55 protein-coding genes, 1 tRNA gene and 1 pseudogene (2 of these 57 cut by a window edge) are annotated in these 55,134 nt (G+C 69.9%); 28 read left to right on the forward strand and 29 right to left on the reverse strand.

Annotated elements, in window-relative coordinates:
- Positions 1-92 carry the end of a hypothetical protein gene (locus ASF52_RS23650; protein ID WP_338011721.1) on the forward strand. Its footprint begins 457 nt before the window's first position, so only the last 92 of its 549 coding nucleotides appear in the window; its start codon lies beyond the left edge, outside the window; the stop codon is at positions 90-92.
- A gap of 886 nt (positions 93-978) precedes the next feature.
- Here the strand turns inward: ASF52_RS23650 and ASF52_RS20685 are convergent.
- Positions 979-1,992, reverse strand: a complete 1,014-nt coding sequence (locus tag ASF52_RS20685; RefSeq protein WP_056176363.1) for a DUF2865 domain-containing protein — start codon at positions 1,990-1,992, stop codon at positions 979-981.
- A 138-nt stretch (positions 1,993-2,130) separates the two neighbouring features.
- Between ASF52_RS20685 and ASF52_RS20690 the strand changes: the two genes are divergently transcribed.
- Positions 2,131-2,661 (forward strand): CreA family protein, encoded by a 531-nt coding sequence (locus ASF52_RS20690; RefSeq protein WP_056176366.1) that lies wholly within the window; start codon positions 2,131-2,133, stop codon positions 2,659-2,661.
- 70 nt (positions 2,662-2,731) lie between these two features.
- On the opposite strand, the gene ASF52_RS20695 is transcribed toward ASF52_RS20690, so the two are convergent.
- Positions 2,732-3,076: a hypothetical protein gene (locus tag ASF52_RS20695; protein ID WP_056176933.1), complete on the reverse strand. Its 345-nt coding sequence runs from the start codon at positions 3,074-3,076 to the stop codon at positions 2,732-2,734.
- A 312-nt stretch (positions 3,077-3,388) separates the two neighbouring features.
- On the opposite strand from ASF52_RS20695, the gene cysS reads away from it, so the two are divergent.
- A complete protein-coding gene (gene cysS, locus ASF52_RS20700; protein WP_056176370.1) occupies positions 3,389-4,768 on the forward strand; it encodes a cysteine--tRNA ligase in 1,380 nt (459 codons plus the stop codon).
- Positions 4,769-4,970: 202 nt separating this feature from the next.
- On the opposite strand, the gene ASF52_RS20705 is transcribed toward cysS, so the two are convergent.
- Positions 4,971-5,573: a TIGR00730 family Rossman fold protein gene (locus ASF52_RS20705; RefSeq protein WP_056176373.1), complete on the reverse strand. Its 603-nt coding sequence runs from the start codon at positions 5,571-5,573 to the stop codon at positions 4,971-4,973.
- 217 nt (positions 5,574-5,790) lie between these two features.
- Between ASF52_RS20705 and ASF52_RS20710 the strand changes: the two genes are divergently transcribed.
- Both ASF52_RS20710 and ASF52_RS20715 read left to right on the forward strand, forming a co-directional pair.
- Positions 5,791-7,305 (forward strand): LysM peptidoglycan-binding domain-containing protein, encoded by a 1,515-nt coding sequence (locus ASF52_RS20710; RefSeq protein WP_056176376.1) that lies wholly within the window; start codon positions 5,791-5,793, stop codon positions 7,303-7,305.
- A gap of 199 nt (positions 7,306-7,504) precedes the next feature.
- On the forward strand, positions 7,505-9,415 hold the full coding sequence (locus tag ASF52_RS20715) for an ABCB family ABC transporter ATP-binding protein/permease (RefSeq protein WP_056176378.1): 1,911 nt from the start codon (positions 7,505-7,507) through the stop codon (positions 9,413-9,415).
- Positions 9,416-9,528: 113 nt separating this feature from the next.
- On the opposite strand, the gene ASF52_RS22770 is transcribed toward ASF52_RS20715, so the two are convergent.
- Entirely contained in the window at positions 9,529-10,020 is a 492-nt protein-coding gene (locus tag ASF52_RS22770) for a HEPN domain-containing protein (protein ID WP_156630251.1), read from the reverse strand.
- Entirely contained in the window at positions 10,017-11,099 is a 1,083-nt protein-coding gene (locus tag ASF52_RS22270; protein ID WP_156630253.1) for a DUF262 domain-containing protein, read from the reverse strand. The genes ASF52_RS22770 and ASF52_RS22270 overlap by 4 nt, the downstream gene beginning before the upstream one ends.
- Positions 11,100-11,339: 240 nt before the next feature.
- On the opposite strand from ASF52_RS22270, the gene ASF52_RS20720 reads away from it, so the two are divergent.
- Positions 11,340-11,573 carry a hypothetical protein gene (locus ASF52_RS20720; protein ID WP_056176381.1) on the forward strand — a complete coding sequence of 78 codons (234 nt, stop codon included), beginning with the start codon at positions 11,340-11,342 and terminating at the stop codon, positions 11,571-11,573.
- Positions 11,570-11,863 (forward strand): type II toxin-antitoxin system RelE/ParE family toxin, encoded by a 294-nt coding sequence (locus ASF52_RS20725; RefSeq protein ID WP_056176384.1) that lies wholly within the window; start codon positions 11,570-11,572, stop codon positions 11,861-11,863. Before ASF52_RS20720 ends, ASF52_RS20725 begins: the two co-directional genes overlap by 4 nt.
- A 66-nt stretch (positions 11,864-11,929) precedes the next feature.
- Here the strand turns inward: ASF52_RS20725 and ASF52_RS20730 are convergent, their stop codons facing one another.
- Positions 11,930-12,175 (reverse strand): HigA family addiction module antitoxin, encoded by a 246-nt coding sequence (locus ASF52_RS20730; protein ID WP_056176387.1) that lies wholly within the window; start codon positions 12,173-12,175, stop codon positions 11,930-11,932.
- Between the two features lie 234 nt (positions 12,176-12,409).
- Here ASF52_RS20730 and ASF52_RS20735 point away from each other — a divergent pair, with 234 nt between their 5' ends.
- The 3 genes from ASF52_RS20735 to mscL all read left to right on the forward strand — a co-directional run bounded on the left by ASF52_RS20735 (position 12,410) and on the right by mscL (position 14,618).
- Complete coding sequence (locus ASF52_RS20735) at positions 12,410-13,240, forward strand: phosphatidylserine decarboxylase (protein ID WP_443136708.1); 831 nt, start codon at positions 12,410-12,412, stop codon at positions 13,238-13,240.
- A 9-nt stretch (positions 13,241-13,249) separates the two neighbouring features.
- The gene (pssA, locus tag ASF52_RS20740) at positions 13,250-14,125 is read left to right on the forward strand and encodes a CDP-diacylglycerol--serine O-phosphatidyltransferase (RefSeq protein WP_056176936.1); all 876 of its coding nucleotides are present in this window, start codon (positions 13,250-13,252) and stop codon (positions 14,123-14,125) included.
- 70 nt (positions 14,126-14,195) lie between these two features.
- Positions 14,196-14,618 (forward strand): large conductance mechanosensitive channel protein MscL, encoded by a 423-nt coding sequence (gene mscL / locus ASF52_RS20745; RefSeq protein WP_056176393.1) that lies wholly within the window; start codon positions 14,196-14,198, stop codon positions 14,616-14,618.
- Positions 14,619-14,648: 30 nt separating this feature from the next.
- Here the strand turns inward: mscL and ASF52_RS20750 are convergent, their stop codons facing one another.
- Together ASF52_RS20750 and ASF52_RS20755 are read right to left on the reverse strand one after the other, a co-directional pair.
- A complete protein-coding gene (locus tag ASF52_RS20750) occupies positions 14,649-14,903 on the reverse strand; it encodes a hypothetical protein (RefSeq protein ID WP_056176395.1) in 255 nt (84 codons plus the stop codon).
- Between the two features lie 167 nt (positions 14,904-15,070).
- The gene (locus ASF52_RS20755; protein ID WP_056176398.1) at positions 15,071-15,481 is read right to left on the reverse strand and encodes a DUF1236 domain-containing protein; all 411 of its coding nucleotides are present in this window, start codon (positions 15,479-15,481) and stop codon (positions 15,071-15,073) included.
- Positions 15,482-15,748: 267 nt separating this feature from the next.
- Between ASF52_RS20755 and ASF52_RS20760 the strand changes: the two genes are divergently transcribed.
- Both ASF52_RS20760 and ASF52_RS20765 read left to right on the forward strand, forming a co-directional pair.
- On the forward strand, positions 15,749-16,045 hold the full coding sequence (locus ASF52_RS20760; protein ID WP_056176401.1) for a hypothetical protein: 297 nt from the start codon (positions 15,749-15,751) through the stop codon (positions 16,043-16,045).
- 265 nt (positions 16,046-16,310) lie between these two features.
- Positions 16,311-18,269, forward strand: a complete 1,959-nt coding sequence (locus tag ASF52_RS20765) for a YgiQ family radical SAM protein (protein WP_156630272.1) — start codon at positions 16,311-16,313, stop codon at positions 18,267-18,269.
- A 122-nt stretch (positions 18,270-18,391) separates the two neighbouring features.
- On the opposite strand, the gene ASF52_RS20770 is transcribed toward ASF52_RS20765, so the two are convergent.
- A complete protein-coding gene (locus ASF52_RS20770; protein ID WP_056176406.1) occupies positions 18,392-19,126 on the reverse strand; it encodes a sigma-70 family RNA polymerase sigma factor in 735 nt (244 codons plus the stop codon).
- 554 nt (positions 19,127-19,680) lie between these two features.
- Positions 19,681-20,496, reverse strand: a complete 816-nt coding sequence (locus ASF52_RS20775) for a class II glutamine amidotransferase (protein ID WP_056176408.1) — start codon at positions 20,494-20,496, stop codon at positions 19,681-19,683.
- A 282-nt stretch (positions 20,497-20,778) separates the two neighbouring features.
- Between ASF52_RS20775 and map the strand changes: the two genes are divergently transcribed.
- The gene (gene map / locus ASF52_RS20780) at positions 20,779-21,528 is read left to right on the forward strand and encodes a type I methionyl aminopeptidase (RefSeq protein ID WP_056176411.1); all 750 of its coding nucleotides are present in this window, start codon (positions 20,779-20,781) and stop codon (positions 21,526-21,528) included.
- 30 nt (positions 21,529-21,558) lie between these two features.
- Here the strand turns inward: map and ASF52_RS20785 are convergent, their stop codons facing one another.
- Entirely contained in the window at positions 21,559-22,407 is an 849-nt protein-coding gene (locus ASF52_RS20785) for a LysR family transcriptional regulator (protein ID WP_056176412.1), read from the reverse strand.
- 101 nt (positions 22,408-22,508) lie between these two features.
- On the opposite strand from ASF52_RS20785, the gene ASF52_RS20790 reads away from it, so the two are divergent.
- The gene (locus ASF52_RS20790; protein WP_056176939.1) at positions 22,509-22,913 is read left to right on the forward strand and encodes a tautomerase family protein; all 405 of its coding nucleotides are present in this window, start codon (positions 22,509-22,511) and stop codon (positions 22,911-22,913) included.
- 9 nt (positions 22,914-22,922) lie between these two features.
- Here ASF52_RS20790 and ASF52_RS20795 read toward each other — a convergent pair whose 3' ends face one another.
- Positions 22,923-25,079 carry a TonB-dependent siderophore receptor gene (locus ASF52_RS20795; protein ID WP_082515422.1) on the reverse strand — a complete coding sequence of 719 codons (2,157 nt, stop codon included), beginning with the start codon at positions 25,077-25,079 and terminating at the stop codon, positions 22,923-22,925.
- Positions 25,080-25,572: 493 nt separating this feature from the next.
- Between ASF52_RS20795 and ASF52_RS20800 the strand changes: the two genes are divergently transcribed.
- The 4 genes from ASF52_RS20800 to ASF52_RS20815 all read left to right on the forward strand — a co-directional run bounded on the left by ASF52_RS20800 (position 25,573) and on the right by ASF52_RS20815 (position 30,918).
- The gene (locus ASF52_RS20800; protein WP_056176415.1) at positions 25,573-28,119 is read left to right on the forward strand and encodes an ABC transporter transmembrane domain-containing protein; all 2,547 of its coding nucleotides are present in this window, start codon (positions 25,573-25,575) and stop codon (positions 28,117-28,119) included.
- 157 nt (positions 28,120-28,276) lie between these two features.
- On the forward strand, positions 28,277-29,485 hold the full coding sequence (locus ASF52_RS20805) for a L,D-transpeptidase family protein (protein ID WP_244473889.1): 1,209 nt from the start codon (positions 28,277-28,279) through the stop codon (positions 29,483-29,485).
- A gap of 179 nt (positions 29,486-29,664) precedes the next feature.
- The gene (locus ASF52_RS20810) at positions 29,665-30,618 is read left to right on the forward strand and encodes an MBL fold metallo-hydrolase (protein ID WP_082479061.1); all 954 of its coding nucleotides are present in this window, start codon (positions 29,665-29,667) and stop codon (positions 30,616-30,618) included.
- Between the two features lie 223 nt (positions 30,619-30,841).
- Positions 30,842-30,918, forward strand: a tRNA-Arg gene (locus tag ASF52_RS20815).
- Positions 30,919-31,206: 288 nt separating this feature from the next.
- Here the strand turns inward: ASF52_RS20815 and ASF52_RS20820 are convergent.
- The 11 genes from ASF52_RS20820 to ASF52_RS20870 form a co-directional block, all read right to left on the reverse strand.
- Positions 31,207-31,740: a GNAT family N-acetyltransferase gene (locus tag ASF52_RS20820; RefSeq protein WP_443136709.1), complete on the reverse strand. Its 534-nt coding sequence runs from the start codon at positions 31,738-31,740 to the stop codon at positions 31,207-31,209.
- A gap of 85 nt (positions 31,741-31,825) precedes the next feature.
- Positions 31,826-32,107, reverse strand: a complete 282-nt coding sequence (locus ASF52_RS20825; RefSeq protein ID WP_056176950.1) for a DUF2218 domain-containing protein — start codon at positions 32,105-32,107, stop codon at positions 31,826-31,828.
- 104 nt (positions 32,108-32,211) lie between these two features.
- Positions 32,212-33,054, reverse strand: a complete 843-nt coding sequence (locus ASF52_RS20830; RefSeq protein ID WP_056176418.1) for a sugar phosphate isomerase/epimerase family protein — start codon at positions 33,052-33,054, stop codon at positions 32,212-32,214.
- Positions 33,051-34,412: a DUF6005 family protein gene (locus tag ASF52_RS20835; protein ID WP_056176420.1), complete on the reverse strand. Its 1,362-nt coding sequence runs from the start codon at positions 34,410-34,412 to the stop codon at positions 33,051-33,053. Before ASF52_RS20835 ends, ASF52_RS20830 begins: the two co-directional genes overlap by 4 nt.
- Positions 34,409-37,411: an IucA/IucC family protein gene (locus ASF52_RS20840; RefSeq protein WP_056176424.1), complete on the reverse strand. Its 3,003-nt coding sequence runs from the start codon at positions 37,409-37,411 to the stop codon at positions 34,409-34,411. Before ASF52_RS20840 ends, ASF52_RS20835 begins: the two co-directional genes overlap by 4 nt.
- Positions 37,395-39,194 carry an IucA/IucC family protein gene (locus ASF52_RS20845; protein ID WP_056176427.1) on the reverse strand — a complete coding sequence of 600 codons (1,800 nt, stop codon included), beginning with the start codon at positions 39,192-39,194 and terminating at the stop codon, positions 37,395-37,397. The genes ASF52_RS20840 and ASF52_RS20845 overlap by 17 nt, the downstream gene beginning before the upstream one ends.
- 334 nt (positions 39,195-39,528) lie before the next feature.
- A complete protein-coding gene (locus ASF52_RS20850; RefSeq protein WP_056176429.1) occupies positions 39,529-41,112 on the reverse strand; it encodes a PepSY-associated TM helix domain-containing protein in 1,584 nt (527 codons plus the stop codon).
- 126 nt (positions 41,113-41,238) lie between these two features.
- Positions 41,239-43,815 (reverse strand): TonB-dependent receptor, encoded by a 2,577-nt coding sequence (locus ASF52_RS20855; protein ID WP_244473890.1) that lies wholly within the window; start codon positions 43,813-43,815, stop codon positions 41,239-41,241.
- Between the two features lie 110 nt (positions 43,816-43,925).
- Positions 43,926-44,894: a FecR family protein gene (locus tag ASF52_RS20860; protein WP_056176954.1), complete on the reverse strand. Its 969-nt coding sequence runs from the start codon at positions 44,892-44,894 to the stop codon at positions 43,926-43,928.
- A gap of 132 nt (positions 44,895-45,026) precedes the next feature.
- The gene (locus tag ASF52_RS20865) at positions 45,027-45,536 is read right to left on the reverse strand and encodes an RNA polymerase sigma factor (protein ID WP_056176435.1); all 510 of its coding nucleotides are present in this window, start codon (positions 45,534-45,536) and stop codon (positions 45,027-45,029) included.
- A gap of 315 nt (positions 45,537-45,851) precedes the next feature.
- Positions 45,852-46,640 (reverse strand): SDR family NAD(P)-dependent oxidoreductase, encoded by a 789-nt coding sequence (locus tag ASF52_RS20870; protein WP_056176438.1) that lies wholly within the window; start codon positions 46,638-46,640, stop codon positions 45,852-45,854.
- 109 nt (positions 46,641-46,749) lie between these two features.
- Here ASF52_RS20870 and ASF52_RS20875 point away from each other — a divergent pair, with 109 nt between their 5' ends.
- Positions 46,750-47,289, forward strand: coding sequence for a TetR/AcrR family transcriptional regulator (locus tag ASF52_RS20875; protein WP_056176441.1), 540 nt, complete (start codon positions 46,750-46,752; stop codon positions 47,287-47,289).
- A gap of 198 nt (positions 47,290-47,487) precedes the next feature.
- On the opposite strand, the pseudogene ASF52_RS23380 reads toward ASF52_RS20875, so the two are convergent.
- Positions 47,488-48,056: pseudogene (locus tag ASF52_RS23380) on the reverse strand (KR domain-containing protein); the annotation flags it as partial.
- Between the two features lie 41 nt (positions 48,057-48,097).
- Here ASF52_RS23380 and ASF52_RS23385 point away from each other — a divergent pair.
- Complete coding sequence (locus tag ASF52_RS23385) at positions 48,098-48,262, forward strand: hypothetical protein (protein ID WP_244473891.1); 165 nt, start codon at positions 48,098-48,100, stop codon at positions 48,260-48,262.
- A 131-nt stretch (positions 48,263-48,393) separates the two neighbouring features.
- On the opposite strand, the gene ASF52_RS20885 is transcribed toward ASF52_RS23385, so the two are convergent.
- From ASF52_RS20885 to ASF52_RS20895, 3 genes are read right to left on the reverse strand one after another with little or no spacing between them, the layout of a single operon-like run.
- On the reverse strand, positions 48,394-49,014 hold the full coding sequence (locus ASF52_RS20885) for a YceI family protein (RefSeq protein WP_056176443.1): 621 nt from the start codon (positions 49,012-49,014) through the stop codon (positions 48,394-48,396).
- Positions 49,011-49,619, reverse strand: coding sequence for a cytochrome b (locus tag ASF52_RS20890; protein WP_056176446.1), 609 nt, complete (start codon positions 49,617-49,619; stop codon positions 49,011-49,013). Before ASF52_RS20890 ends, ASF52_RS20885 begins: the two co-directional genes overlap by 4 nt.
- 21 nt (positions 49,620-49,640) lie before the next feature.
- Entirely contained in the window at positions 49,641-50,252 is a 612-nt protein-coding gene (locus ASF52_RS20895) for a YceI family protein (RefSeq protein WP_056176449.1), read from the reverse strand.
- Positions 50,253-50,341: 89 nt separating this feature from the next.
- On the opposite strand from ASF52_RS20895, the gene ASF52_RS20900 reads away from it, so the two are divergent.
- From ASF52_RS20900 to ASF52_RS22780, 6 genes are all read left to right on the forward strand, one after another.
- Positions 50,342-51,316, forward strand: a complete 975-nt coding sequence (locus ASF52_RS20900) for a LysR family transcriptional regulator (protein ID WP_244473892.1) — start codon at positions 50,342-50,344, stop codon at positions 51,314-51,316.
- Between the two features lie 257 nt (positions 51,317-51,573).
- Complete coding sequence (gene rmf, locus ASF52_RS23030; protein ID WP_200918814.1) at positions 51,574-51,750, forward strand: ribosome modulation factor; 177 nt, start codon at positions 51,574-51,576, stop codon at positions 51,748-51,750.
- Positions 51,751-51,862: 112 nt separating this feature from the next.
- The gene (locus ASF52_RS20905) at positions 51,863-52,171 is read left to right on the forward strand and encodes a hypothetical protein (protein ID WP_056176453.1); all 309 of its coding nucleotides are present in this window, start codon (positions 51,863-51,865) and stop codon (positions 52,169-52,171) included.
- Between the two features lie 229 nt (positions 52,172-52,400).
- A complete protein-coding gene (locus ASF52_RS20910; protein WP_056176456.1) occupies positions 52,401-52,619 on the forward strand; it encodes a hypothetical protein in 219 nt (72 codons plus the stop codon).
- A gap of 71 nt (positions 52,620-52,690) precedes the next feature.
- Positions 52,691-52,924, forward strand: a complete 234-nt coding sequence (locus ASF52_RS20915) for a hypothetical protein (RefSeq protein ID WP_056176458.1) — start codon at positions 52,691-52,693, stop codon at positions 52,922-52,924.
- 144 nt (positions 52,925-53,068) lie between these two features.
- A complete protein-coding gene (locus ASF52_RS22780; protein ID WP_156630258.1) occupies positions 53,069-53,281 on the forward strand; it encodes a hypothetical protein in 213 nt (70 codons plus the stop codon).
- 15 nt (positions 53,282-53,296) lie between these two features.
- Here ASF52_RS22780 and wrbA read toward each other — a convergent pair whose 3' ends face one another.
- Positions 53,297-53,944, reverse strand: a complete 648-nt coding sequence (wrbA, locus tag ASF52_RS20920) for an NAD(P)H:quinone oxidoreductase (protein WP_056176461.1) — start codon at positions 53,942-53,944, stop codon at positions 53,297-53,299.
- A gap of 229 nt (positions 53,945-54,173) precedes the next feature.
- Between wrbA and ASF52_RS20925 the strand changes: the two genes are divergently transcribed.
- Together ASF52_RS20925 and ASF52_RS20930 are read left to right on the forward strand one after the other, a co-directional pair.
- Positions 54,174-54,536, forward strand: coding sequence for a hypothetical protein (locus ASF52_RS20925; protein WP_056176465.1), 363 nt, complete (start codon positions 54,174-54,176; stop codon positions 54,534-54,536).
- 169 nt (positions 54,537-54,705) lie between these two features.
- Entirely contained in the window at positions 54,706-54,918 is a 213-nt protein-coding gene (locus ASF52_RS20930) for a DUF4287 domain-containing protein (protein WP_056176468.1), read from the forward strand.
- Positions 54,919-54,971: 53 nt separating this feature from the next.
- On the opposite strand, the gene ASF52_RS20935 is transcribed toward ASF52_RS20930, so the two are convergent.
- Positions 54,972-55,134 carry the 3' portion of a hypothetical protein gene (locus ASF52_RS20935; protein WP_056176472.1) on the reverse strand. Its footprint extends 89 nt past the window's final position, so the window shows 163 of its 252 coding nt (coding positions 90-252); its start codon lies off the right edge, out of view — the gene reads right to left on this strand; the stop codon is at positions 54,972-54,974.

Here is a 55,134-nt window from a genome sequence, read left to right on the forward strand (position 1 = left end):
AAGGGACGTCCGGGAACGCCCGGCCTGGCATTGGGCGCGACTTGAGGCGCCGTCTGGGGAGCGCCCTGTGGTGCGACCTGCGGAGAAGGTGAAACCGGCTGAGGCGCCCCCGGTGCAGCCGCGGGTGGTGTGGCCGGCTGCCCAGGCCGTGTGGGCTGCGTCGGAGCGGTCGGCTGGGCCGGATTCAGCGACGGCTGCCGCTCGGCCGGACCGGTGTCCTGTCCACGTCGTCCGGGCGCGTCTGGACGGACTGGCTCGGCACCGGGTGTCCGGCGTTCTGGCTCCGCGCCCCGGACCGGGGCCTGCTCCGACGGCTGTGTCGGGTCAGGGGTACGATCGCGTTGTGCCGGCGAAGTGGGTCGCTCGGTCGGTCCGCGTTGATCCGGACGACGGTCCTGTCGCTCAGGGCTTTCCTGTCGATCGGGGCGCCCCTGCCGGTCGGGCCGCTCCTGACGTTCCGGACGGGCCGGCCGCTCCTGCGGGTCGGGCCGCTCTTGTCTTTCGGGTCTCTCCTGCCGGTCAGGCCTGTCCTGGCGGTCGGGCCGCTCCTGTCGAGGTGCCGGGCGCTCGGCCGGGGTCCGGTCCTCACGCGGGGCAGAGCGCTCAGGCCTCTCCTGACGCGGCTCGGGCCGCTCCTGGCGCGGCGCCGGTCTCTCCTGACGGTCTGGCCGCTCCGGCCTGTCTTGGCGCTCTCCACGGGGTTCGGACCGTTCCCGGCCCGGGGATGGGCCGCCACGCTGTCCCTCGCTGTCGGGTCCGCCTTGCGCGACCTGCATCTTTCCCATCCCCGCCGGATCCGCCCAGGAAGGGCCGGACAGCGCCAGAGTCGGCAGGATCGTACCGGTGAGAAGGAGCAGGCGGATGATCCGCATCGAAGGCACTCACGGCTGTGGATGAGGCCTTCGGAACAGAGTGGGGCCAGGATGGTTCCCGTTCGGAACGATACCGCGAACCCGCCAGGGCCACCGGCGGCCTGCGTCAGGGCGTCGTCGCGCGGCCCTGCCCCTGCCCCGGGAACAGGTTCGGTGCGATGATCCGGACGGCTTGGCGCTCCTCGCCGGCGACTGGGGCCGCGGGTTCCGTGGGAGCACCGGTCTCGTTGGTCACGAGGCCCGTGCGGGTGGCTGCGTCGGCCGCCAAGCCCGCCGCCGTCTTGTCGGCCCGCCCGACCAGGGTCAGACGAACCTTTGGCCGCGACAGGGCCTCGGCCTGCATGGGTGTGACGAAGATGTCGCCCTTGTGCCGCACCAGCATGCTCTCGGCCTTCACGAGCGATTGCGCCCAGCTCTGGCCCTCGCGCTTGCACGAGCAGTTCGGGGTGAAGGTCGTGCGGAACTTGAAGGCGTTGGCGAGCGAGACGTAGGCTTTCGCGCCCCGCAGCGTCGCGGCGTGTTTCAGGGCGTCGTCGCCGTGCGGCATCGAGTAGGCCACGGCCTCGGCGCCGGGGCATAGGGCCTGGCACAGGTCGTCGGCGCCTTCGCGCCCGTCGGGCAGGTTGGCCATGGGGAAATAGGCGCCGTCGCAGGTGCGGACGCAGACAACCTGGGCTCCGCCCCGGGCGCGTTGCTCGCGCGGCGTTCCATCCAATGCGTTGAGCGCCACGCGGCTCGCCGTATCCGTGCAGGCGGAGGCCACGGCCGCCGTGAGCTGCCGGCGGCGCGCGGCCGTGACTTCCCCGTTCTCGGCGCCGTAACCCGCATTGAGCGCGCGGATGCGCTGCTCCACGGCTCCGCATTGCGGCGGACGCGAATCGAAGAACAGGAACCGGCCGCCCTCGCAATTCAAGGTGCGATAATAGGCATTCAGCCGCCCGATCTCGTTCTGCAGCGCGCGCGCCGTGTTCGCTCCGTCGCTCAGGTTGGCGAGCTCCGAACGGTAGCGCAGGCAGGCGTCGGAGGCTTGCACCTGCGCCGTCCCCACCGTCCCGAGGGCGACGAGGGTCATGGCGAGCGCCCGGACGAGCGTGCGGATCTGCGGAAGGATCAGCGGCATGGCCTGACAGGATCGGGAGTGGAACCTTGCCGCCGACGGGAATCGGAGCGGCGGCGAAGCGGAAGTTTTGTACTCGCCCTCGCGCGGGGGCGACAGCCTTCCCACATGCGCCCCAGCCGAGTTGGGGGGGAATGCAGGATGATGTGGCTTCGGGGTCTCACAGGGGGAATGGCCGCTGCTGCCGTCGTGGCAGGAGCGCTCGCCGGCGCGGTGTCCGCCAAGGCGGAGGATGCCGATCGGATCTTCGACAAATCGACGGTCTGGCGCCCCCTTACACCGAACGACAAGCTCGTGGTTTACGGCATCGACGATCCGGCCGTGGCCGGTGTGGCGTGCTGGTACACCCAGCCCGAGAAGGGCGGCATCAAGGGCACCCTGGGGCTGGCCGAGGACGTCTCGGACATCTCGCTCGCCTGCCGTCAGGTCGGTCCCGTGCAGTTCAAGGACAAGCTCGGTCAGGGCGAGGTGGTGTTCAGCGAACGCCGCTCGCTGATCTTCAAGTCGATGCAGATCGTGCGCGGATGCGACGCCAAGCGCAACACGCTGATCTACATGGTCTATTCGGATAAGGTGATCCAGGGCTCGCCCAAGAACTCAACCTCGGCCGTGCCGCTCATGCCGTGGGGCACGGAGCCGCCGCCGCGATGCGCCGATGCCATGAAGAAATAAGCTTCCAAACACGCTCGGTCCGGCCACGGATCCTGAAATCCGATGGCCGGCGCTGATCCGGTCCGGTCGCTCAATCCTGGCAGGTGATGCGGATCGGACGCTCGGCCTGCTTGATCACGGGAGAGGTGGGAATCGCCCCGGTGTACTCGTCCTGCGCCGCGACGCCGAAGGAACCGGCGGAGGCGAATCCCTGTGCTTCGCACCAGGCATTCGCGACCACCTGTCCGCAGCTGCTCTCGCCATTGCTCAGGCAATCGCCGACGCCGTAGCCCTCGCCGGCCGGGATCAGGAACGTCTTCTCCACCTGAGACACCGCTTTGGTGGGAGTCTCGCCGTCTCCGCCCGCGAGCGCGGTGGAGGAAATCATCAAGGCGAGAGCGAGGAGGGTGCCGATTTCGGCGGCCGGGCGGCGCATGGGCAGAACCTCGATGGAGGGATTCGGGTTGGGGGAAATCTCAAGGGTCCAGGTAAACAAACCCTTTCCGCCCTGGATCGCTTTCGATAGGCGGCGGAGCGGCGCTGTTCTCGAATTGCTCATGGGTTCGGGGTAGCCCAGGACGGCCGACGGCACCGTCGCCTTCGTGCAACAGGCGCCGGCTGCAGCGCGGCACCCCCGCCGTTGGACGTGTCGGTCGCCACGGGGTACCGACGCCGGGAAGCGGCGAAGAACCAAGGCGCTAGGGGCGGTCGAGCTGTGCGATCCGCTCGAGGGACGAGGGACGGTTTCATGGCCCCGATGTTGCGGCTCTACAACACGCTGACGCGGCAGAAAGCTGCGTTCGCGCCGATCGATCCGAGCCATGTCCGGATGTATGCCTGCGGTCCGACGGTCTACGACGCGGCCCATATCGGCAACGCCCGCCCGATCATCGTCTTCGACCTGTTGTTCCGGCTCCTGCGCCACCTCTACGGCGCGGCGCACGTCACCTACGCGCGCAACGTCACCGACGTGGACGACAAGATCAACGCCCGCGCGGCCGAGCGCGGCATCACCATCCGTGACCTCACGGATGGGACGCTCGCGGCCTTTCACGACGACATCCGTGCCCTCGGCGTGCTGATGCCCGAGGACGTGAACGTGGCGGGCGAGCGTCCGCGTTTCGTCGAGCCGCGCGCCACCGATCACATCGCCGAGATGATCGCCATCATCGAAGGGCTGGTGGCGGCCGGTCACGCCTACGTTGCGGATGGCCACGTGCTGTTCGACGTGCCCTCGATGCCCGATTACGGCGGCCTGTCGAAGCGGCCCCTCGACGAGATGGAGGCCGGCGCCCGCGTCGAGGTCGCCCCCTACAAGCGCTCGCCCCTCGACTTCGTCCTGTGGAAGCCTTCGAAACCCGGCGAGCCGTCCTGGCCCTCGCCGTGCGGCCTGCCCGCGCCCGGCCGTCCCGGCTGGCACATCGAGTGCTCCGCCATGTCGTGGAAGCACCTGGGAAAAACCTTCGACATCCATGCCGGCGGCATCGACCTCATCTTCCCGCATCACGAGAACGAGGTCGCCCAATCGCGCTGCTGCTTCTCCACCGACGTGATGGCCAACGTCTGGCTCCACAACGGTTTCCTGCAGGTGGAGGGGGAGAAGATGTCGAAGTCCCTCGGCAACTTCATCACCATCCGCGACGTGCTGAAGGACTGGCCCGGCGAGGTGGCCCGGCTCGCCATGCTCAAGACGCACTATCGCCAGCCCATCGATTGGACGGTGCGGGGGTTGGAGGAAGCGGCCCGGACCCTGGAGCGCTGGTACGTGATCGTCGGCGATAGTGCAGCCTCTCCGGTGATTCCGGACGGGCTGCTCGAACCCCTGACCGACGATCTCAACACCGCTTCGGCACTCGCGGAACTCCACCGCCTCGACGATCCCGCCGGCCTCAAGGCGGGCGCCAACCTGATGGGTCTGCTCACGCAGACCAAGTCGGCCCGCGACCAGGGCAGCATCCGGGCCGCCGGGCTGGACGTACTCGAGGTCGAGGCCCTGATCGAAGTGCGCCGCGCGGCCCGCGCCGCCAAGGACTGGGCCGCCTCCGATCGTGTCCGCGACGCGCTTTTGGCCATGGGCGTCACCGTGAAGGACGGCAAGGACGGCACCGTCTGGAGCGTGACCCCATGATCGCCCCCGCCGATCGCCAGCCGATCGTGGTCGCCGATGCCGGGCCGCTGATCCGGCTCGCGGCGGCCGGCATCCTCGATACGCTCCGAGGACTCAATCGGCGGATCGTCCTGGTGGACCGGGTCGAGAAGGAGGTCACGGGCGACCTGTCGAAGACCTTTGCATTCCCAGCCGATGTCGACCGACGCGGATTGAGGGCGATTCAGAGCCGTTCGGTGACGAACGCCTCGGCCTGTGGGGCGGGCGGCGAAGCGGCCGCCGCGTCGCGCAGGATCCCGACCACGTCGCCGGCTTCGCTGGCGACGAGATAGCTGAGGTCGAGCCCCTCCCGGATGAATCCTTGGGCTCGCATGTGGTCGAGGAGCGTCAGGAGCGGCGTCCAGAACTCGGCCACGGAGAGCAGCAGGATCGGCTTGTTGTGCTGGCCGAGCTGCGCCCAGGTGAGCTGCTCCACCAACTCCTCCAGGGTGCCGATGCCGCCCGGCAGGGCCACGAACGCGTCGGAACGCTCGAACATCAGACGCTTGCGGGTGTGCATGTCCTCGACGACGATGGTCTCCTGGATCTCGTCGAGCATGCGCTCCCGGGATTTCAGGAAGCTCGGGATGATGCCGGTGACATGGCCCCCGTTCTCGAGGACGGCGCGCGCCACCGTACCCATGAGGCCGACATTGCCGCCGCCGTAGACGAGGCCGAGGCCGGCCTGCGCCAGGGCCTTGCCGAGGGCCTCGGCCGCCGCGGTAAAGGCCGGGTCGCCGCCGAACCCGGAGCCGCAATAGACGCAGACCGTCCTCACCGGTGCCATGTGCCGCTTCCCCTCCGGGTCCGGCCGCGCGGGCGCGTGCCGTCCACGGGCCAAAGTGCTGATTTTACGGGAGATCCGGCCTTGAAAAGGCCGTCGGGATTTGGTGTTCCGGTCATGTTCGTTAATATGTCGCCGTCAAGTGCCGATTTGTCGCCGGGGCAGGTCAGGGTCGATCGCGGTTTCGCCGCCCGGACGATGGAAGAGGGAGTGGTGCGTCATGAAGGCGGAGTTGCGACGGAGCATCTTCCTCGCCTGCGTGGGGCTTCTGGGCGGCTTCACCCTCGTCGTCACCCTCTATGGCGCGAGCGAGTTGTTCAAGCACGGATTCGGCACGCCCGAGGGCCGGGCCGTACCCCTCGTCACCGATCCGCTCGCGGGCTCCGGGGAGGGAGCGCTGCCGGTGCCGGGAAAGCCCCGGTCGGACCGGCTGCCGGAGCCGGACCGGCTGCCGGAGCGGACGCCCGCCCAGGCATCGCGGGACACTCCGGCGGCGACCGGCACCGAGGCGTCGGCGCCGACCTTCGACATCATCCGCGTCGAGCCGTCGGGCGAGGCCGTCATCGCCGGGCGGGCTGCGCCCAACACCACCGTCGAGCTGCTGCGCGACAATCAGCCCATTGCCCGTGCGCTCGTCGACCCGTCCGGCCAGTTCGCCATCGTGCCGCCTGCCCTGTCCCCCGGCAGCAGTGAGATCACCCTGCGGTCCACGGGGGCCGATGGCCGATCCGTGGTTTCGCGCGACTCCGTCGCCGTGGTCGTCGCATCGAAGCGCGACACCAAGCCCTTGATCGCGTTGACGTCTCCCGACAGGCCGACGGTGGTTCTGTCCCACCCCGAGCTTGTAGCGCCGCCCCCGGCCGCCGTCGCCGCAGGAGCGCGTGACGGGGCCAGGACGGGGCCCAAGACCGGGTCCGACACCGCGAGGGCGGAGGCGAAACCCGAGGCCGGCAAGGTGGTCGAGGGCAAGGTGGCCGAGGGCAAGGCGCCGGAGAGCAGGCCCCCGGAGACGGAGCGGGCCGCCGGCGCGAGCCCGGTCAAGATCGTCAGCGTCGAGGCGGAGGAGGGCGGCCGGCTCTACGTCACGAGCCAGGCCCAGCCCGGCGCGACTCTGCGGCTCTACCTCAACGACACCCTGGTGGCGCCGGGCAGCGCCGGGGCGGACGGGCGCGTCGCCTTCACCATCGGGCGGGGCGTCCAGCCGGGCGCCTACACCATCCGGGTCGATCAGGTGGACCCCGTCTCGGGCAAGGTGAAGACCCGCTCCGAGGTGGCGTTCTCCGTGCCGGCCGTGAAGCCGGCCGTGCCCCGACCCACCGTGAAGACCCCCGCGGCCACGCCCGAAGCAGCCGCACCGCCGGCGCGAATCGCCGTTCTGGAACAACCGCTTAGCCCGGCCGCAGCCCGACCACCGGGCGAGGCCGGGCCCTCCCTTGCGGCGACCCCGACCCCGGCGGCGACGACGCCGGACCTCAATCCCGGCACCACTCCCGACCCGAAGCCGGAGCCGCCCCGGACGGTGTTCGTGCCGGAGGTCGGCACGGCGCGGATCGTGCGGGGCGACAGCCTGTGGCAGATCAGCCGGCGCATCTACGGGCGCGGCACCCGCTACACGGTGATCTACGACGCCAACCAGCCGCAGATCCGCAACCCGGACCGGATCTATCCGGGCCAGATCTTCGTGCTGCCGAGCGACGGAACGGCGGCGGTGGCGGGCACCGAACGGCGCGGCTGAGCCCGTTCCACGCCCTGCCGCGTGGAACGGTCCATCCCCCGAAAACCCGCTTTCTGGAACGGCGCATCCACGAGGGTGGCACGGCGCACGGTCCCCACGCACCGGCGCGGGGCGGCCTTGCGCCGAGGCGCGGCTGTCATCGGGCGCGGACCGGCTTATATCCGTTCCAAATCCAGCCTTCACCGAGAATCGAAACGGCATGACACCCGATCCCGCGCAAGCGCCGGACGGCGCACCGCCCGCGCGCCCCGGCCTCGTCGCCACCTATCGCCGGCTGTGGCCCTACCTGTGGCCGTACGGCCGGCCCGACCTGCAGCGGCGGGTGTTCCTCGCGTTCGGCCTGCTGATCGTGGCGAAGTTCGTCACCATGGTGACGCCGTTCACCTTCAAGTGGGCGACCGACGCCCTGGTGGCCCTGACCGACCCGAAGCCCGGCGCCGCGATTCCCACCGGCGTGTTCGCCGCCCCGATGGTGCTCATCGGACTCTACGGCCTGTCGCGGGTGGCGATGGCCGGGCTGACGCAGGTGCGCGACGGGCTGTTCGCCAAGGTGGCGATGCACGCCGTGCGGCGTCTCGCCCTGCAGACCTTCGATCACATGCACCGGCTCTCCCTGCGCTTCCACCTCGAGCGCAAGACCGGCGGCCTGACCCGGGTGCTGGAGCGCGGCCGCGGCGGGATCGAGGAACTGTCGCGCCTGATGGTGCTGACCCTGGTGCCCACCATCGTCGAGTTCGTCCTCGTCATCGGCGTCCTCGCCTACGAGTTCGACTGGGTCTACTCGGCCGTGGTGTTCGTCATGGTGGCGGCCTATCTCGGCTTCACCTGGAAGGCGACGCAGTGGCGCATCGAGATCCGCCGCCGGATGAACAACTCCGACACCGACGCCAACACCAAGGCGGTGGATTCGCTCCTCAACTTCGAGACGGTGAAGTACTTCGGCGCGGAACGCCGTGAGGCGGAGCGCTACGACGCCTCCATGGCCAAGTACGAAAAGGCCTCGACGCAAACCTACGTGTCGCTCGCCGTGCTCAACGCCGGCCAGGCGGTGATCTTCACCATCGGCATGACCGTGGTGATGTGGCTGGCGGCGCGGGACATCATGGCCGGGCGCACCACGCTGGGCGGGTTTGTGCTGGTCAACACCATGCTGATCCAGCTCTCGATGCCGCTCAACTTCATGGGCATGATCTACCGCGAGATCAAACAGGCGCTGATCGACATCGACGACATGTTCCTCATCCTGCACCGCAACCCCGAGATCGCCGATCGACCCGACGCGACCCCGCTGCGAGCCCAGGGCGGGACGGTGGAGTTCCGGGACGTGCGCTTCGCCTACGATCCCGCCCGGCCGATCCTGCGCGGTGTCTCCTTCACGGTGCCGGCGGGCCAGACCGTCGCCATCGTCGGCCCCTCGGGCGCCGGCAAGTCGACCCTGTCGCGGCTGCTGTTCCGGTTCTACGAGCCGCAGGGCGGGCGCATCCTGGTCGACGGCCAGGACATCGCCGGCGTCACCCAAGGGTCGCTGCGCGCCGCCCTCGGCATGGTCCCGCAGGACACGGTGCTGTTCAACGACACCATCGGGTACAACATCCGCTACGGCTGCTGGGACGCCACCGACGCCCAGGTGCGCGAGGCCGCCGCACTCGCCCAGATCGACCGCTTCGTCTCCGCCCTGCCGGAGGGCTACGACACCCCCGTGGGCGAGCGCGGCCTGAAGCTGTCCGGCGGCGAGAAGCAGCGCGTCGCCATCGCGCGCACCATCCTGAAGGGCCCGCCGATCCTCGTCCTCGACGAGGCGACCTCGGCCCTCGACAGCTTCACCGAACGCGAGATCCAGGACGCCCTCGACACCATCTCGCAGAACCGCACCACCCTCGTCATCGCCCACCGCCTCTCGACGGTGGTCAACGCCGACGAGATTCTGGTGTTGGACAAGGGCGTGATCGTCGAGCGTGGGGCGCACCAGGGGTTGCTGGATGCCGGTGGGGTCTATGCGTCGCTGTGGAGCCGGCAGCGGGAGGCTGATGCGGCTTTGGCGGTTTTGCAGGGGGCGGACGGTGAGCGGGGGCGTGTGGGGGTTGGGCGGGAGGCTGTACCGGCGGAGTAACATAAATTGCGTTACTTAAATGATTTGGAGTCTTGAGATGGGTCGAATTAAGTATCGATTACCTTTCCTGAGTTGGATCTAGATTATGAGTTTATAGAATGATGCTTTGTACATCACGCGGGGCCTAAAAAATGCGTGTAGACTCGGTCAAGTAGTCCGCTATAGGCATTGAAGTAGTTTTGAAGTTTGCTTGACGAAACATCTACATGAACCTTCTTTCGATGAGCAATCGTAATGCGGTCGTCGACCATATTATCGAGATGCTGCTTCTCAGCATCAAGCTCATTGTCCCATTGACGCTTTAATTCCGCTTCGAACGCCGAATCGAATAAGCCAACGAGTTCAAGAATTTTAGTAGTCTTAGGGTTTTGGTAGCTTTCGCAGATTTTCTCGATGGGCCTGTAGATGCGGCTATTTGACCTTTGCTTGGCATACTCAATAAAAATGCGCTTAAGCAATTGCTCAAGGCTTCCGCAAATAGAAACGCAGATTTGTTGGCTTGATAAGGATATAAGTTCATCCCGATCTTTTCCAGACCCGGCCTTGATGATAGCTATCTGAAATTTTAGGCGATCAAACTCGGCTTGAAGCTCTTGCCGCTTCATATCTTAGCAAAGGCCTTTTCGGCCTCCTCCATGCGCTTCTTAACGTTTTCCTCGTCAGCAGTGGCCCTTATATAGCCCTCGATGAAGCGCTCGTTCTGTAATAGTTCGTTGTAGGCAGATAGTGCTGCTACAGCTTTGGGGTCCGCTTTTTTCGTGAGGCGATGGGCGAGCGCACAGGTCACCGCGTCAAAGACTGCGGTGTTAAGAGAGCGGTCAGGGCGGAAGGTTCGAGCGCCCAGTGCCTTTGTAACAAACCCTACTGTTTTAAGAAAAATTTCACCTAGCTCTTGCAGCTGCGCATCTGGCAGGCTTCGTTTTTCCTTCATGTAATTATTAAGAAAATGCTTCATAGGGCTTTTGTATTCGGCGCCCTTTTCATAGAAGGCCATAAATCGTAGGATGAGTTCTACGTCTTTAAGGCGCTTGCTTTTGGGGCCGTATACCTTCCGCCACTCCGCATTTTCATTGAGATTGTGCAGATAATCATTGAATCTACCATGGCAAATACATGATCTAATCTCTTGAGGCGAAAGCTTGATTCCGCCAGTGTTGATTCGCTCGAAAACTTCGTAGACGCTATTGATTTCACCCTCGGGCAAATCTTGCTTAAATACCGTGGCGTGGATCACTGCATCATCTAGGCGTGCGCGATCAGCCTCATCTAGTGTCTTGTAGCTCCGTCCGCCGAACTTTGTTTCAATTCCAGTTAGTAAAAATTCCTTTCCATTTATAACACCTTCGGTAAAATATAGAAGTGACTTCAAGCGTTGCTGGCCGTCAATCACAAGGTGCTTTCCGGATTCGGCTTCCTTAAACAGAAAAATCCCGGGGACGGGGAGGCCTAGAAGGAGTGACTCTATAAAACGAGAGCACTGGTTCTGGGACCAGACAAAAGCGCGCTGGAATGGAGGAATGTAGAAAAGCTTCTTTCCCATTCGTGAAACAAGTGTCTCGACCGGATAGTCGACGCCGAATGAAGAAATCGAGAACAAATCGCCGGTGGTTGATACGTCCTCATCCGCATCCTCGACATTCGTTAAATCTTCTAATTCTTCTTTCAATTGTTCAATGTCGTTCACGATTTTCTCCTGGGCGTCCGCCCCCAATTATTACAATAAAGCCCTGCAAGCAGATTATTAAAGAGTTTTAAGCTGAGCAATGATTCATATGCTACAGAAATAATTTCAGCCAAAGCTGAGCGTTGAAACAATCCCTAGCCAGAGATGTTATTTTGCATAGGTTGGGAATCTTGCACAAGACCGAAACGGCCGATTCATTTTCATTTTGTTTGGTGCGGGTATCACATGCATAATGAGGGCATGACCGAGCTTCTGGATCACGCCATCGAGCGCGTCCGCGCCCTCCCGCCCGAAACACAGGACGCGTTCGCCCGCGTCCTGCTGAACCTTGCGGGCGACGAGGACGACCAAGCCGTCTATCACCTCACGCCGGCCGAAGAGGCATCGCTCGCCAAGTCCCTCGAACAGGCCGAACGCGGCGAGTTCGCGACGGACGAACAGGTGCGGGCGGTCTGGGCGAAGCACGGCCTTTGAGACTGCGCTACACCCCGGAGGCGGTGGCCGAACTCGCCGGCGTCCTCGATGGGATCGCGGACCAGTCTCCACAGGGCGCGCGTCGCGTCCGGTCGCGCATCCTGAAGACCATCGATCTCCTCGCGGAGCATCCTCACGGCGGCCAGCGCACGAACCATCCGACGCTGCGTCGCATCGTGGTGCGACCCTATCCCTACCTGATCTTCTACCGTGTCACCGACACCGAGTTGATCATCATCGGTGTCCGCCATGCCGCCCGTGACCCGGCGTCCATGCCGGATGCGCCGTGACGCTGAACGAGTGGGTGCGCGGGCCTACAGACAGCCGAAGCGGCCAAGTCCCAAAGCCTTGGGGACTCAAAGCTGTCGGTCGGCTCGAGCAACAGCGAAGTTGTCCTGCATCCGCATCAGCGTCTCCCGTGACACGCCGAACGCCTTCTCGATGCGCAACGCCATGTCCGGCGACAGGGCGGCCCGTGCGTCGACCAGATCGGACAGGGTCGGGTGGGGCACCCCAAGGGCTACGGCGGCGTCTGCGCGGGACAGGCCGGACTCTTCCAACAGTTCGCGGACGAACTCGCCCGGATGGGCCGGGTTCTTCATCTGGATTGCGTATCGGTCATTATCTCCCCCACCTTGGCGTTGGGCGTAGGCCTCCTGCCGAATCCAGTGTTCGCATCAGGGCGAGCGGACGCAACAGGCCCCCTCTCCTGGAAGGAGAGGGTTGGGGTGAGGTGTCGTCCATCTCCGGAAAGGTCACACACCTCACCCTGTCCCTCTCCTTCCAGGAGAGGGGACCCGCGCTCGACCTCATCCGGTCTGGTGGCGTCGCTTTCGTTGCCGCCCCAACCTTACGCCAACCCCCCCCCAAAGGTTGACGCGCGCCCCCCCGCCTGCCATCGCGCGGGGTCCGGATTCCCGTTCGCGCCCGCGCCGGGCCACGATCTGAAAGACCGCATGTCCGACCTCCTCGAGACGATTCGCCGAACCCTCGTGCCGATCCACAAGGAGGGCTATCCGTTCATCCTCATCGGCATCGTGCTGACGGTGATCGGCGGGTACTTCGCCCAGTTCCTCGGGTGGATTTTTCTGATCCTCACCCTGTGGGTCTGCTACTTCTTTCGCGATCCCGAGCGCGTCACCCCGGTGGGCGACGGGCTGGTGGTGTCGCCGGCCGACGGGCGGGTGAACCTCATCGCCACGGTGCTGCCGCCGCCCGAGCTCGACCTGCCGCAGGAGCCGATGCTGCGCGTCTCGGTGTTCATGAACGTGTTCGACTGCCACGTGAACCGCGTGCCGATGACGGGCAAGATCGGGCAGATCCACTACACGCCCGGGCTCTTTCTCAACGCCGAACTCGACAAGGCCAGCGACGACAACGAGCGCAACGGCCTCGTGCTGGAGACGACGCACGCGGGCGCGCCCTTGCGCATCGGCGTGGTGCAGATCGCCGGCCTCGTGGCGCGCCGCATCGTCGGCTGGGTGCATGCCGGCGACACGCTGAACGTCGGCGAGCGCTTCGGCCTCATCCGCTTCGGCTCGCGGGTCGACGTCTACCTCCCCGTCGGCACCCGCGTGCTCGTGGGGCTGGGCCAGAAGGCGGTGGCGGGCGAGACCGTGCTGGCGGACCTCGCCGGCGGGCCCGAGCGCGCCTTCCGCCGCATCTGAGGGATGAGCATGGACGATCTGTTCCCGCCCTTCGCGCCCGACGCCAACGAGCCCCGGCCGCGCCGGTTCAAGCCGGTGCCGTTCCGGATGATCGCGCCCAACATGATCACCCTGATGGCTTTGTGCCTCGGGCTCACCGCCATCCGCCTCGCCTTCGAGGGGAAGTTCGAGCCCGCCGTCATCGCCATCGTGGCCGCCGCCTTCCTCGACGGCATCGACGGGCGGGTGGCGCGGATGCTCAAGGGCACCTCGCGCTTCGGGGCCGAGCTCGATTCGCTGGCCGACTTCGTCAATTTCGGCTGCGCCCCGGCGCTGATCCTCTACGGCTTCGCCCTGAAGGAGCTGAAATCCGTCGGCTGGATCGTGGCCCTCATCTTCGCCATCGCCATGGCGCTCCGCCTCGCTCGCTTCAACGCCATGCTGGACGATCCCAACCGCCCGGCCTGGAAGAAGGATTTCTTCGTCGGCATGCCGGCGCCGGCGGGCGCACTCACCGTGCTGCTGCCGCTCTACCTGCACTTCCTCGGCCTGCCCCTGGAGCGCTGGGCCGCCCCGGTGGTGCTCGGCTACATGCTGTGCATCGCGCTCCTCGTGGTCTCCACGGTGCCGACCTTCTCGGGCAAGACGGTCGGCAAGCGCGTGCCGCGGGAAGCGGTGCTGCCGATCTTCCTCGTGGGTGTCGCGGCCTTCGGGCTGCTGATCTCGTTCCCGTTCGAGGCCATGGTGGCGCTGGCGCTCGGCTACCTCGTCACCCTGCCCATCGGGGCGGCGCAGTACCGCCGGCGGGCCAAGGCCGAGGCGCGGGCCGCCGCCTCCCTGCCGGCGCCCGCGCCGGACGACCGCGATCCGGGCGGCTCCGAGCGCGATCGCGCCGTGGACAGCTGAGGCGCCCGCCTGTCGCCCTGCACCGGCATCCCGTAGTCTTCGCGCGAAGAATCAGGCGCGGAGGCCCACGATGCTCGAAGAATTCAAGAAATTCGCCCTGCGCGGCAACGTGGTCGATCTCGCGGTCGGCGTGATCATCGGCGCGGCGTTCGGCGCCATCGTCACCTCGGCGGTGCAGGACGTGTTCATGCCGATGATCGGCGCCATCACGGGCGGCCTCGATTTCTCGAACTATTACATCGCCCTGTCGTCGAGCGTGCAGAAGGGCGCGGCCTATGCCGACGCGAAGAAGCAGGGCGCGGTGATCGGCTACGGCCAGTTCCTCACCGTGGCGATCAACTTCATGATCGTCGCCTTCGTGCTGTTCCTCGTGATCCGGGCGATGAACCGCCTCGTCAGCAAGGAGGAGGCGAAGCCCACCCCCGAAGTGCCGGCCGACGTGAAGATCCTCACGGAGATCCGCGACCTCCTGGCGACGAAGCCGGCCGTCTAGGGCCGCGCCGGCCTCCCGGCTGCGCCAGCCTCACGGCTGGGGAGGCTTGCCCGTGAGATCCTCCACGAGCCCGTCGAGGGCGTGCTCGACGGCGCCGGTGCCCTCCTCGTGGGTCTTCAGCCGCACTTCCAGGCGCTTGAGCTGAGGGCCGAACGCCTGGGGCGTCACCGGGTCGCCGAGGTATTCCGGCACCGCCTCGTCCGTGGTGAAGACCGAGCGCAGTTGCTGGCCGAGGTGATCGCGCACCGGCTCCGGCAGGGCGGCATCGTGGGGGTGGTCGCTCACGGCTGGAAGTCTCCCGTCGGTTCAAGACTGCACAACGGTCGGGCCCGGGCAAGTGTTGCGTCGGTGCTCACAAATGACGGTCCGCCCCTCGACAAAAAAGCCCCCGTCGCCGGGGGCTTTCTCAAATCCGGCCAGGCCGAACGATCAGGTCAGAGGACGGTTCAAGCCTAGTCGATGACTTCGACGATCCGGCGGCTGCGGTCGACCAGGACCGGGCGGTCGTTGACGATGGTGTAGCGCGAGTCGCGGGCGTTGTACTCGTCCGGCACGTCGTAATAGGTCACGCCGGCGCTCGGCAGCACGGTACCGACGCGGACATCGCCGTCATAGGCGTAGGACGAGCGGCGCTCGCGGGTGACGTACTGGCGGAAGCGCGGACGGTCGTCGATGCCGAGGATGCCGCCCACCGTGCCCGTGGCCGCGCCGACGGCGCCGCCCACGATGGCCCCGAGGGGGCCGGCCGCATCGGCGCCGTCCTGGGCGCCGCGCTCGGCCCCGCGCACGAGGCCCTGGGCCTGGACGGCCATGGGCAGGCTGAGGGCAAGCACCGAAGCGGCGAGAAGAGTCTTGAGATTCATGGTCGGGTCTCCCGAAAGGCTGTCCCGCGACGCCGTGAAGCACCGCGGGTTCGGGGCCTCAACGTGCGACCCCCCGAAAGGGATGCGGTGAAATCCCGTCTCCTTCCGTGGGAGACTCGGGGCGATCATCCCGAGCCGCGACGATGTCCGTGTCGGTGATGTGTGGGAAGGCACGATGCTTACTCGCTGAGCAGTTAAGCCTGCGGATTAGGCTGTCTGGGTGGGACGTTGATTATTTAATAGTCCACTCGCACAGAAGAGCATCACATGCGTCTTGCCGCCCTCCTCATCGCCGCGCCGCTCCTCGTCGTCGGGACCAGCGGCGCCACCGCACAATCCCGGACCTGGAACGCCCTCAGCCAAGCGCCGACCTACCAGGCGCCCGAGCAGGTCATCGAGGGTCCGCGTCGCAACACCCGGCGCGATCCCACCGGCATCCTGCGCGGGCAGGGCGTCAGCAGCCTCTACGGCGGCATGGGGAACATGGGCGGCGGGTCCGGCCGCAGCGCCAACACCGGCATCGGGCTGGGCGGCATCGGCGCCTCCCAGGGCGCGCGGAACTGATCTCGGATCCGCCGCACCGGTTCTGGGACCGGCCGGCGCGATCCGGCACGGTCGCCGGTCCCGCCGGGTGAAAGGCGCGGCGCCCCGCGCGCTTCGTTGAGCTCGCGGCCTCGGCGGTCTATGCACGGATCCCATGGACCTCCCAGCTTCCCACCTCGAAACTTCCCACCTCCAGGCGTCCCCCCTGCAGGCTTCCGCGAGCCGATCGGTGGCGCCCCTCGCCTGCAAGCCGCCGCGCCCCGGACGCGCGGCGCCGTTCCTGCCCATGAGCCGGGCCGAGATGGACAGGCTCGGGTGGGATGCCTGCGACATCGTTCTGGTGACGGGCGACGCCTATGTCGATCATCCGAGCTTCGGCATGGCCATCATCGGCCGCCTGCTCGAAGCGCAGGGCTTCCGGGTCGGCATCATCGCGCAGCCCGACTGGCAATCGGCGGAGCCGTTCAAGGTGTTGGGCCGGCCGACGCTGTTCTTCGGCGTCACCGGCGGCAATCTCGATTCGATGGTGAACCGCTACACGGCGGATCGGCGCCTGCGCAGCGACGACGCCTACACGGCGGGCGGGGAAGGCGGCGCCCGCCCGGACCGCTCGACCATCGTCTACACGCAGCGCTGCCGCGAGGCCTACAAGGACGTGCCGATCATCCTCGGCGGCATCGAGGCGTCGCTCCGCCGCATCGCCCACTACGATTACTGGTCCGACAAGGTGCGCCGCTCGATCCTGGCGGATGCCAAGGCCGATCTCCTCCTCTACGGCAATGCCGAGCGCGCCGTGGTCGAGGTGGCGAACCGCATGGCCGCCGGCGCGAAGCCGCACGAGCTCGATTCCGTCCGGGGCGTCGCCCTGTTCCGCCGGGTGCCCGAGCACTACACGGAGCTGCCCGCCGACGATCTCGACTCGGCCGACGAGGCCGCCATGCGCCGCCCCGGCGAGACCGTGATCCGGCTCCCCGCCTACGACGAGGTCAAGGACTGCAAGGAGGCCTATGCCCGCGCCTCGCGGGTGCTGCACCGGGAGGCCAATCCCGGCAACGCCCGCCCCCTGGTCCAGCGCCACGGCGACCGCGACCTGTGGCTGAACCCGCCGCCGATCCCGCTCACCAGCGAGGAGATGGATTCGGTCTACGACCTCCCCTACGCCCGCGCGCCCCATCCCGCCTACGGCGACGCGAAGATCCCCGCCTGGGACATGATCAAGTTCTCGGTGACGATCATGCGCGGGTGCTTTGGCGGCTGCACCTTCTGCTCCATCACCGAGCACGAGGGCCGCGTCATCCAGAATCGCTCGGAGGGCTCGATCCTGCGCGAGATCGAGCTGATTCGCGACAAGACCCCGGGTTTCACGGGCGTGATCTCGGATGTCGGCGGACCCACGGCCAACATGTACCGGATGGCCTGCAAGGACCCGAAGATCGAGGCGGCGTGCCGCCTGCCGTCCTGCGTGTTTCCGGACATCTGCCCGAACCTCAACACCTCGCACGACGACCTGATCCGCCTCTACCGCAAGGTCCGCGAGGTGGAGGGCGTCAAGAAGGTGATGGTCGCCTCCGGCGTGCGCTACGATCTGGCGGTCCGGAGCCCCGAATACGTCGAGGAACTCGTGACCCACCACGTCGGGGGCCGTCTCAAGATCGCGCCCGAGCACACCGAGCGCGGGCCCCTCGACCTGATGATGAAGCCGGGCATCGGCACCTACGACCGCTTCAAGGAGATGTTCGACGCCGCCGCCAAGAAGGCCGGCAAGAAATACTACCTGATTCCGTATTTCATCGCGGCGCATCCCGGCACCACCGACGCGGACATGATGAACCTCGCCGTCTGGCTGAAGAAGAACGATTACCGCGCCGATCAGGTGCAGACGTTCCTGCCCTCGCCCATGGCGACGGCCACGACCATGTATCACACCGAGATCAATCCCCTGCAGGGTGTGCGGCGCGGTGGCAGCGAGCCCGTCGACGCGATCAAGGGGATGCGGCAGCGCCGCCTGCACAAGGCGTTCCTGCGCTACCACGACCCCGAGAACTGGCCCCTGCTGCGCGAGGCGCTGCGGGCCATGGGCCGCGCCGATCTCATCGGGCCGCGGCCGGACCAGCTCATCCCGCTCGCGCAGCCGCCGGGAACGGGTTTGGGCAAGGAGGGCGGCAAGGGGCAAGGCCAGCCGCGACCCGGGCGCCACCCGGGCGCGCCGCGTTTCACCACCAAGGGCGTGCCGCTGGGGAAGTGACGGGCGCGTCCGACCGTCGGCCGTTGCGGGCGTTCCCGGAACGGCAAACCTGGGAACGGCAAAGCGCGGGCGACCACGGGGCGGTTCTCCGCCCCGGGCCGCCCTTCGATCCGGGCGGCGCGTCAGTCCTTCGGCATCGCCGACTGGATCAGCCGGTCCGACGACAGGTCTTCCTCGTCGTAGCCGAGGAGTTCGGCGAGGCGCCCGCGGGCGCGGCTGACGCGGCTCTTCACCGTGCCGACCTTGCAGCCCATGATGGCGGCGGCCTCCTCGTAGGAGACGCCTTCGGCACCCACCAGCACCAGGGCCTCGCGCTGATCGGGCGGGAGCTTGCCCAGCGCCGTCTGGAGGTCCTCCACGTCGAGGCGGTCGCCCTGGTGCGGGGCGGTGGCCAGCCGCGCGGCGTAGGAGCCGTCCTGGTCCTCGACCTCACGGACGCGCTTGCGGTGGTCCGAGTAGAAGATGTTGCGCAGGATGGTGAACAGCCACGCGTTGAGGTTCGTGCCCGGCTGGAACCGGGCGCGGTGCTGCCAGCCCTTGAGCAGGGTGTCCTGCACGAGGTCGTCGGAGCGGGCCGGGTTGCTCGTCAGCGACAGGGCGAAGGCGCGCAACGACGGCACGGCGGCGAGCAATCCGTTGCGGAACTCGGGCTCGATGGCCTCGCCGCGCGCCTTGAGGGCGGCTTCGAGCTTCTCGATGAGTTCGGCGAAGCGGGTCGGCTGCTCGTCCGTGGGAAGGCGGTCGTAGACCGTGCGCAGGTGCTCGCCGAGATGCGTCCGGATGTTGGACGACAGGTTCGGGCGGGCATCCTCGGCGGTGTCGAGGTCGGCGGCAGTGTCGATCGCGTCGCGGGTCATGGCTCGTCGTATTCTGGTCGATCGCGGGGGAGAGCGTCCGGCGCGTGGAAGACAACACGCGCGACGCCCGTCGTGTGGACGCGTTGTAGCGCATCCCGCCCGGCCACGCATCCCGGCCCGCAACCGTCAGGGTTGCGCCATCGTCCACATCAACAGCCCCGCGGTCCGATGCCTTGCGCGGGCAGCGTGGGTTTCCTCTCCGTCCAGGCAGGGCGATCGCATTCGACCATCTGCGTCATTCCGGGGCGCCGCAGGCGAACCCGGAATCCAGATTCGCGCCGGAGGCGTGCAATCCAGAGCCGCCGGCAGAGCAAGACTTGGCCAAACCCGTGTCTCCGGGGTCCGGGTTCCGCTCCGCGGCCCCGGGATGACAAAGCGGGGCGGGACTTCAAACGGTCCCAAACGGCATATGCAATCGCCCTGACCGAAGGGAGCAATCGCCCCGCCCGAAAGGAGAGGGAGCGCGGCGGGCCCTACGCACCGCGCTCGAACACCTCTTCGGCGCGCCATCCGCCGTTGGGACCGGCCAAGGGCTGGTCCTGTAAAAGAGTCGCTCAGCAGCCGCAGGGGGAGGGCACCTGTGCCGAGGCCCGGCCGTCGGGCTTGAGGATGCGGACGGCGCCGTCGCGGAGCGAGAGCACGTGGCCGCGCTCGACGTCGGTCCAGCACTCGTCGCGGGTCAGCGCCTTGGTGGCGATCACCGTCACCACGTCGTCCGTGCCGGTCTCTTGCGCGAAATCGACGCGCCAATCCTCGTCCACCAGGGTGGCGGTGCCGAAGGGGGCGCAGCGGGTGAGGTAGCACAGGCGCTTGCCGCAATGGGCGTAGAGGGTGCGGCTGTCCGAGAGTAGCATGTTGAACACGCCCAATCCGTGGAGTTCGGCGCACAGATCCGCCACGGCCCGGTCGAGGCGGGCCGGGCTCGGCAGGTCGGGCCAGCGCTGCTGCAGCTGGTCGAGCATCCAGCAGAAGGCGTGCTCGCTGTCCGTGGAGCCCACGGGCTTGAACCACGTCAGCGGCCACTTCTTCACACCCTTCAACTGGCCGTTATGCGCGAAGGTCCAGCGCCGGCCCCACAATTCCCGGCTGAACGGGTGGGTGTTCTCGAGGTTGACCCGGCCGCGATTGGCCTTGCGCACGTGGGCGATGACGATGCGGCTCTTGATCGGGGTTCGGCGCAGGAGCCGGGCCAGCTCCGATTGCGCGCTCGGCTCCGGCTCGTGGAAGGCGCGCGTGCCCCGTCCCTCGTAGAACGAGATGCCCCAGCCGTCGGCATGCGGGCCGGTCTCGCCGCCGCGCCGCGCCAGGGCGGCGAAGGAGAACCGGATGTCGGTGGGCACGTTCGCGCTCATGCCGAGCAGTTCGCACATGGGATTTCGGGGAGTTCCGGTCGGGACGGGCGGCGGGGCGGAGCGGGCGGACGCAGGCAGGCGGAAACGGACGGCCGGCGGAACCGGTTGCGCGGTCTAACCTATATTGGTCCGCCCGTGGCCCGGGGAAGCCGGATTTCGCATTTGGGGGCAGGCCATCCTCAGGCCGACCGGCTTTCGGTGCGGCTCCCGCATGGGAATCGGCATTCTTGGCCCGCTCCCCCGAAGCTGGCAGAACCGTCCTGCCCCGAGCCGCGTCCGGCTCCGCGATGAGGAAACCGCATGACGGTGTCGAGCGACGACGAGCTGGAGGCGCTGAAGCGGATCGGCCGCATCGTCGCCAACACCCTGGAGGCCATGGGCCGGGCCATCGAGCCCGGCATGACCACGGCCGAACTCGACGGGATCGGGCGGGCGTTCCTCGCCGGCGCGGGCGCGCGGCCGGCGCCCGAGCTCGCCTACGGCTTTCCCGGGGCGACCTGCATCAGCATCAACGAGGAGATCGCCCACGGCATCCCGGGGGCGCGCCGGATCGCGCCGGGGGATCTCGTCAACATCGACGTCTCGGCGGAGAAGGACGGCACCTTCTCCGACACCGGCGCGTCGTTCGCCGTGCCGCCGGTGACCCGCGCCGTCGAACGCCTGTGCCGGGACGGGCGCCGGGCGCTGTGGGCCGGCCTGCGCCAGGTCGGCACGGGCAAGCCGCTTTCGGGCATCGGGCAGGCGGTCGGCGCCTTCGCGAAGAAGAACGGCTACACCCTGGTGCGCAACCTCGCGAGCCACGGCGTCGGCCTGTCTCTGCACGAGGAGCCGAAGGAGATCGCCACCTGGCCCGACGCCTCCGAGCGCCGGATCATGGGCGAGGGGCTGGTGTTCACCGTCGAGCCGTTCCTGTCCCTGGGCGCCGATTTCGCGGAGGACGGCGACGACCCCTGGACCCTCTACAGCCGCCCCCGCGCCCTCACGGTGCAGTACGAACACACCGTCGTCGCCACCCGCAACGGGCCGGTGGTGCTGACCGTGCCGGGTTAGGGGGCGCTCAGGTCGGCGGAGTCCCGCCCGTCACGCCTCCCGCAGCAGGGTCCGGACGGCGGCGTCGAGGGCGCGGGCCGCGGCGGCGGCCGTCGGGGAGCCGGTGCGGGCCAGCATCACGATCTCGGAGGGCGGCAGGTCGGGAAGGCCGAGGCGCGGTCCGACGTCGCCCATGCGTCCCGAGGCGACGGCCCCCATGGGGGCGACGCCGAGCCCCGCGCGCACGGCGGCCAGGAGCGCGCTGCAGCTGCCCCCGATGAAGGCCTCCCGCCACGGGCGGTTGGCCGCGTCGAGACGCCGGACGGCGACGGCCCTCACCCCGCAGGCCGGCCCGAGGGTGACCAGGGGGACGGCGCGGTCCGGCGCGAGGGCGTCGTCGTCCCCGCATCGCCAGCCCAGGGGGTCCAGCCCGAGCACCTCCCCCTCCGCGCCGCCCGCCTCCCGCCGGACGATCACCGCATCGAGGTCGCCGTCGTCGAACGCCGCGCGGACCTGCAGGGAGGTCCCGCTGCGCAGCTCGAGGGCGCTGCGCGACGGGAGGGCGGCACGGACGTGGCGGATCACGTGTTCCAGGCCGGTTCCGAGGGCGTGGTCGCTCGCCCCGATGGCGAACCGCATGGTCGGCGCGTCGTCGAAGCACGCGGCGCTGTCGTGGGCCGCCATCAGCGCCCGTGCCTTGGCCAGGAAGGCCACGCCGTCCTCCGTCGGCCGAACGAAGCGGGGCGTGCGGTCGAGCAGCTTGCGGCCGAGGGCCGCCTCGAGCGCCTTGAGGCGCGTGCTGACCACCGGCTGCACCGTCCCGGCCACTTCCGCCGCCCGGGTCAGGTTGCCGAACTCCACCGCGAGGATGAACAGGCGGACGGAAACGAGGTCGAGCATGATATCGAACCGCTATGATGAAGCGTGCGCATCATAGCGTTCTGCGCCGACGCGAACAGGGCCAAAGTCTCCTCCGCACCCCGAAGCCCAAGGAGGCTCCCATGCCCATGATCACCGTCCGCTACGTCACCGCATCGCCGCGCGAGAACCTGAGGTCCGAGATCGCCCGGCTGGCGACCCGCCTCGGCGCCGAGCGGCTCGGCAAGGACCCGGACGTCACCGCCGTGCTGGTGGAGGAGGCCGATCCGCAGGGGTGGTTCATCGCCGGACGGCGCCCGACGGAGGCGGGGCTGTCGGCGTTCTGGCTCGACATCAAGATCACGGCCGGGACCAACACGAAGGCCGAGACCACCGCCTTCGTCCAGGCGGCCTTCGCCGGCATGGAGAGGTTGATCGGCCCGTTGCACGCGGAATGCTACGCGTTCGTGCATGCGGTCGACGGCGACGCCTACGGCTACGGCGGCCGCACCCAGAATGCCCGCTGGGCTGCCGCCCACCCGGGATAGCGCCCCGTCTCACATCCGCGCCGTGATGGTCGCCAGCACCGTCAGGGGGGAGCCCGGCTGGTTGTTGAACTGGTTGAACGGCTGCTCGATGTAGCGCGCGTCCGTGAGGTTGCGGGCGTTGATGGCGAAGCGGTAGCGCTCGTAATCGTAGAACAAAGCCGCGTCGAGGCGCGTATAGGCGCCGACCTTGTAGCTGTTGTTGAGGTCGCCGAACCTCGCGCCCACATGGGTCGCGCCGAAGCCGACGCCGAGGCCGCGCCATGGGCCGTCGGGGATCTGATAGGTCGACCACAGGCTGGCGCTGAACTCGGGCACGCCGACGAGGCGGTTGCCCACCGCGAAGGTGGTGTCCCGGGCGATTTTGGCGTCGAGGTAGCCCAGGCCGCCGATGATCTTCCAGCCCGGCAGGATCTCGCCGGCGATGTCGAATTCCACGCCCTCCGAGCGCTGGGCGCCGGTGATCACCGAGAAGCCGGTGTTGACCGGATCGGCGGCGGACACGTTCTGGCGCTCGATGCGGAAGGCGGCGGCACTGATCGTGAGGAGGGACGGAACGAGGTCGTAGCGGGCGCCGACCTCGTATTGCACGCCCGTTTCGGGCGGCGGATTGGTGGCGCCGAGCACGTTGTCGGTCTGCGGTTTGAACGAGTTCGTGTAGCTCGCGTACAGGGTGAGCGGCTCGACGGGGCGGTAGACGAGGCCGACGCGCGGCGAGAATCCGAACAGCTCCTGCTCGGGCGGCACCGTGCGCGAGGTCGGCGTGCGGCTGAAGAAGAACTGGCTGCCGAAATCCATGCGCGTGCCCAGCAGCAGCTGCAGGCCGGCGCCGAGGTCGATCTGGTCCTGCAGGTAGACCCCGTAGAGGTCGTTGCGCTGCTTCAGGTCGCTCTGGAACGTGAATGCCCCGTAGGCGATGCGCGGCACCGGGTTGAGGAAGCTCGTGGTCGTCGTGGCGGCGGTCTGCTGCGAGATCGGCCGGCGGTAGCCGTTGGTGTATTCGAAGCCGGCCAGGAAGGTGTGGCGCAGGCCGAGGATGTCGAACTTCGCCACGACCTCGGACTGGGTGTCGATGGACGCGAAGTCCGAATTGACGAGGGAGCCCCGCCGCGTGACCAGGGTGCCGGCGGGGTTCACCGCCGTGGCGCGGGCCGCGAACACGTCGAAGGAGCCCGACTGGACGTTGACGATCTGGCGCAGGGTCACGTCCGGAGTGAGGTCGTGCTCCAGGCGCAGGGTCGCGAAGTTCGAAGCCCCGGCGTAGCGGGAATTCGTGGTGCCGTAGAAGCGGGCGATGTCGTCCAGCGGCACTCGGCCGTTGCGGGCGATCAAGCCCTCGTCGTACTGCGTATCCTGCCGGGTGATCTCGGCCAGGAACTCGACGCGGGTGTCGGCGGTGGGCGTCCAGGTGAAGGCCGGGGCGACGAAGAAGCGCGAATTGCTCCGGTCGTCGCCGTAGTTGCGGAAGGTCGGGTCGTCCTGCGCGGCGAAGCTGACCCGGCCGGCGAAGCCCTCCGTCCCGGGCAGCGCCCCCGAGACCGAGCCCTGGAGCCGCGCAAAGCCGTAGCTGCCGCCCTGCACGGTGAGGTCGCCGGACGGCGCCAGGGTGGGGCGACGCGTGACGATGTTGACGAGGCCGCCGGGGTCGCCGCGCCCGTAGAGGACGGAGGCCGGGCCTTTCAGCACCTCGATGCGCTCGACGTCGGCGAGGTCGCGCTGGGTCGAGAGGAAGTTGTTGGCCTGGTTCAACAGCACGCCGTCAACGGCGTAGGTCTGGGTGCGGAAGCCGCGGATGAGGAAGGTGTCCGAGCGGCCCTGGAGGGTGCCGCCGGGCTGCACGTTGCTGACGTTGGCGAGCGCATCCGACAGCCGGACGTCCTGGCGGTCCTCCAGGACCTCGCGCGGCACCACCTGCACGGATTGGGGCGTGTCGCGTAAGGGGGTGTCGGTCCGGGTCGCCGTGGCCGACCGGGTGGCGCGGTAGCCCACCACCGGGCCGGTGGCGCGCTCGCCCGTGCCGAGCCCGGAGCCGGCCACCGACAGCTCCGACAGAGCCACCTCCTCCGGCACACCGGCGGGCTGCGCGACGGCGCCGGCCACGCAGAGCGGCGTCAGGCCGCCGAGAACGGTCGCGACCCGCAGCCATCCATCCCCGTAGACCTTCGGCATCGCGTCCCCCTCCGACCTGCGGCGGACGCCCCGGCGCTCCGTCAACGCCGCCGTTGAGCACCCGCACCGGGGAGGCCGCAAGCGGGTGAGGCACAAAAGGTTCCGGACTTTAATCTGTGATGGTCGAGATGTGACAATAATTCAACAAACAAGAATTGTAATAATTAAAAACAACCCGCCTTTCTCAAGTCTTCCACGAAAGGTAGCAGATAAAGTTTGTCTTCGCCTAGATCATCCGCCTCCGGGCCGCGCGGCGAACCATGGGGGTCGCGATGCGAACCCGTTCCGGCCATCCCCTCGCGACCGGATGTGCCCCGAAACCCCTGGGCGATCCTTGCCCGGGGCGCCGCAGCAGGGGCGGTCAGACCGTCGACGTGCCGTTCGCCCGCCGGGGCTGCGCCGCGACGTGCGCCCCCGCGCTTTCACCCATCGTCCCGATCCTCTAAGCCGGCGCCGAGGCTCCGGCGCGCGGGGCGGGACGCGAAGGATGCCGATGGACCGCGAGCCGATCGTCTTCACCTGGCGATCCGCGCCGGCGGAACACGGGGCCGCCATCGCCCTCACCCTGGGGCTCGGCGGCCCCCTCGCCCTCCTCGCCCTCCTGTGCCTGCGCGACCTCGTCGGCGTCCTGGTGGCGGCGCCCGACCACGCCGACGCGTTCCTGCGCGTGGCGGCGCTGTTGCCGTGGCGCCCGCCGGGGGAGGGGGCCTTCGTGCTCTTCGCGGGCTGGCCCCTGGCGCCGGCCGAGCGGGTGCGCCTCGCCCTCGTGCTGCTCTCGGGCGCGGCCCTGGCCTCGGCGGCCCTCGGCTGGGGCGTCGCCCGCCTGTGCTTCGTCGCCCAGAGCCGCACGGTGGAGCGCCTCAACGCCCGCGTCACCGAGGCGATCCTGCGCGCGCCCCCCGCCGCCCGCGACGACGCCCGCGCGGTGGCGCAGTCCGTGGGCGATCTCCTCGCCCGCATCGACACCCTGTTCGGCCTCGGCCTCCTCGTGCCCGCCATGGCGCTGGGCACCGCCCTCCTGGCGCTGGGCCTCGCCTGGCTCGCCGCGCCCCGCCTCGTGCCCACCGTGGCCGTGGGGCTGCTGGCCGCCGGCCTCGCCCGCGCGCTGATCCAGCGGCGGATGCGGGCGCGCACGGCCCTGCGCCTGCGCTCCGGCGCCACCTTCGAGCGGGCGCTCGCCGACCTGATCCGCCGCATGCCGGCCGTGCGGGCCCACGGCGCTGCCGCCTTCGAGCGCGCCCGCCTCGCCGCCAAGGGGCAGGCCGCCCGGACCCATCTGGAGCGCTCGGAATCGGCCCTCGCCTCCGCCCGCGCGCCCTCCATGGCGCTGGGCATCCTCCTGCCCGCCATCGTGGTCGCCGTCGCCCTGTGGCGCGACGGGGCGCCCGTCGCGCCCGGCGCCCTGGTGGCGGCGGGCGGCGGCTTCGCCCTCGCGGTGGTGGCGCTCGCCGTCGCCCTCCACCTGCACACGGTCCACCGCGACCTGCTCGCGACCTTCCGGGGCATCGCCCAGGCCCTGCCGGCCCTCGAGGCCCGCACCCCGCCGCGTCCGGCCCGCGTCGCCGCCTTTCCCGAGGGCGGCGCCCTGAGCGCCCAGGGGGTCGGCGCCTACGATCCGGTGACGGGCGAGCGCCTCGCCGCCGTCGATCTCACCGTCGCGATGCCGGGCCACGTAGCGATCCTGGGCGAGCGCGGCGGCGGCGGGCGGGCGCTCGCCGCCCTGCTCGCGGGCCAGCTCGAACCCACGGCCGGGGCCGTCACCTACGGGGGGACGGACCTGCGGGCCTTCGCGCCCGAGGAGCGCGCCCGGCGCATCGCGCTCGCGGGCGCCGAGGCCATCCTGGTCGAGGGGTCGCTGCGCCAGAACATCCTGTACGGCGCGGCGCCGCTCCACGCCGCCGAGGGCGAGCCCGACGACCTGCGGGCGATCCTCGCCCTCACGGGCCTCGACGCCATTGTGTACGCGCGCGGCCTCGAGGGCACCGTCGATCCGAGGGCCGAGCCCGCCGTCGCCCGTGCGGTGGTGGCCGCCCGCGACGCCGTGCGGGCGGCGCTCGCCGCCGACAAGGCCGGCCGCCTCGTGGAGCCGTTCGACCCAGCCCGCTACAACCACCAGGCCACGGTCGGCGAGAACATCCTGTTCGGCGAGGCCGTGGGACCGGCCTTCGCGCCCGAGCGCATCGCCGCCCATCCGTACCTGCGCGCCGTGCTGGAGGCCGAGGACCTCGTCCGGGCCCTGGCCGAGGTCGGCCTGCAGGTGGCCCGCAGCCTCGGCGAGATCTTTTCGGACTTGCCCGACGACCATCCGCTGTTCGACGCGTTCTCGCTGTTTCCGGCCTCCGAGCGCGGGTTCTTCGAGGATCTCGTCGCGCGCATGCCCGAGGCCAAGGGCTGGCGGCGCGGGCCGGCGGGCCAGCGCGACCGCAAGCGCCTCATCGGCCTGGCGCTGCGCTACAGCGAGACCCGTCACCGCCTCGGCCTCGTCGACGCCGCCTTCGAGGCCCGCATCGTCGCCGCGCGCCATTCCTTCGCCCGGCTGATGCCGCCCTCGCTCCGCGACAGCGTCGAGTTCTACGATCCCGCCACCCTCACGGCCGCCGCGAGCCTGGAGGAGAACATCCTGTTCGGCCGCATCAACGGTGAGGAGGCCGGGGCCGAGGCGCGGGTGCGCGCCCTGGTGCGCCGGGTGCTCGCCGACGAGGGCCTGGAGCCGACGGTCTACCGCCTCGGCCTCGACAGCCGGGTCGAGCCCGGGATGGGCGGCGGCGGCGCGAGTCTCGGCGAGAACGCCATCGGCCCGCGCGAGCGCATAGCCATCGACCTCGCCCGCTGCCTCGTGCGCCGCCCCGACATCGCCGTGGTGGCCATCGCGCTGGAGGATCGCAAGCCCGAGGAGATCCGCCCCCGCCTCGCGGCCCTGCGCGCCGCCCGCGCCGGCCGCGGCCTCATCGTGTGCCTGCCGGACGCCGGCGTGCTCGATGGGGCGGCGCCGTTCGATACCGTGCTGCGGGTGGAACGGAACACCGTGGTGGCGGGGTAGGGGAGTACCGGGAAAAAATCCCCCACTTGCGGCCGCAATGGGATGCGATACGCAAGGGAGATTGATCGCACGGCATCCGCGCCGGACGGGTCGCTCCATCCTCGGGCCGCGCATGGTCTTACCCCTTCGACCGTTCCTCTGGGCCGCGCTTTTCGCGATGGGCCTCGCTGCGCCCGCCCTCGCCGCCACCGGCAAGGCCTTCGCGCCGATCCCCGCCGCCACCCTGGCGCTGATGCAGGCGCGCGGCACCACCGCCCAGGCGCCCGTGCTGTTTCGCGCCTACAAGAAGGAGAGCGAGATCGAGGTGTGGAAGCGGGCCGGGTCTGGCCGCTTCGTCCACGTGAAGACCTTTCCCATCTGCCGCTGGTCGGGCCAGCTCGGCCCCAAGCGCAAGACCGGCGACCGCCAGACCCCGGAGGGGTTCTACACGGTGCCCCAGCGCCAGATGAACCCGAATTCGAGCTACTACCTCTCCTTCGACGTCGGCTACCCCAACGCCTACGACCGCGCCCACGGCTCCACCGGCTCGGCCGTGATGGTCCACGGCGTGTGTTCGTCCATGGGCTGCTTCGCCATGACGGACGCCGTGGTGGGCGAGATCTACGCCATCGCCCGCGAGGCCTTCGCGGGGGGGCAGGCGGCGTTCCAGTTCCAGTCCTACCCGTTCCGGATGACGGCCCAGAACATGGCCCGGCACCGCACCGACCCGAACATCGACTTCTGGCGCCAGCTCAAGGTCGGCTCCGACCGGTTCGAGGCCCTGGGCGAGGAGCCCGCCGTGAGCGTGGTCGCCGGCCGCTACAGTTTCGCACCGGACCGGGACCCCGTCCGCGAGGCCCGCGTCGCCGCCCACCGGGCCGACGAGGAGGGCCGCATCGCCCAGGCGGTGGAGGATGGGAGTGCGGCCGTGCGCACGACTTATTCCGATGGCGGGCAGCACGCGTTCTGGGCGGCGCACGCCGCGCGGGGCGGGTCGCTGGGCGAGGTCAGCCGGCCCGAGGCCCTGGCCTATGCGGGCTTGGAAGTGGTGACGATCCCGGCCCGCCCCCGCGTGGTCGTCGCCGAGGCCGTGTGGTCGCGCTGGGCCGGGCCGGAGCTGCGCATGGCCTTCGCCCGCACGGCCAACCTGTCGCGGCCGGCCGCGACGGCGCGGTTCGGGCCGCTGCTCACCGCCTATGCGGACGCACTGCCGCGCTTGGTGCGGGCCAGCCTTGCCGGCACCTTGCCGCCGCCCGAGGGCCTCGCGCGCCTGAATGCGATGGACCGGGACACCGCCGGGCTCGCCCCGCCCGGACATTGGGCCGGCCCCGGTTCTTCGACAACCTCAGGATCTTCGGCCGGTCCGGCGTATCTCGCCCGGCGCTGAAACCGGCGCCCGACCATGTGCGAACCCGCACATCGGTAGTCCGAGGGGCTGCTTACCTCAGACTCGTTCCACTTCAATCCTGGCACACTCTCGGCCGCGACCACCGGCGACCCTACGGTCTCGCAGGTCGAAGGCGGCCCTCGGGCCCGAGGCGGATCGGGGCAATTGGTAAGCGAACCATGACACGCTCGAACGGGTCGCACGCGCAGAACGGGTTCACCCAGCCCGACGACGGCCTCGTTCGATCGGACGAGGGCCTCTCCCTACGCTTCTGGGGCGTGCGCGGTTCCACCCCGGTCAGCGGGCCGGACTACGTCGAGTTCGGCGGCAGCACGCCGTGCATGGAGATCCGCTACGGCGAGCGGCTGTTCCTCCTCGACGCGGGCTCGGGCCTGAACGCCTGCGGCCGGCACCACCGGGACGGCCTCTCGGGCGACATCGACCTCCTGTTCAGCCACCTCCACCTCGATCACACGGCTGGCTTGCCGTTCTTCAAGCCCGTGGTGCTCGACGCCGGCCGCACCATCAACACCTGGTGCGGCAACCTCGACGGACAGAGTGCCGCCGCCGCCCTCGACCGGCTGTTCGCCCCGCCGCTGTTTCCCGTGAGCCTCGACGTGCTGCCGTGCCGCTTCGCGCATCACGGCTTCCGCGCCGGCGAGACCCTGGCCTTCGCCGACGGCGCGCGGGTCGACACCATCCTGCTCAACCATCCGCAAGGGTCGGTGGGCTACCGCTTCGATCATGCCGGCCGGCGCCTGTGCATCATCAGCGACATCGAGCATTCCGATCCCTGGCCCGACCCGGCGCTCCTCGAGTTCGTGCGCGGGGCCGACCTCATGGTCTACGACGGCATGTTCACCGAGGGCGAGTACCCGGTCTGCCGGGGCTGGGGCCATTCCACCTGGCAGAAGGGCATGGAGCTCGCCCGCGCCGCCGGCGTCGAGGCCCTGGCGATCATCCACCTTCATCCGTGCCACACGGACGACACCCTGCGCCGCATGGAGGCCGAGATGCAGGCCGTCATGCCGACGAGCTTCATCGCCCGCGAGCGCCAACAGATCGTCCTCCCGCCCCGGCTCGGCCGCGGCGCACCCATCCGCCCGGCCCCCGCCCTCGCGGCCGTCCCGTAGGGCTGGCCGTCCCGCAGGGGGCTTTCCGCCTGTCCCGCAGGGACCTTCCGCCCGTCCCGCGGGGTGTGGCCAGCCAGCCCTTCCGGCCCGGATTCACCCCGCCTGCCGCCGCCGCATCCTTTGCCCGCAAAACTTGTCCGGAAGGGGTTGCCAGCCGGAAAGGGAGCTTCTAAACACCGGCTCGCGGCCGGCACGTCTCCTCTGAGACCCACCGGCCCGGCACGCGCCCGTAGCTCAGCTGGATAGAGCACCAGACTACGAATCTGGGGGTCAGAGGTTCGAATCCTTTCGGGCGCGCCAACAACATCGAGCAGCGAGCGAGCCCATGAGGCCGCGTTGCCGACCAAAGCTTCCAACCCGGATATGGAACGCGAGCAACCCCGACGTACGGCTTGACGCGTCACGGCGTGCGCCAGGCTCGTATCCCGGGCCTTCGGCAGATTGCCCGCTCGGTTCCGTCCTCGATGCTCCATCTGTCCGGAGGCTTGCGCTCGTGGCGATCGGGTTCGCGCGCGACCGCGGGGATGCGCTTGCCGTCGCGGCGGGATCGGCCGCTCCGCTCGTCCGCCGCGTCCCGCGACGGTCGGCTCATCCGGCCGCGGGGGAGGGCCGCAGGCGGGCCATGCAGTAGGCGTCGACGAGCACGCCATCGCGAAAGCTCGCCGCCCGGTGCGTCCCCTCGATCGCGAACCCGAACTTCTTGTAGAGGGCGATCGCCGGCGCGTTGTCGGTGAACACGGTCATTTCGATCCGGGTCACGTTGAGCCACTGCTCCGAGGTGTCGATGATCGCGGCGAGCAGGCGGGAGCCGATCCCGTTCCCGGCGAAATCGGCATGGACGGCGATCCAGAACTCCGCCGCATGCGCCCGCCGCCCGTAGAACGGACGCAGCGCCGCCGCGCCGACGACGCGATCCGACAGATCCGCGACGAGATGGAGGTCCCGCGGAGACCGCGGCTCCGCCCAGGCCTTGACCGTCTCGTACGATTCGTAGGGCAGCGCGAGCGTTCCAAGGCGGAAGGCCGGCTGATTGTAGATCTCGAACAGACCCGGCATGTCGGTGTCGCGCATGGCGCGGATGCCGACATCCGCGCTGCGCCCGGCGTGTTTCATTTCCGTCATCCCGCCCGTCATCCTCATCCATCCCGTCTCGCGACACGTCCTGCCCGGGGAACGCCCACCCCGGATCGGCGCCGGGCCTTCGACCTCACGACGACCATTCGAAGCGCAGCGTTTCCCGGAACGCGAAGCGCTCGACGTGACGCACGACGACGTCGCGAAAATCGGGGAGCCTGGCAGCGTCCTCGGCCGCGAGCACGATCGTCAGGGTCTCGGCATCGGCACTGAGCCGCGTCTCGCCGAGGGGCAGGACGATCCGGGCGCGGGTGGCGTCGAACTCCGTCTCGAACTTGTGGGACCAGTGCTTGCAGAGTTGCTGCAGGTAGCGGCTCGCATGGGGCGTCCTGACGACGGCGCTGCTCTCGGGCATGGGCTGTTGCTTTCCTGAGGTGGAGGTCGGCTCGCCGGAAGGGCGGGTGGCGTCGCACGGGGCCATGCCCCGGATCACGCGCGGCTGGATCACGCGCGGTTGGATCACTCGGCGACGTGCAGGCGGAACGCCGGTTCGTCGGTGCGGTCGGCGGTGACGTCTCGGACCCGCGACAGGTCGGCCGGCAGAACCGTGAAGCAGGCGCCGCCGAACCATTCGAGGGAGGCCTCGGCATGCGCCGGCAGCGTTTCCAGGAACGGTTCGTAGTCCAGCGCGCCCTCGAACAGGCCGGTCATCCCGTCGCGCCGCCCGGCCGCAGCGTAGACGTTGGCCGGCTCGAAGACCGGGAGGTCCGACCGGTCGCGGATATTCTTCAGGTGATAGTAGTCGATGTGCTCCGCGAGCGTGTCGTGCGCGCGGTAGGGGTCGTCGCCGCCTTCCCAGACATGGAGCGTGTCGAAGTTCACCTTGAGGGCCGGGTGATCGATCTCCTCGAGCAGGCGCACGAGGGACGCCGTGGTGTCGGCCAGGGTGCCGGGATGCGTCTCGACGAGCAGCTTCAGGCCGTGGTCGGCGAGATAGGCGGCCGCCAGCCGCAGGCGGCTCGCGATCTGCGAGCGCTCGTCCGCCGAGGTCGCGGCGCTGCCCTTCGTCCCCGCGAAGGTGCGCAGCCGCGGCGCCCCCCAGTTCCGCGCCAGGCCGCAGAGGTCGGACATGCGTGCGATCAACACCTCCGGGCTCGCGTCGAGGGGCAGGTAGTCGCTCAGCATGGGCACGCGCAGGTCGTAGGCGGCGAGCCATTCGGCATGGTCCCCGGGGCCGAGGTTGCGGGCATGGACCCCCCACAGCTCGATGCCGTCGAAGCCGCTGCCCCGGGCGAAGCGGGCGATCTCGCCCATGGAGAGCAGGTGGTGGCGGAAGGTGATGGTGCAGAGGGAGAGCCTCATGCGGGAAGCCTTTCGCGTACGGGGAGCCTTTCGCGCGAGGACCTTTCGCGCGAGGGGAGCCTTCCGTGAGAGGGGGCGGCCCAGTCCTGGGGGCGGGTGTCCCGCCATGCGTCGTAGGCCGCCGCGAGCTGCCGCTTGATCGCGAATTCCGCGGTGTCGAGGGCGTCGAGCGCGGCCAGCACGCCGGGGACGAGGGCCGCGTCCCCGGTCCGGGCGAGCTTCAGGACGTCGTAGTGCAGGGCCGTCAGGCCGTTCACCAGCGCCTCGATCGCGTCGCAGATGCGCTGGAATTCGGCATCCGGCCAGCGCAGGGCGCGCCAGAAGAAGGCGAAGCCGTGCTCGTAGGCCCATTTGCGGATGGTGATGACCGGGAGTTCGCGCAGGGCCATGCCGACATCCGCGAGGGCGAGGCCGCCGCGCGCCTCGGCATGGGCCGAGACGATGGCGCGCACCGCGTCGATCAACGGGTTGGCGTCGGGGCGGAAGCAGGCCGCGAAGAAGGCCGCCAGGTCCGCGTCCGCCGGCGGATGCGCGCGGGCGGGATCGAACCGGTAGCCGCCCGCGACGCTCGGCTGGCGGATGGCGTTCAGGAGCGTCTCGCGCGCGATGACGCCCTCCCAGCGGAAGTCGGGGTCGCGCACCCGCCACAGCGCGGGGTCCTCGGTGAGCGCCAGCAGGAGGTAGTGCGGGAAGGGGTTCTGGTTGAACTTGTTCTCCCGCTCCGGCAGGTGGAACATGTCGAGCATCACCATGACGCATTCGTCCGGCGCCCGCCGTTCGAGGAGGTCGACGAGGGTGGCGACGTTGGCGTCCTTGGAGGCCGCATGGTCGTACCAGGAGAAGAGCGGCACGCCGTAGAGCCGCTCGAACCAGTAGCGGAACGACTCGTGGTCCATGGCGTCCGAGTGGTAAGCGAGCCGGACATCCTCCGTGATGGCGAACTCGGCGTCCCAGATCAGGAAGTAGAACGGCCGGTGGTCGATGCCGCGCGCCTTCAGCCCGTCGCAGACGCAGCTGACGAAGCAGTGGATCTTGAGGTCGTAGGGCAGCTCGCCGTGGACGCCCTCCGGCGCCTCCGGCGGCGCGGCGGGGTCCGGGGGCGCCTCAGCCGGCGCGCCCGGGGCGAGGCGCGCGGCGAGATCGGCCACCGTCGAGACGTCCTGCCGGTTCATCGCCGCCTCGGGGATGGACAGCCCGCAGCGCATCTCGAGGGACAGGATGAGCTGAAGCAGCTGGACGGAATCGAGGTAGAGGTCTTCGTTCAACCGCGCCTGCGGCCCGAAGCGGTCGAGGTGGGGATGGTCCATCTCCTCGCGCAGGATGGCGCCGATGGCTTCGACGATATGGTCGCGGGTCATGCCCGGGCCTCCGCGAGGGCGCCGCTGCAGTAGCGCTCGGCCACCTCCCGGCGGGAGATCTTGCCATTGGCCTGGCGCGGGATCGCGCTCACCTGCACCGCCTGGCCCGGCACCTGATGGCCGGCGAGCCAGCGCCGGCACCAATCCTGGAGGTCGCGGGGCGGCACGGGCGCCTCGGCGCTGAACAGCAGCGTCACCCGCTCGCCCGCGAAGGGGTCGGGTCGGGCGAAGGCCACGGCGTCGGTGACGCCCGGCATGGCCATCACCACGTCCTCGACCTCGCCCGGATAGACGTTCAACCCCGACACGTTGATGGTGTCGTCGAGGCGGGACACGAAGACCAGCATGCCGTCGGGCCCCAGATACCCGAGATCGGCCGTGCGGACGGCGCCGCCCTCGCCCTCGACGACGATCTCCGCCGGATGGTCCGCGTCCTCGCCCGCCCGGACGCGGTGATGGGGCAGGGGGCGGCCGATGACGTCGGCTCGGCGCAGGTCGGGGTTCACCGCGATGCAGCCGGTCTCCGAGCAGCCGTATTGCTGGAAGAGGTGCTCGACCCGGGCACGGATGGCGCCGAACCACGGCCCCGGCAGGAGGGTGCCGGAGGTCATGGCCGCGTGGATGCGCTCGCCCTCCGGGAGGAGCCGGCTCAGCGTGTGCAGCAGGGCGGGCGCTGTGTAGAGCAGCGGCCTCTCGATCTCGCGCAGGCGCCGCAGGAGGTATTTCGGGTTGGTGGTGTCGAGGATCACCGGCACCCGGCCGCGGCGCAGGCCGACGAGCAGCCCGCAGATCAGCCCGTACGAATGGGTGATCGGGCAGGCGACGACGGGCGTCATCCCGTCGGGCTCCGGGAAGGCCGCGACGTAGCTCTCGATCTCGCGTTCCACGGCGCTCCAGGCGCGGGCGATGCATTTGGGCTCGCCCGTCGTGCCGGAGCTCATCTGCAGGAGCTGGCCCTCGCCCGGAACCGGGGGCGGGGCGCCCGCCAGAACCTCGCCGTCCAGATTGTCGAGGAACAGGCGGTGGCAGCCGGCCCGTTCGGCGAGCCGCCGCGCGCCCGCATCGGGCAGGGCCGGATGGATCGGCAGCAGGGTCGCGCCACGGCGGCGCGCGGCGAGGATGAAGGCGAGGCACGTGGGCGTGTCGCCGAACCGCGCGGCGACGCGCTCGCCGTCGCCGCCGGTCAGGCCGGCCCGCGCCTCGACGCGCCGGATCGCGGCCTCCATCTCGTCCGCGCCGATGCGGCGTCCGTCGATCTCGATCATGACCTCTCCCGGGGAATCTTGAGGGGCAGACAGCAGGGCGTTGGGCACGCGGCGGCAGCACCGTGCCGGGTCGAGGCCGAGCTTTCGCGACAGCAGGGCCTCGACCCGCAGCCGGGGGGCGTCGACCTGCAGGCGGGCGAGGCGGGCTTCCAAGCCGTGCGCGACGGCGTGGCGGCGCAGGCGAAGGCCGAGGCCGCGCCAGAAGTCCGCCTCGTCGAGCCCGTGCCGCCGGCCCAGGAGGTGGGTGACCTCGCAGAGGCTGAAGACGAACAGGCTGTCGGTGACGAGTTCGGCCAGGACCGGGGCCGCGCGCATGGCGTGGAAGCGGTCGTCCGCCGGACCCGCATGGGCGGGATCGATGGCGCCGAAATCCGGCACGCGGGCGGGGTCGGCCACGAAGTCGACGCCGTACTCGGCGCTCTCGTGGAAGTCGCGCAGGATCACCCGTTCGGGCCACCCGTCGCGATGCACGAGGATCATGTTCTGGCCGTGCGCCTCCACGGCGATGCCGTGCGCCACCAGGAGGTGCCAGACGGGCAGGACCGCGACCTCCACCAGGCGGTCGAGCCAGGCCCGGAGGCCGTGGCGCAGGAGCCAGGGGGCGACGAAGGTGGATCCGTCCGGCTCGCAGGCCATCAGGGCGTTGAACGGCACCGCCGCCTCGCCGGGCGCGAGCCGCGGACTCTCGCGCCACAGGGCGGCGACCTGTCCCGCCAGCGGGCCGTCCCGGTCCGCCAGGGCGGCCGCGTACTCGCGCAGGACGTCCACCCGATAGGGGCCGCGCAGGAGCGGGTCCCCGGCGACGATCGCCGCCAGCCAGTCCGACAGGGCGGGCCCCGTCAGCACGAAATGCGGATCGAGGGTCCGGAGGCTCGACGTGCTGACGACGCTGAGGGCGAGCTTCACGCTGGCGGCGTGCGGATCGTCGAGGTTGTGCAGGGTGCGCAGGGATTGGCTTGCGCCGTAGCGCGCGCCGGCGGCCCCCAGCGCCACGGCGCGGCCCTCCGCCAGCCAGGGCCGCAAGGCCCCGGCTTCGAGGTGGCGCATCTGCCAGGGATGCACGGGCAGGACGGCGTGGGTGGCGAAGGAATGCCCGGCCGCGTGCAGGCGGCGCTCCAGCCGGTCCAGGTCGACGCCGAGTTCGGCGCGCCGGAAGTCGGCCTCCGTGCCCGGGAACCGGAGGGCGACGGCGTCCCGGCGGACGCCCAGCCATTCGAGGCGGAACGGCGCGGCGCCCTCCGGCCCGTAGCGGCGGTGGTCGTCGAGGGTGAAGCCCGTGCGTGTCTTGAAACAGGGATGGTACGGATGGCCTTCCCAGAGCGCCGCGTCGAGGGCGGCGAAGGGCAGGGTGCGGCGGTCCGGAGCGCGAAGGGTCTCGGCGTTCCAGCGGCAGAGCTCGATGGTCTGGCCGAGTTCCGCCAGCAGGCGCATCCGAGGCTCCGGGGCGGCCGGGAGGGCGTCCACCAGGGAGGACAGGTCGGCGGCGCGCCAGGCGCCGTCCGGCCCGGCCGTTTCCAGGGTCGCGGGGACGAGGCGCGGACGGCCGAACGGGCCGAGGACCCCGTCGGCGCGGAACCGTCGCGCGCCGAGGCGCCACGCCAGCCGCCCGGGGGCGTCGCGGCGCGGGGGGCTGAGATCCGCGAGGCCCTCGAACAGCACCGCCTCGGCGAGCTGGCGCAGGACGCGCCCCTCCGGCGGTTCGCGGGACGGGTGAGGCTCAGGAGGCAAGGGCACGGCCCGCCTCGCAGTACGCCGCCGCCCGCGCCCGCAGGGGGTTCGGCATGTCGATGTAGTTGCCGGTTCCGTCGCCCGAGGCGAGTTCGTCGCGGTCCGCCAGGCGGACCCGCAGGTTCGCCTTGGTGCAGAGCGTCGGCCCGTCCAGCACCGAGCGGGCGAAGGCCCGTCCGGCGCCGGTCATGCGGCGCGCCATCGCCTCCAGCCGGCGGGCGAGATCGTCGAGGAGAACGCTTTCGCGGATCGTGCCGTCATGCCCCATGCGGGCGATGACCGAGAAGATCTGGTTGACCACGAGATAGTAGGCGAGGCGCCGGCGGATCTCGTCGTCCGGGAAGTAGAGGGCGGCGATGGCGGCCGTCTCCGGTGCCTGGCGCAGGAGCCGGGGCCGTGCGTCCTCGGACAGGTAGAAGCCCTGATTGTCGCGGTAGTACCCCCGTCGCGGCCAGCCGGCGGCGACGTCGAGGAGGGCGTTCTGCTGGTGCGCCTCGAGGGCGATGCCGTGGCGGTCGTAGAGGGCGACGACGGGCTCGAGCATGCAGTCCAGGTAGAGGCCGAACCAAGTCCGCGCGGTCCGCGCCCGTTCGTCGGCGTCCTCGGGGGCGAGGCGGCGCAGCAGGGCGTCGAGGCGCGAGGGGCGGCCGGGCAGGGGCTCGGCCGCAAGCGCCGCCAGGGTCGCGACGCCCCGCTCGGCCCCATCACGAAAAGGATTCTCGCGCAGCACCGTCTCGAACCCGCTCTCGTCGCGGCCGGGGCAGTGCAAGGTGAGATAGGCCGGGTCGGACACGATCCGGAAGGTGGGATGGCGCGTTCCGAACCCGTTGCGCGCCAGGAGCCGCGCCATGGCGACGCCGGCCTCGAGCTCGGCGAAGCGGTTCACCCGCAGGGAGTTGGTGAGGGTGACGGGCAGCGAGAACTTGGCCATCCACGGGCTGTCGGGGGCGTAGACCGTCCGTACGGACGAGGTGGCGGTGTAGCGGGGGCCGAACGCACCGAGGCACCGCACCCGGCCCGCCTCCATGAGGGCGGCGATGTCCGGGTCCAGCTTCAGCGCGTCGGCCTGGAGCGGATGCATGGGGAGGGCGATCTCCCCGGCGCGCAGGGGCAGCCGCCCGGCATCGGCGCCGAGGAGTTCGAGGGCGATCTCCGGCGCGGAGCGGGGGGCGGCCGAATCGTGGCGGACCCGTCCGGCCTCGACGGCGAACACGGCGAGCTGGAAGCCGCCGGCCTCCTCGGGCGCATAGACCCGCGCCTGCCAGGTGGAGAGGCCCTGCCGGCTCTTGGGCGTCGGATGCAGCCAGTGGCCGTAGACGAGGGAGCGTTCGGCCCCGATGAAGCTCGTGTCCGTCGTCGCGCTCTCGCCCGCGGGCCCCCGGGCGAGGTCGAGCTGGCGCGCCGTCTCGCGATAGCTGTCGAGGACGCGTCCCAGGAGTTCCAGTTCGTGCGCCCGGGCGGACTCGTCCCGGCCCGCATCGACGCGGGCGTAGGCTTCCGCGAGCAGGTCCTGGAGCGCCTGCATCGGGGCGACGCGGCGCCAGCGCGGCTCGTGGAGGTGGCGGGTCCAGAGGATGCCGAAGCCCTGGGCGCCGCACAGGGACGGCGACCGGATCTCGGCGCGGATCGCGATGCGCCGGCGGCCCAGGTTCCACTCCACGCACGCGGCGGGCGGCCCGTCGGAGCGGGCGTGACGGACCCGGATGCCGGGGTCGATCTCGCGCAGGTAGCCGTTGGCGAAGCTGCGGAAGGCTGCCGCTTCGGCAACGTGCTGGGACGATGGTGGCATGACGACCGAACCTCGTTCGAGCCCTGGAATGCCGACTGTGCGGCAAAGGACCGGCACTGCATGCCAGATCCTTCGTATTCGATCAGTCGATGTCGGCGCGATGCCCTGATTCGATCGCGCTTGCGTCGCAAGAGGGGCTATTCACGTTCGTTCTCATAATCACAGACTGGACGATTATGTTCCATGGTCTTCTAGATATGCGCAGCGTGTCGCGTATATTCGGTGTCTCGGTCAATAGGTCTGCCAAAAAAACCGAAGGATCGGTTTTTCATTGGAATTGTTCTTGGTCTACACTTGTGTGTGTATTGGGCGCTCGACCCGCCCAGGCCGCCGTTCAGGGGCCGTGCGTCGGGACGGGGGCTCGAAAGGCGGGGGGCGACGCGGAGGCCGTGCGATGCCGGCGCTCCGGCGCCGCGTAGCGGGCGACCTTGCGGGCCGCGACGGCGAACAGGGCCGAGGCGAGGATCATCGTCCCGTCGAACCAGACGAACAGGGGGTCGCCTCCGAAGCGCCTCAGGGGATGCTGGGGCACGGTGAGGAGGTCGGCGGCCGCCACGGCGAGGCAGAGGACCGCCACCGCCGCCAGCCCCTCGCACCACGCCCGGCGCCCGGGACGCGCGAGGGGCACCAGGGCGGCGACGATCCAGGCCGCGAAGAAGGCGCGGATCTCCCACTCGGCCCGGCCGGGGAGGTCCGCGGGCAGGAGCCGGTTGGCGAGGAAGTACACCGCCACCGCCGCCGGCAGGCCCGCGACGCTCCCGACGTTGAGGGCCTGGACCAGGCGCAGGCCGGCGAAGGCCCCCTCGCCCGGTCGCGGCAGGCGCGCGAGGGACCACAGCACGATCCCGGTCGCGACGGTGGCGCAGGCCATGAGTCCGCACAGGAAGAACAGCAGCCGCAGGGCGGGCGCGGCGAAATGCGCCTCGTGCAGGCCGGTCAGCGTCGTGAAGGTCTTGGCGGCGGGCTTGAGGTCGACGCCCCGCACCTCGAGCAGCGCGCCGCTCACGCCGTCGAAGGCGATCTGCGGATGGTCGCGGGCGATGCCGCGGGGCTCGGCGAACACGGCGACCACGGTCGCGTTGGCGTCGCCCCGGTTCACCAGGGTCAGGCGCTCCAGGGGCTCCGCCACCATCGCGACGGCGCGCGCGACGAGGGGCCCCACGGGGGCCGGCACGGCGGGCCGGTTCGCCGGCCGGCGCGGCGTCGGGATCCAGGCGGCCTCGGCGAAGAAGGACTGGGTGTTTGAGCGATACGCCGCCGTCACGCCCCAGGGCATGTAGAACGTCGCCAGGGTGACGACCCCCGTATAGGTGATCATCAGGTGGAACGGCAGCGCGAGGACGCCGCCGACGTTGTGGGCGTCGAGGAAGCTGCGACGCGGTGCCTTGTCCCGCCGGAACGTGAAGACATCCGCGAAGATGCGCCGGTGGACGACGATGCCGGAGACCAGGGCCACCAGCATGATCATCGCGCAGATGCCGACGATCCAGCGTCCCCAGAACGGCGCCATGTGCAGTTCGAAGTGGAAGCGATAGAGGAAGTCGCCGCCCTCGGTGTCGCGGACCGCCGCCTCGGCCCCGGTCGCGGGGTCGAGGTGGACATGGCCCGGCGGCTCGCCCGGGCCCGCACGCCAGAACAGGTCGAGCACCGGTTTCTCCGGCTGCGGCATGCCGATGAACCAGGTCCGGGCCTTGGGGGCGTGCGTGGCGAGATAGGTCACCGCCCGCTCGGCGGCGGCGGCGAGGTCCGGGCCCGACATCGGCGCGGCGAGGCCGAGTTCGGGCCGCATCCAGCGGGAGATGTCGGCCCGGTAATAGCTCGCGGTCCCGGTGAGGCAGACGGCGAACAGCACCCAGCCGACCACGAGGCCGGACCAGGTGTGCAGCCACGCCATGGACTGGCGGAAACGTCCCTTCATGGCGCGCGCTCCGGCATGGCGGTCCCGAGGACGGGACCGACGTCGAGTACGGGACCAGGGACGAGGATGGGGGCCTCGTCCGTGGCCCGCGTCCCGGAGTCGGCGGCCTGGCGCACCGGGGTCAAATTAGAAATCGACGGTTGCGGACAGGATGAACGTCCGGGGCGCGCCGACGGCCAGGAAGCCGCGCGCGGCGGAGGCCCAGTACGAATCGTTGAGCAGGTTCTGGACGGTGGCCCGCATCACCACGGGCTTGCCGTTCACGCCCTCGAAGGCGTAGCGCAGGCCGGCATCGAACCGCGTCCAGTCCGGCACCGACTGGGTGTTGCTCTGATCGTAGAACATGCTGCTCGTGTAGATCGCCCGTCCGGTCAGGGTCAGGCCGGGCGCCAGCCACGGCGGCAGGTCGACCTCGCCGTAGAGGTTGAACGCCGTGTCGGGCACGCCGGGCACGGCCCGTCCGTCGAACTGGCGGCCCACGGTGTTGACGAGCTTGGCGTCGATGAGGGTCAGGCCGCCCAGCAGCCGCACGCCCGGGACGAGTTCGCCGAACACGTTGAACTCGATGCCGCGGTTGCGCTGCAGGCCGCTGACGGAGAACAGCCGCGTGGCCGGATCGGTGAACGCGCTCGGCTGCTCGATCTCGAACAGCGAGGTCGTGACCGAGACGGCGCCGAGATCATACTTCGCGCCGACCTCCTTCTGCCGGCTGACCACGGGGGCGAAGACCGCGTTGGAATTGATCGCCGTCACCGGGGCGGACGGCCCGGCATCGAGGGACTCGATGTAGTTTCCGTAGAACGACAGGTTCTCGAACGGCCGGACCACCAGGGCGATGGCGGGGCTGAACCGGCCCTCGCGGTACCCCGTCGCCGGCGTGCCCTGGGTCGGGCCCGGACGGGTGACGTAGCTGCGCAGGTCGATCTCCTGGAACCGTCCGCCCAGGGTCAGCAGGACGCGGTCGTCGCCGAGCGACAGGGTGTCGGCGATGGCGACGCTGCGGGCGTAGAGCTCCGAGAAGATCGGCTGCCGGTCGGAGCGGGGGAAGGCGATGGTCGGAACCGAGCCGAACGGCAGGTCGACGGGGTTGTAGATGTTGATCGGGTAGGCCGGCAGGGCGAAGGGCACGAAGCCGCGCGAGAAGTTCTTGTTGACGGCCTCGACGGCCGCGACGCTGAATTGGTGATTGATGAAGCCCGTCTGGAAGTTGGTGCGGACGCCCACCTCGCCGGTGAAGCCCTGCAGTTCCAGGGGCTGGATCGCGAGGGAGTTCGTCGCCAGCCCGGTCGGGCTCGTGACCCGATAGTTCGAGGTCAGGAAGTCCTCGTTGTAGCGGCTGAGGCCGCCGGCCGCGTAGATCGTCGTCTCGGGCAGCACGTCGTACTCGACCCGGCCGGCGGCCATGTTGTAGCGGCTGTCGTTGTACTCGAACGCGTTCGCGGTGTTGCGGCGGGCGTTCGGCGCCCGCGGCACGGGGATGCCGGGCGCCACCGCGTTGAACAGCGAGGTCGGCGCGGTGATGTTCTGCGTCGAGTGATTGAAGTCGAACGACGCGCGGAACCGGTCGTTGCGGTAGTCGATGCCGAGGGCCGCGACGCCGACCTCGATGGCGTTCTTGTCCAGCGGCGTGTCGCCGTTGCGGTAGGCGCCGTTGAAGCGCACGCCCCATTCCTTGAAGGTGCCGAAGCGGCGCCCGAGGTCGAGATGCGTCCCGAACTGCGCGTCGCTGAAGTAGCTCGTGGTCACCCGCGTCAGCGGCTCGTCGTACGCGCGCTTCGGCACGAGGTTGATCGTGCCGCCGACGCGGCCGGTGCCGCCGCTGAGGAGCGCCGTCGGACCGAGTAGGACCTCGACGCGCTCCAGACCCTCGGTGAAGCTGCGGCGCGGGTTGGCGATGTAGAACAGCCCGTCGAAGGCGGTGTCGAGGTTGGTCACCGAGAAGCCGCGGATGAAGTACGAGTCGCGCTCGCTGTAGGGCGGCGCGTCGCTGCGGACGGACGGGTTGTTCAGGACGACGTCGGCGACGGAGCGCGCCTGCTGATCGTTGATCAGCTTCTCGGTGTATCCGGTGACGTTGAAGGGCGTCTTCTGGACGGAGCGGTTGCCGAGGAGTCCGACCCGCGTTCCGCTGCCGACCTGGCCGCCCGCATAGGGGACGGGCGGCTGGCCGACGGTTCCGGACCGGGGCGGCAGGCTCCTGGGCGCCCCGGGCGCCTGGGGCTGCCCCGCCACGTGCAGCTCCTCGAGGGCCACGGAGCCCGCCGCCTCGCCGCCGAGCTGAACGTAGCGCGGATTGACCAGGGTGATGGTGGAGGGACCCGCCGCGCGGAACGTCAGGCCGGTGCCCTTCAGGATGCGGCCGAGGCCGTCGAGGGGCTCGACCACGTCCTCGAGGCCGCCCGTGGTCAGCCGTGCGGTCAGGTCCGTGGCGTAGACGAGCTTCACCTTGGCCTGTTCGGTGAAGGCGACGAGGGCGGCTTCGAGGGGTCCCTTCGGGATCGTCAGGGCGACCCGCTCCACCGCTTGCGGGGCCGAAGCCTCGGAGGCCAGTGCGAGGATGCTCGCCGTCCGCGCCCGATCCGGCTGCGCCCGGCGCCCGTCCTGGGCCTGGACGGCCGCCGGCACCATCACCAGCATCGACACGCCGGCCAGGGCCGATCCGGCCAACCGCTCACCCGCAACACCACGCCCGCGCGTCGCCATTCTCTGTCCGTCCCTCGCTCAGACGGAGACGGGCGCCTCGCGGCAGCCTGTCCCCACCGATTGAGATCAACGGAGCCGCGATCTCCTGACGTCCGGGAACGAACTTTCCTTCAGAATTTTCGAACGGGCGATCCGACGAGGACGAGGAAGGGCGACAGGCGGGTGATTCCCACGCCCATCGTCGCGGCGATCGAGTCCAGCGCCTCGTCGGTGTCGCGCGGGTCGAAGGCGCCGGTGACGCGCCGCTCGCCGGCGGCCGCATCGAGGAGCACGATGCGACCGTGGCGGTAGCGGTCGAGCTCGGCGAGGACGACGGAGAGCCGCTCGCCGGAGAAGCGCAGGCGGCCCTCCCGCCACGCCGTCGTCCGGGCCAGGTCCGCGCCCGTGACGGCGAGGGAGGCGCCCTCCGTGCGTCGGACCGCCTCGCCCGCCGAGACCCGCACGGGCCGCCCCGAGGTCGCGACGTCGACGCTGCCCTCGACGACGCCCATCTCGACGCCGCCCGTCTCGCCGCCGGCGCCGTCGGCCCGGACGAAGAAGCGGGTGCCGACGGCGCGGACGCTCAGGCCGTTGCCGCGCACGACGAACGGGCGCTGGGGATCGGACACGACCTCGAAGAAGGCCTCGCCGCGCAGCAGCGCGACCCCGCGCTCCGTGGCGCCGAAGTGCAGGGCGACCGCCGTGTCGGTGTTGAGGTCGATTCGGCTGCCGTCGGCCAGGGTCGCGTGGACGATGTCGCCCACCCCGCTCCAGAGGTCGGCGCGGAGCCAGTCGACGAGGCCGAGCTGGAAGGCCAGGGCGGTGGTGAGGACGAGGGCGACGGCGACCCCGGTCAGCGTCTTGGTGGGCGGGCGGCGATGCCGTGGATCGGGCACACGGCCGAGCTTGCGCCACAGGGCATCCAGCTCGGCATAGGCCGCTTCATGGGCCGGATCGGCCGCGCACCAGGCCGCGAAGGCGTTCCGGTCCCGGTCCGTGGCGTCGGGCGAGGCGAGGCGCGCGACCCAGCCGGCGGCGGCCTCGTAGACCGGATCGTCCCCCTCCGCCGCATGCGCGTCGGTGTCGTCGCCGCTGGCCACAGCCATGCTCCATCCGGAATCACCGAGCCCGGACGGCCCAGCCCCATGCTCCTACACCCTCAGATCAACGAACCGGCAAGATCCTGACGTCGCCCCACGAACAAGAGCCGCGCCACGAACAGGAGACAGGCCTCACACCCAATCGTGGCAGCACCGGCGACAGTGCAGGAGCGCCTTGATGAGGTGCTTCTCGACCATGTTCCGGCTGATGCCCAGGCGGGCGGCGACGTCGCCGTTCGAGAGGTTCTCGAACCGGACGAGGAGGAACACCTCGCGGCATCGGGGCGGCAGCGCGTCGATGGCGGCGGCCAGCCGTCTAAGCTCCTGCCGTGCGATCACCTGGCGTTCCGGCAGGGCATACCCGTCCGCGATCTCCGCGAGGTCCATGTCCGTCATGGTGCGGAACAGGGTGCCTTCGAGGCGCTGCCGGTTGCGCATCCGCAGGGCGACGTTGTTGGCGACCTGGAAGAGGAAGGCCGAGGGGTGTTCGATCGGCGTGTGGGACAGCGCGCCCAGCATCCGCAGGTAGGTTTCCTGGTGGGCGTCGGCGGCGGCGTCGGCGCTGCCGAGCAGACGCATCAGGAAGCGCCGAAGCCTGACGCCTTCGCTCCGATGCAGCGCCTCGATCGATGTCGACTGCATGCTTGGCCCCCGCTCCAATCACTCCTCGATCATCGCGACATCGCGGAATCTCGATCGGTCGGAGAAAGCAGTCAATCGGAAATTATGCAAGCATCTCAGTACTTTAGATGAGCTCTAAAGATGACGGCGCCGCGCCGCCGCAACGTCTTGTATTTCTATCGGAAACGGCCCCGTAACCGGCCGGGGCTCCCCAGCAACGGCAAGGCGGGCCTCGGGGGAATGCCCATGCCTGTTGTGCACAGAGCACATGCCGCCACCTTATGAGCTCCGACCACGCCATCGGTTTCTCGCGGCCGCTTCCGAATCACGCGGGGATCACGCGGCGGACGCGTAGCGCGGCGCCGGGTGAACCTGCGCGAATCCCGGGATCATCGCCAGCCGGGCGGCCTGGAAGGCGTCCCACTGCCCGGCGTCGTGAAGCGGCGGGATCGTCACGGACTCGCGGCGGTCGAACCCCGCGAGGGCGGCGTCGACGAGGTCGCCGACCTCCATCATCGGCGGCAGCGCGGCGGGATCGACCCCCGACCGGCTCCACAGCTCCGTGCGGGTGGCCGATGGCAGCACGGCCTGCACGTACACGCCCTTGGGGGACAGCTCGTGGCTCAGGCCCTGGGACAGGAACAGGACGAAGGCCTTGGTCGCGCCGTAGACCGACATGCCGAATTCCGGGACCAGCCCGACCACGGAGCCGATGTTGACGATGGCGCCCGCGCCGGCCCCGGCGAAGCGGGGTGCCACCGCGCTGGCGAGCCGGACCAGCGCCGTCGTGTTGAGGGTCACGAGGCGCTCGACGTCGTCGGTGGCCTGCTCGACGAAGCCACCGCCGACGTTGGCGCCGGCATTGTTGACGAGGATGCCGATGCCGTCGTCGTCGCGCAGCCGCGTCTCGACGGCCCGGATCTGGTCCGGCGCCGTGAGGTCGGCCGGAAGCACGTCGACGGCGACGCCGTAGTCACGGCGGAGACGGTCGGCGAGCTCGTCCATCCGTGCCTTGTCGCGGGCGACCAGCACGAGGCCGTGGCCGCGCCGGGCGAAGCGGTCGGCATAGGTCGCGCCGATGCCGGTCGAGGCGCCGGTGATGAGAACCGAACTCTGGGTGGCCATGGGATTCGCCCCTGCGTGTCTGATGAGCAATCATGATGATCATCATGATTGATCTCAAATATGATCGCGATCATATGAGTGTCAACGGGGTCGATGGGGAATTTTCGAGATGCGTGTCACGCAGGAGCAGATGCGGGAGAACCGCCGCCGCATCCTGGCGGCGGCGAGCCGTCTTTATCGCGACAAGGGGTATGACGCCGTCGGCGTCGCCGAGGTGATGAAGGCCGCGGGCCTCACCCATGGCGGCTTCTACGGACACTTCGCCTCGAAGGAGGACCTGATGGCGCAGGCCATCGCGCAGGCGGCGACCGAGGTCGCGGGCAGGGGCGGGGACCTGCCGGCGTTCGTGGCGACGTATCTCTCGCCCGCGCATCGGGACGACGCGGCGGACGGGTGCCCGATGGCGGCCCTGGCCGCCGACGTTCGTCACCGGCCGGCGGCAGCGCGGGCCGCCATGACGACGGGCATCCGCGCACAGATCGACCGCCTGACCGAGGCGGTCCCCGACGCCGCCGACCGCCGCCGCGAGGCCATCGGCACCTACGCGGCTCTGATCGGCGCCCTGATCCTTGCGCGTGCGGTCGACGATCCCGCGCTCTCGGACGAGATCCTCGACGAGACACGCGCCTGGATGGCGTCCGACGCGTGAGGCCCGTGTCCTGCGGCGGTTGACCTGGCCTCCGTCCGTGATCCGCAGGGGCCGAACGCGCTTGTCCGCTCCCCGGACACGGGCCTCGACCACCGGACAGGCGCTCCCGTCGCCCGAACGGAGGTCGCCCGGCAGAAGGTCGCCCGGCAGAAGGTCGCCCGGCAGAAGGTCGCCCGGCAAGAGGGTGGCACCGGCGGATCATCCCGCGAGGGCGGTGGCGATGACCGAAGCGGGTGAGGTGGTCGGGCGCCCGATGAGACCGCTCAGCTGATGGCCTGCATCGAACAGGCCCCCTTTTTGGTGCTCCCGCATCGGAGTCCGCCAGGAGGCCGGCGAACGCTTCGTGGAGCCCCGCACCGATCAGGGCGACCGCGAACTCCCCCTCCGACAGGGTCCGGTAGCCGACCGGCTCGCCCGACGCCTGCGCTACGAGGTCCGCGAAGTCCGCCAGCGTGTAGGCCTCGTCTCGGCCAACTCGTAGATGCGGCCGCTCTGAGCGGTCTCCGACGCCAGCACGGCGCTGGCCGCCGCGGCGTAATCCGCGCGCACCGCCGAGGCGACCCGGCCTTCCCCGGCGGCGCCCAGGAAGACCCCATGCGCCAGCGCGGCCGGGATCGAGGCCGCATAGTTCTCGGTGTACCATCCATTGCGCAGCAGCACGTGCGGCACGCCCGACGCGGCTTCGGTCGCGCGGTGCTCCTCCGCCAGACCAAGGGGCGACGTACAAGGGGCGACGTATCGGCCCGGAGGACGCTCGTATAGGCAATGCCTGGGTCACCTGGAACGCGATGGGTTCATCACGCGCCACGTGTACCCGACCAGCCCTCCGAGCTTTGAGTATCGCTTGGCCGAGCTGGGTCGCTCCTTCCTCGTTCCCTTGGACATGCCGGTGGATTGGGCCGAGGACAGCCACCGACGCGTTCGGGAGGCGCGGCGCCTCTACGATGACGTCGAAGGGTCCGGCCCCGCCTGAACCGGTCGATCCGGACCGCGACGCGGCCGAGGCGAATGGATAAGGGCGTCCGGAACGCCACGTTCCATGCTCGGGAGAGCGGCCCTGGGGGCGGGAGTCCGGGGTGGAAGTCCCAGGGTTGAAGTCCCGGATCAGGGACCGGCCTTGGACGTGGCGACGAGGTCCACGTCGACCCCGACCTCCAGGGCCACCCATTGTCCCGACGCCCACGCACCCTGCCCGACGCCGAATGCCGTGCGGACGAGGCCGACATGCCCGGTGGCGCGGGCCTGGTCCTCCGCGAGCGCAAGCCGGAACGGAAGCGTGAGCGGGCGGCTCGTGCCCCGGATGGTCAAGGTTCCGACCGCCTCGTAGTCGCCGCCGCCCTTGTCGACGAAGCCCGTGGCCTCGAAGCGCGCCTGGCGCGCCGCCTTCACGTCGAACCAGTCCTGCTGCGGCAGGGCCGTGTCGCGCTGGACGTCTCCTGTGCGCGCGCTCGCCAGATCGATGAGGACCGTGGCGTGCCCGGCCTCCGGCTTGGCGGGATCGAACGTCACCGTCGCGTCGAAGCGCTCGAAGCGTCCCGAGAACGGGGCGCCGACCTGGACGCCCGAGAACCGGATCGCGCTCTTCGCCGGATCGATCACCCATTCGGCGGCGGCGGCCGGCGAGGCGGCCCCCAACAGAGTGCCCAAGAGTGTGCCCAGCAAGGGGGCTCTCCGGAGCGCCAACCGCGCGTGGGCGACGCGGAAGCGGAAGGCAGGCGTGGTCATCGGATCGCTTCCGTGTGCTCGGAGGATGTCGGGGGGCGGCCAGCGGGCAGCATGCGGCGCAGGCTGTCGTCGCGAAGGATGAGGTGGTGACGCAGTGCGGCCGCCACGTGCAGCGCGAGCAGCGCCGTGAGCAGCCACGCCCCGTAGGCGTGAACCCGCTTCGCGACCTCCTCGGCCGCAGCTGCATCCGTGAGGAACGCCGCCAGGGGCAGGTGTGGCCAGGGCACGAGGCCGTACAGCACCGTGGGGATCTGGAACGGCGAGAGCGACACGATCGCCCAGCCGGTCAAGGGCAGGCCGACGAGCAGGAGATAGAGCAGGCCGTGCACCGCGCCGGCCGCCCGGCGTGCGGGAGCCGGCATTCCGACCGGGTGCCGGGGCGGCCGATGGAAGGCGCGCCACGCGAGACGGAGCGTCGTCAGGGCCAGGACCGTGATCCCGACGGACTTGTGCCACTGGTAGAGCTGGAACTGGCGCATCGGCGCCAGCCCAGCATGGGTCATGACCAGGCCGATGCCGATGAGGGCGAGCACGCAGAAGGCGCTCGTCCAGTGCAGCAGGATGGCCACGACGGTGTAGCGCCGCGCGGGCGGGCCGGGTCCCATGGCCCTCCTCCTCCCTCGGGCTCAGTCCTGGCGCTCGAAGGCGCCCGCGATGGTGAGGTGCAGGTCGTCGCCGATCAGCGGGACGTAGGTCTTCACGCCGAACTCGGAGCGCTTGAGCGTCCCGGCCGCCTCGAAGCCGACCGTGACCTTCTTGTTGAGGGGGTTCACGCCGGCGCCGACGAGGGTCACGTCCAGGGTCACGGGCTTGGTCACGCCGTGAAGGGTCAGGTTGCCCAGGACCTTGGCCTTGTCCTTGCCGTCGGGCGTCACCTTGGTCGACACGAAGGTCATCTCGGGGAACTTGCCCGCGTCGAGCCACTGGTCGCCCTTGAGTTCTCCGGTGAGCTTGTCGCTGGTGGTCGTCACCGAGGCGACGGGGATCTTGATGGCGAGCTTCGAGGCGGCCGGGTTCTTGGGCTGGAGGTCGAGGGTGCCGGAGACGTCCGAGAAGCCGCCGGCATAGTTCGAGAAGCCCATGTGGGACACGCGCCAGCCGACCTGGGTGTGGCCGGGATCGACGGCGTAGGTGCCGGCCTGGATCTGGGCGGGGTCCCGGGTCGGCGGCGTCTGGGACGACGCGCCGCCCCCGAGGGCGACGGCGAGGGCGAGGCCGGAAGCGAGGAGGAGTTTCATGATCGTCTCCGAAACGTGAGTGGGCGGTCGCGACGCGCGCGAGGGGGTCGGGAGGGCGCCGCGACCCGACGAAGGTCCGGATAGTCCCGTTGGCCGGTCCCGTAGAGCCTGCTATCCGGCACTACATGGTTGCGAAATCGGAAACCTTCGGCGGCAATCTCGACGATCTGCGGGCGTTCTGTGCCGTCATCGATCTCGGCACGGTCACGGCGGCGGCGGCGAGCCTCCGGGAGACCAAGGGCAGCGTCAGCCGACGGCTCTCGCGACTGGAGGCGGCCCTGGGCGCCACCCTGATGGCCCGCCACCCCCGCGCGGTCTCACCGACGGCGGAAGGTCTCGCCTTCTACGCAAAGGCCCAGGAATGCCTGGCGCTCCTCGACGAGGCGGCGGAGACCGCCCGTGGCGCATCGACGGTGCCGGCAGGGCACCTGCGGATCACCACCTCCGTCGATTTCGGCATCGAGGTGATGCCCGAGATCGTCGCCAGCTTCCGGATGGCGTACCCGCAGATCACCGTCGAGATGCTGAACACCGACACGCGCCTGGATCTGGCGGCCAACCGGATCGACCTCGCCCTGCGCCTGGGGGACGTGGAGGAAACCGGCTACCGGGCCACCCAGATCCTGGACGTCTGGCTGGGGCTCTATGCGGCGCCCGCCTACCTCGCTTCGAAGCCGCCCCTCGCGAACCCGGCGGCCCTAGCGGACCACGACGTGATCCTGGCGCGCGAGCGAGCCGGCGTGATGGGCATCCTGCTCGACGACGGCGGGGGGCGCATGGAGCAGGTCGGCCTCCGGCCGGCCATTCGGGTGAGCGATTTCGCGACCGCGCTTCGCTTGACCCTTGCGGGGGCGGGCATTGGGCACCTCCCGAGCTTCATCGCCTCACGGAGCGTCGCGGCGGGGCGGCTGGTGCGGGTGCTCGAACCGTGGGCGACCACCGGGGGAGCCTTGCGGGCGGTGAGCCTGGCGGGGCGGGAGTTGCCCGCACGCGTGCGCCTGTTCCGTGAGCATGTGCGCACCGAGATCGCGAAGCGGTCGTCCGTGGAGTTCAAGCCGCGCTAGAACGCCTTCTGCCGAAGTGGATACCGGTCCGGAGGATAGGAGCGCGGCGAGACAAGAGCCAGGAGCTGCGCCCGACCCGACGTGGTCGGGCGCAGCTCCAGAACCGTGGGGCGGCCAGCAGACACCGTGCCCGGTCGGGCGACCGGGAGCGGGAACGGCCCTGACGGGCGCCGCCGACCGGAGGGCCCGTTATGCCGCGGGATCCTGCCCCGCGCGGAGCCGTTGAAGCGATGTGTTTCGAACACGGAGTCGTCGCCATGGCCCAGACCCGTCATTCACGCCCCGATCCCATCGAAGAAGGCGCCCAGGCCCGGATCCACGGCCGTCCGAAGGATGCCTGTCCCTACCCGCGCGACAGCGAGGAACGGGCGGCCTGGATGGAAGGCTACGATGGGACGCCCCGCGACGACGGCCCCGACCCGCGCCTGGGGTGAAGCGCAGCTCCTTCCGGGCGCTTCCCGGCCCAACATTCGAACATGCCCGGAAATCGGAACACTTCGCATCGCGTCACGTTGGCTCCCCAACGCAACAGCGAAGGAGACATCGATGCGTAAGCTCGCTCTCATTTCCGCCGTTACGCTCTCTCTCGGAGCTCTTGGCGCGACCGGTGCTCAGGCACAGGGTTACGGATACGGCGGTGACCGCGATGGCGGTTATGGCCGCGGCTACGGGCGCGGAATCGACCGGGGCTACGATCGGGATCGCGGCTACGACCGACGGGGCGATCGCCGGGACCGGCGCGGCCTGTCGACCGGAGCGGCCGTCGGCCTCGGGATCGCGGGCGTCGCGGCGGGCGCGGCTGCTGCCGGCGCCTACGATCGCGGCGGACCGGGTTACTACGGCCGGGGCTACTGAAACGGCGCGATCCGTGACTTCGAAGGCCCTGCCGCGCACGCCGCGGCGGGGCTTTTTCTCGTAAGGATCCCGTGTCGTCAGAACTTCGTCGCGCCGGAGGCTTGGTGTCCCGGCGCTCCATCCGGATCGCGACCGACGTCTCGCCCCCTCCTCGAAACCGACCGTCCGCGATCGGCGCAGGTCACCCTCCGTGACACGGCCCGGACCACGGCCCGGACAAGGTGAAACCATGCAGAGCAAGCTCTCGAAGACGATCATCGGTGCGATCATCGCGGTCGCGCTCGCGGCCGCGGTCTCGTATGGACTCATCAACCAGCAGACGGCCGATCAGCTGCAGACCAAAGCGAACCAGACCCTGTCGGACGATCAGGCCGCACCGACGACGAACCCGCAGCAGCCGGTGCCCGCACCCACGCCGCAGACCCCGACCCCCGCCCCCCGTCCATGACCCTCGCGGGACCCCCAGGTTCCGCGAAGGCGACACGGACCCCGAGGGGCGCACCATTTGGAGGATCGCCAATGACACAGGACAAGAGCGGCAGCCAGGATCGCGCCGAGACCAGGGCCGCGCGGGCCGCGGAGCGGGCCGACACGGCCGGACAGGTCTGGGAAGAAGTGAAGGCACGGGAGACGGCCCGCGACGACCAGATCGTGCGCCTGAAGGCCGAGCGCCTGGCCCGCGATGCCGAGGAAGCCGCCGCCCCGAAGCCTGCCGCCAAGGCGACCAAAGCGACCAAGGTGGCCAAGCGCTGAGGAGGCAGAGCGCTGAGGCGGCCCCGGCGCCGGCCCGGGGGGCGAGGACGCGCCGCATCGGGTGCGTTCGGGCACCGCGAAACGAACGGATCGGGGGCATGAAACATCGGCGCAGGACGTATCGCTGCAGGAAACATCCCTGCCATGCGCAAGCCCTATCGAAGGCGACGCTCCGATCCCGATCCAGCCCGTGAGGCCCCCATGCCCGTCGCCCGTCCCATCCGCTGGCTGCTGACGCTCCTCGCCCTCGTCGCCGCGCCGGCGGGTCTCTCCGGCGCCGGCCGGAGTGGCTCCGCCGATACGGGCGAGCCGGCGGGCGAGGCCCCGGCACAGGTCGTGTTTCGGCACTTCGTCTGAACCGGCTCCGGCCCCTCAGTCGCGACGGCTCGGCATCTCGCCGGCGGCCACGAGTGCCCGGGCGATCGCCACCGTGCGCCGGCTCTGGTGCCGGATGGCGTCGAGGTCCTCCGGGCGCGGATCACGGTTCTCGGCGCCGACGATGGACGAAGCGCCGTAGGGCGAGCCCGCCTCCAGCATCGCCGCGTCGGTGTAGCCCGTGGGCAGGATGACCATGCCGAGATGGGCCATCGGCGCGTAGAGCGAGAGCGTGACCACCTCGGACCCGCCATGCGGCCAGGACGCCGTCGCGAAGGCGCCGCCGACCTTTCCCGCCAGGGCTCCGCGCTTCCACTGAGGTCCGAGCCGATCGAGGAACGCTTTCAGCTCCGTCGCCATGGCGCCGAAATAGCACGGCGTGCCGAACAGGATGGCGTCGGCCCATTCCGCGTCTTCGTGCGTCGGCGCTTCGTAGAGCGCGTTCTGCCGCGTCGCGCTCTCGGCCCAGCCCTCGACCTTTGCCATCGTGTCGTGGTCGACGACCTCGCGGGCCCGGCGGAGCCGAACCGTGGCACCGGACGCCCGGGCGGTCTCCGCGGCGGTGACCGCCAGTGTTTCGACGGAGCCGGATCGCGAGTAGAACACGATCAGCAGGCGCGGCGGGTCGGCTTTGGGTTGGGGCACGGCATGATCCTGGGTGAACGCCTCAAGTAGCGCTCCGAGCCCCGATGGAACCCGCCCCTGCCAAAGGGTCGCGCCGCCTCGACGCAGGCCTCGCGCGGCAGGCACCGCGCGGCAGGCCCTTGCCGTTCCGCCTTCCTGAACGCAAAATGAACACAGTGTTCCTGATTAACGGATCATGAACGAACGGCCCGCCAGACTGGCCTGCCCCGCAACTCCACAGGAGGATGGAATGTCGACCGGACTGTTCCAAAACCTGCCCGGCGCCCACGAGATGGGAGGCGCCTCCGCCCTGCCGAGCGAGCCGTGGCTGCTCCCGATTTCCGACGGTTCCGGCCCGTTGCCCGGCCCGGCCTCCGACGCGACGGATGCGCTGCTGCTCTCCGTGCGCGACGCCGCGCGTCCGGCCCGAATCGCCGCGAACGCGCTGATGGCCCTGTTGTTCGTGATGGTTCTGGGGCAGATCGCCAAGGACCGGTTCGGCGCCGTACCGGCCCACACCATCGCCGGACAGCTCGACATCACCGGACAAGTCGCCGATGCGGCGCCGGCGGCGATGCCTGTCTCGAAGGCCTCGCTGACCGTCGACAACTGAGCGGGTTCGCACGGGCCGGCGCGGGACGATGTGCCGGCGGTGGACCGCCTGTTCGCCGGCGCCGGAAGCGCCCCGCCGGACCGGATCGCCGGCCTCGCCCGATCTTGCGCTTCCGAGACGCCGCGGCGAAACTGATGCCCGGTCCCGACGAACCGGAGCACGAGCGGCAGTGAGCGACGCGGCGATCAAGGGTCCGGCATCCTACTTCCCGTCCATCGAGAAGAGGTACGGACGTCCCATCGCGGAGTGGCAGGCGCTGGTGCGCCGGCATCTTCCGGCAAAGCACATGGCCCTCGTCGCCCTGCTGAAGACCGAGCACGGCATGGGCCATGGCCACGCCAACGCCCTGGTGGCGCACGTTCTGGCGGCCGAGAAGGGTTAGCGGCGGGACGCGGCCGGCACGAGGCGGCGTTCGTGCGCCCGTCCGCCCGGGGGTCAGGGCCCGTCGCCCCGGAGCTTGGCGAAGAACGGGGCCAGCTCGTCGTCCGCATCGTCCCAGGTGTCCCCTTCGGCCAGGCCGAACGCTTCGAGGGCCCCGTCTTCCCGGCGGATGACGCACCAGGCGGTCTGCGTCGCATCGGGCGGCACGGGCCATTGC

Source organism: Methylobacterium sp. Leaf112 (assembly GCF_001423295.1).
In the GTDB taxonomy this organism is placed as follows: domain Bacteria; phylum Pseudomonadota; class Alphaproteobacteria; order Rhizobiales; family Beijerinckiaceae; genus Methylobacterium.

Bases quoted from the DNA above. Each gene is read 5' to 3' on its own strand.
- ASF52_RS20685 (WP_056176363.1), bottom strand. From the start codon at position 1,992: ATGCCGCTGATCCTTCCGCAGATCCGCACGCTCGTCCGGGCGCTCGCC.
- ASF52_RS20690 (WP_056176366.1), top strand. From the start codon at position 2,131: ATGATGTGGCTTCGGGGTCTCACAGGGGGAATGGCCGCTGCTGCCGTC.
- ASF52_RS20695 (WP_056176933.1), bottom strand. From the start codon at position 3,076: ATGCGCCGCCCGGCCGCCGAAATCGGCACCCTCCTCGCTCTCGCCTTG.
- cysS (WP_056176370.1), top strand. From the start codon at position 3,389: ATGGCCCCGATGTTGCGGCTCTACAACACGCTGACGCGGCAGAAAGCT.
- ASF52_RS20705 (WP_056176373.1), bottom strand. From the start codon at position 5,573: ATGGCACCGGTGAGGACGGTCTGCGTCTATTGCGGCTCCGGGTTCGGC.
- ASF52_RS20710 (WP_056176376.1), top strand. From the start codon at position 5,791: ATGAAGGCGGAGTTGCGACGGAGCATCTTCCTCGCCTGCGTGGGGCTT.
- ASF52_RS20715 (WP_056176378.1), top strand. From the start codon at position 7,505: ATGACACCCGATCCCGCGCAAGCGCCGGACGGCGCACCGCCCGCGCGC.
- ASF52_RS22770 (WP_156630251.1), bottom strand. From the start codon at position 10,020: ATGAAGCGGCAAGAGCTTCAAGCCGAGTTTGATCGCCTAAAATTTCAG.
- ASF52_RS20720 (WP_056176381.1), top strand. From the start codon at position 11,340: ATGACCGAGCTTCTGGATCACGCCATCGAGCGCGTCCGCGCCCTCCCG.
- ASF52_RS20730 (WP_056176387.1), bottom strand. From the start codon at position 12,175: ATGAAGAACCCGGCCCATCCGGGCGAGTTCGTCCGCGAACTGTTGGAA.
- pssA (WP_056176936.1), top strand. From the start codon at position 13,250: ATGGACGATCTGTTCCCGCCCTTCGCGCCCGACGCCAACGAGCCCCGG.
- mscL (WP_056176393.1), top strand. From the start codon at position 14,196: ATGCTCGAAGAATTCAAGAAATTCGCCCTGCGCGGCAACGTGGTCGAT.
- ASF52_RS20755 (WP_056176398.1), bottom strand. From the start codon at position 15,481: ATGAATCTCAAGACTCTTCTCGCCGCTTCGGTGCTTGCCCTCAGCCTG.
- ASF52_RS20760 (WP_056176401.1), top strand. From the start codon at position 15,749: ATGCGTCTTGCCGCCCTCCTCATCGCCGCGCCGCTCCTCGTCGTCGGG.
- ASF52_RS20765 (WP_156630272.1), top strand. From the start codon at position 16,311: ATGAGCCGGGCCGAGATGGACAGGCTCGGGTGGGATGCCTGCGACATC.
- ASF52_RS20770 (WP_056176406.1), bottom strand. From the start codon at position 19,126: ATGACCCGCGACGCGATCGACACTGCCGCCGACCTCGACACCGCCGAG.
- ASF52_RS20775 (WP_056176408.1), bottom strand. From the start codon at position 20,496: ATGTGCGAACTGCTCGGCATGAGCGCGAACGTGCCCACCGACATCCGG.
- map (WP_056176411.1), top strand. From the start codon at position 20,779: ATGACGGTGTCGAGCGACGACGAGCTGGAGGCGCTGAAGCGGATCGGC.
- ASF52_RS20785 (WP_056176412.1), bottom strand. From the start codon at position 22,407: ATGCTCGACCTCGTTTCCGTCCGCCTGTTCATCCTCGCGGTGGAGTTC.
- ASF52_RS20790 (WP_056176939.1), top strand. From the start codon at position 22,509: ATGCCCATGATCACCGTCCGCTACGTCACCGCATCGCCGCGCGAGAAC.
- ASF52_RS20795 (WP_082515422.1), bottom strand. From the start codon at position 25,079: ATGCCGAAGGTCTACGGGGATGGATGGCTGCGGGTCGCGACCGTTCTC.
- ASF52_RS20800 (WP_056176415.1), top strand. From the start codon at position 25,573: ATGGACCGCGAGCCGATCGTCTTCACCTGGCGATCCGCGCCGGCGGAA.
- ASF52_RS20805 (WP_244473889.1), top strand. From the start codon at position 28,277: ATGGGCCTCGCTGCGCCCGCCCTCGCCGCCACCGGCAAGGCCTTCGCG.
- ASF52_RS20810 (WP_082479061.1), top strand. From the start codon at position 29,665: ATGACACGCTCGAACGGGTCGCACGCGCAGAACGGGTTCACCCAGCCC.
- ASF52_RS20820 (WP_443136709.1), bottom strand. From the start codon at position 31,740: ATGACGGAAATGAAACACGCCGGGCGCAGCGCGGATGTCGGCATCCGC.
- ASF52_RS20825 (WP_056176950.1), bottom strand. From the start codon at position 32,107: ATGCCCGAGAGCAGCGCCGTCGTCAGGACGCCCCATGCGAGCCGCTAC.
- ASF52_RS20830 (WP_056176418.1), bottom strand. From the start codon at position 33,054: ATGAGGCTCTCCCTCTGCACCATCACCTTCCGCCACCACCTGCTCTCC.
- ASF52_RS20835 (WP_056176420.1), bottom strand. From the start codon at position 34,412: ATGACCCGCGACCATATCGTCGAAGCCATCGGCGCCATCCTGCGCGAG.
- ASF52_RS20845 (WP_056176427.1), bottom strand. From the start codon at position 39,194: ATGCCACCATCGTCCCAGCACGTTGCCGAAGCGGCAGCCTTCCGCAGC.
- ASF52_RS20850 (WP_056176429.1), bottom strand. From the start codon at position 41,112: ATGAAGGGACGTTTCCGCCAGTCCATGGCGTGGCTGCACACCTGGTCC.
- ASF52_RS20855 (WP_244473890.1), bottom strand. From the start codon at position 43,815: ATGGCGACGCGCGGGCGTGGTGTTGCGGGTGAGCGGTTGGCCGGATCG.
- ASF52_RS20865 (WP_056176435.1), bottom strand. From the start codon at position 45,536: ATGCAGTCGACATCGATCGAGGCGCTGCATCGGAGCGAAGGCGTCAGG.
- ASF52_RS20870 (WP_056176438.1), bottom strand. From the start codon at position 46,640: ATGGCCACCCAGAGTTCGGTTCTCATCACCGGCGCCTCGACCGGCATC.
- ASF52_RS20875 (WP_056176441.1), top strand. From the start codon at position 46,750: ATGCGTGTCACGCAGGAGCAGATGCGGGAGAACCGCCGCCGCATCCTG.
- ASF52_RS20885 (WP_056176443.1), bottom strand. From the start codon at position 49,014: ATGACCACGCCTGCCTTCCGCTTCCGCGTCGCCCACGCGCGGTTGGCG.
- ASF52_RS20890 (WP_056176446.1), bottom strand. From the start codon at position 49,619: ATGGGACCCGGCCCGCCCGCGCGGCGCTACACCGTCGTGGCCATCCTG.
- ASF52_RS20895 (WP_056176449.1), bottom strand. From the start codon at position 50,252: ATGAAACTCCTCCTCGCTTCCGGCCTCGCCCTCGCCGTCGCCCTCGGG.
- rmf (WP_200918814.1), top strand. From the start codon at position 51,574: ATGGCCCAGACCCGTCATTCACGCCCCGATCCCATCGAAGAAGGCGCC.
- ASF52_RS20905 (WP_056176453.1), top strand. From the start codon at position 51,863: ATGCGTAAGCTCGCTCTCATTTCCGCCGTTACGCTCTCTCTCGGAGCT.
- ASF52_RS20910 (WP_056176456.1), top strand. From the start codon at position 52,401: ATGCAGAGCAAGCTCTCGAAGACGATCATCGGTGCGATCATCGCGGTC.
- ASF52_RS20915 (WP_056176458.1), top strand. From the start codon at position 52,691: ATGACACAGGACAAGAGCGGCAGCCAGGATCGCGCCGAGACCAGGGCC.
- ASF52_RS22780 (WP_156630258.1), top strand. From the start codon at position 53,069: ATGCGCAAGCCCTATCGAAGGCGACGCTCCGATCCCGATCCAGCCCGT.
- ASF52_RS20925 (WP_056176465.1), top strand. From the start codon at position 54,174: ATGTCGACCGGACTGTTCCAAAACCTGCCCGGCGCCCACGAGATGGGA.